Below are 56,515 nucleotides of genomic sequence, written 5' to 3'. Positions count from 1 at the left end.
TCCATGGGTGGTTCTGGATCCCCGGTTGCAGCGCTTGAGCAGCCCTTGTCCCTGGCAAAGCAGGTGGCGCAACTGCTAGTGGTGCCGGTCTCGGCCCGCCTGGGATCCCAGGCTCCTCCCCGAGAGGTTCTCAAGCGGCTGATCCAAGAGGTGGGGATTGGAGGCATCTGGATTACCGATGGCCATGTGGCTGAGGCCCTGCTCCTCATTGAGGAGGCGCAGTCTTGGGCGACTCTGCCCCTTCTTGTGGCAGCCGAGGCCAGTCGCGGCCTGGCTCTGCAGGGAGCCACTTCCTTCCCCCACCCCCTGGGCCTGAGCCGCCTGGGCTCTGAGGCCGAGCGCTGGGCGGAACAGTGGGGAAGGATCACGGCGCGGGAGGCGGCGGCCATCGGCATCAACTGGCTGCTTGGCCCGGTGGCTGAGCCCCTGGGGCAGGGTCTAGCAAGACTGGCGCTGGCAGAGGAGCCACAGCTGGCGTTGCAACTGGCGCGGGCCTTTGTGCGCGGCTGCGAGCAAGCGGTTCCGGAGGGGATTCTAACCACCGCCAGAGCCTTCCCCGGCCAGGGCTGGGCAGAGGGGCGGGCCAACCCCCTGCTGTTGCTAAAGCCAACTGCTGACCCCTGGTGTCCTCGCCTAAGCCTCACCTTGGAGGAGCTGCAAGCAGGACCCTGGCTGCCGTTCCGCGGTCTGGTGGACCAGGTAGGAGCCATCTCGGTTGCGCCAGTGGTGCTGCCGGAGTGGGACGAGCGCTGGCCGCTCTCTCTTTTGCCGGGGCGGCTGACCCAGCTGCTGCGCCAAGAGTGGGGGTTTAGCGGTCTCATTGTGGCAGAGGGCCTCGACCAAAACTTCCTAGCCAACCTGGCTGATCCCCCCCTGCTGGCGGTGCGGGCTCTCCAGGCCGGCGCCGACCTCCTTTTGGCCCCTCCCGACCCTTTGGCGGCTGTCGCAGCCATTGTGGAAGCTGTGCAGCGGGGATCCCTAGACCCCCAGGCCATTGCCCAGTCGGTAACGCGGCTGCTGCGGGCCAAGCAGCGGCTTTTTCCCTCCGCCTCGGCCCTACTCAAGCAGGTGTGGCCGCCCCTGGCAGAAACGGACTTTAGCTTGCTGCCTGGCTGGATGGGGGCTCAGGTCAACCGCGGTTTTCCCGACGAGCACCTAAAACCCCTGCTGCTGGGGGATCCCCTCGCCAAGGATTCACCCCTTGCCAAGCTGTTTAGCGCCCGCTCCCACCTTCCTAGGGCTGCCCAATTGGGATCTCTTCTAGCCGAGAGCGACATTGCCCCTTGTCAGGCAGCCATGGCCCGCGGCGGAGTGACCGGCGGTCAGCCTCTGCCTCTCCCCTTGCCGCCTGGCAGTTGGAACTGGATCTGGCAAGATCTCTCCCTGGGCGCTGAGGCAGTGCTCCTAGCCGAGTCCCCTGCCCTAAGCATTCCCGCGAGCTTGGGTCTTCCGCCCCTACTCAGCCATTCCCTTACCCCCTTGAGCTTGCTGGAGGCAGCCCTTAGCAGCGGCGGCCAGTTGATTCTCCAGGCCTTTGTCCACGAGGCTCTGCCCAACTACGTGGTGGATTGGCTAAGGCGGTGGCGGGAGCGGATAGCAGCCGTTGTTACTTATGGAAACTTGGCGGTTTGTCATCGCCTCCAGAGTTACTTTCAATGGGCCAACGCCATCCACAGCCTCAACGCCGATTCCCTTGCTCAATTGGCAGTCATGCAACGCCTGTTTCCCAGCCGACCCCTGCTGGAGAAGGGCAGGCTTCAGCAAGCTGCTGCAGATCATTAAGAGAAAGTAAATGCCGTTACGGATTGTTGGCAGGAAGGGGCTCCTAAGCTATTGTATTGGTGGAAATGTAAAAGATTGAAACGTCTCTCTCAGGGTTGTCGGCTGTGCCTTTCTTTTTCCCCCACCTCGACATTTCCGGTAGCCCTCGCTTGGCTTCTGGCGGGGGAGGAGGGCAAGCCTGCTCTCAGCCCTCCAGGTGGCAGCCCCTGAGCCCATTTTTTGCCCTCCTGCAGGCGATGTGGTCAGTTGACTGGGCGAGGAACCTGGGATTGAGTCTAGCTCTTGTGGGTCTAGCGGTCTTTGGCTGGAGTTGGCTAGCGGCAGCCATGCGGCCGGATCCCTACACCGAGGCTGTTTTAAGTCTAGAAGGACAAGCCAGCAGGGGAGCCTCGCTATTTGCCCTTAACTGTGCGGCTTGCCATGGCGAAGAAGGGGATGGCCGTGTGGGCCCCAGCCTGCGGGGAGTAAGCAGCCGCCGCTCCGACCGGTTTATCATTGACCGAGTAACTAGCGGCAAAACCCCGCCCATGCCCCAGTTTCAGCCCGATCCCCAAGCAATGGCAGACTTGCTTAGCTACCTGAAAACGCTCTGAGGCCGGCTCATGGGCCTGACACAGCAGCTTGCTTGCTATGCTCTCTGGCTGGCCTCCGTTTTTGCTTTTGCGGAATGGCTGCGCTCCCAGCAGGTAGACGGCGAATGGGTGCGCAAAGTTATCCACATTGGCGTAGGCAACATCATCTTGCTGGCCTGGGCCCTCCAGGTGCCCCGCTGGGTGGGAGTGGGGTTCTCCCTGGTGTTTGCGGGCTTGGCGCTGCTCTCCTACCGGGTGGCCATCTTGCCTAGCCTAAACGGCGTTGGGCGGCGCAGCTTCGGTACTTTTTTTTACGCTGTCAGCGTTGGTCTATTGCTCTTCTGGTTTTGGCGGCCCCAGCAACAAGTTTTCGCTGTCATTGGCATTCTGGTGATGACCTGGGCCGATGCCCTGGCAGGGCTGGTGGGCAAAAGTTGGGGCAAACACCTGTATCGACTGGGATCTCTCCAAAAAAGCTGGGAGGGATCCCTGACCATGTGGGTGGTGAGCAGTTTGGTGATGGCACTGCTGCTTGTGGGGTACTTTGGCTTCTCCCCCTTGTTGCTTGCTGTCAGCGTCGGGGTGGGGGGGGTGGCCATGGGCTTGGAGATGTTGTCTTGGTGGGGGCTGGACAATCTGACTGTGCCATTGGGCAGCGCCAGTCTCTGCTTTGCTCTGCTGCAGCTTCTCAACTATTTGTAACGCTTGCTATCAGTTACATGGCCAGACTAAGCCCAGGCCCAGCAGGGGCTGCTCTTCCTGCTGCTGCAAACTAGAGGTGGGACTCGTCGCCGCTCAGCAGCCAGGTAACCGAGACTCCCAGCGCCTTGGCAAAAGCCACCAGTTCTTTGTCGATGACCCGCCGTTTGCCCTTTTCCACCTGGCCAACCTTGACGTAGTCCAAATGCACACCGTACTTGGCCAGGCGACCCGCCAGTTGATCTTGGGTTAGCTGCAACTTCTCTCGTACCCAGCGCACCCGCTCTCCAATCAAGTTGGCCGCAGGGCGGTGCTGGTCCTTTCCAGCTTGGGGGGTCTGATGGCTTCTCCGGCGCCCCATGATAGCCTAAGCTAGCACGATTTTGTCGGAGCAGGTAGCCTAGCTGTCTCCTAGGCATCCTACATCAAGCTCTGGATCGAAAATTGCTCACAGCCGTTTATGTCCAGGATGCTTGACCTATCAATCTCCGTTACTCCCGCCTACAGGGAAGAGAATTCTTAGCAAGAATGACTAGCATGATCGATTTTCGCTTACACAGGAGGAGAAACTTTCCTAGACTAGGGAGTGAAGTTCTCTCCTCAGGTGGCTGTGGTTTTCTCTCGTCCTTTATCCCCTCAGGAGCTCGAGGAGCCCTGGCCGGAGGCTCTGGATTCGGCTGCAGAGGCTGATTTAGAGGCCGGTAGCCGGCGCCTCAATGAAGATGCGGTCGACCACTACTTGAATACGATTGGCCGGGTGCCCCGCATCGATCACGCGGAAGAAATCGAGCTGGCGCGCAAAATTCAGCAGAAGCTGCTCATTGATCAAGCCCGCAAGGAATGGCGGCAGCAGCGGGGGCAGGATCCCAGCGATGAGGAATTGGCGGCAGCCCTGCAGATCCCTGTAGCTACTCTGCGCTCGCGCATCCGCCAGGGAGAGCAAGCTCAGCGCAAGCTCATCAACGCCAACCTGCGTCTGGTGGTCAGTGTGGCCAAGAAGTACCTCAACCGGGGGGTGCCCTTTCTGGACTTAATCCAAGAGGGCAACATGGGCCTCATTCGAGCCACTGAGAAATTCAATGCCGAGCGAGGTTTTCGCTTCAGCACCTACGCCCACTGGTGGATTCGCCAAGGCATTACCCGCTGCATTGCCAACCAAGCCCGAACCATCCGCCTGCCAGTGCACATGGTGGACAAAGTGCGCTTGCTCAAGCGCACCAACCGCGAGCTCATGAAGGCCCGAGGACGGCGGCCTACCGAAGCCGAGCTGGCTGAGGCACTGGGCATCAAGATCAAGAAGTTGCGCCTGATCCAACAGGCTGCCGCTTTGCCTCTGTCGTTGGATGTGCCGGTTGGCCAGGAAGGGGAAAGCCGCCTGGGAGATCTGCTGCCGGATGAACGGCAGGAGCAACCCTTTGAGGAGATCCTGGAGCACTCCCTGCGGCAAGATGTGCGTTCTGCCCTGCAGACCCTGAAGCCCATTGAGAGGCAAGTGTTGGAGTTGCGCTATGGGCTAGACGGGCAAAGGGCAAGAACCCTGCAAGAAGTGGGGGATCACTTTAACTTGACGCGGGAGCGGATTCGGCAGATCGAACGGGATGCCTTGCGCAAGCTACGGGTGGGCCGTTCTTCGCGAACTTTGGTGCAGTACCTTCGCTAGGTTTGGCTCCAGGGGCTACTAAGGACTCGCTACAGAGATAGACCCAGCTTCAGGCCCAGCAGGGCATGGGTAAAGAGCAAGCAAAGAATGAGGCTGCCCAAATAGGCATGGGCTGTGCGCCAGGTCTCACGGTTGCCGCCAAAACCGCTCAGGGACAAAGCACTGTTGGCCGCCAGCAGCAGCAACACCAGGGATCCCGTCCAGAAGTGAGGGCTCCTCAGCAGGGGCTGGCCCTGCATCACAAGAGAAAGAAGGCCGCCGGTGTAGCCCAAGGCAATGAAGGTGGCCATCCAAGGGGCTACTTTGCGGTGATCCAAGAGGGGCTTTTGGGCCGATTCCGATAGGGAGCCCCCGCCTGCCAGGCGCAAGACCCGCCCCCGCCAGCCCGTTAGGCCAACAAAGCTGCCCATGACCACTACCACAATGCCCATCATCAAAGGATGTCCCCATTGCACAACTGGTTGGGGCAGGTTGAAGCCAGCAAAGAACTGGGCTACTGGCTGCAAGGCAGCCGTCAACGACTCGGAAACTGCCGACAGATCGGGCAAGGCCAAGCCCAACATCGGGATCCCTCCACTAGCGCCACAAACCCACAGTCTGTAACAAATCTACAACAAACCTACCCTGGATGACAGCGGCTAGCCAGAGGCTTCAGGGGAACACCTGGCGACGGTAAAATGTCTAGCGGTGAAGGGGCGGCCGAGGGCAGATCCCTGGCTGCAGACGCTAGCGAGCACAACGGAGTTATTCCCATGGCCAAGTTGTTGTTGGGGGATCAGTCCTTTGAGGTGGAGCTACTGACGGATGTGCCCACCAATTGGCCTGGAATTAAAGTCATGTCCAAGGGAGCTAAGCTAGATATCCCCCCAGGAACGGTGGTGAGGGTGGAGTCCGAGGATGACCACATAGCGGGCTCCTACAAGGTGGTCTATCGTTTGGCACCTGCCTATCCCCGCAGCTGGCGACTCCTCCTGGAGCGGGCAAGTGCCGAGATTGCCCAGGCGGCAGCAGCTTCCCCATCCAAGGCTGCCCCAGCTAGCCCTGCCTCAGGCCCCTCGGCGTCCAACCGCGATAAGGTCTTTACCATCAAGGTATCCGGCCTGGTAGGAGGAGGCGTGCGCAAGAGCGTTGTCGAGTACAAAGTGCCCTTCAGCCGGCTCTCCCAAGAAGTTAAGCGGATTACCCAAATGGGAGGCAAAATCGTCAGCATTACGGAGTCCAATTTGTTGAGCAACCTCAGCTAACTTGCCCAGAAGGCAGCTGGGGCGGTGAGCTGTGGCTCTGCTGGATCCCCACCAGCAGATGAGGGTGGTAGGCTAACGCTGGTTTTGCCGGTGAGGAGGAGAACATGACGTCTCGACAGCCGCCGAGGCGCTGGGGTGGCTATCCAGTCCCTAGCGCAAAAAGGGGAAGCCAGCTCCCTCCTTCCTCCTTCCGCCACCGAAGTTTTTCTGCTTCCGTACGGCAACTGCCAACGAAGTTGCGCTTCCGGCTCCTCGGCTTGTTGGCCTTATTAGTCACGGTGCTGGGGTTTGGAGCCGGCGCCCTAGCGGCCTGGGTAACTGCTCATCCCAACTGGGCCAGCCGCCTGCTGGGGCTAGTGCCTGCAGCCGAGATACCTGCTCCCCGCGCCCAAGCCAAGGCGGCCCAACAGCGCCTGACCCTTCCCCAAGAGCCGCAACTGAAGCGGGATCCCTTCGCTCTTCATCCCACAGCCAGCTTCTCTTACGTGCCGGCCATCATGTACCACGACGTGGTAGCTGGCCGCAAACAGGTCTGGTTTGACACCACGGTAGCCGAGCTGCGGCAGCACTTCGAGGCCATTAAGCAGGCGGGGCTGACCCCCATCCACATTGACCAACTGTACAAACACCTGCGGGACGGGGATCCCTTGCCGGAAAAGGCTATTTTGCTGACCTTTGACGACGCTTACCTGGGCCTGTACGAGAACGCCTACCCGCTTCTAAAGGAGTACAACTACCCCGCCACCTACTTTGTGCAAACTGGCTTTGTCGGCGTGCCCACCGGCAAGGATCACTTTACCTGGGATCAGATGCGGGAGATGGACGCCAGTGGGTTGATCGACTTTGCCGCCCACACCGTTAACCATCCTCCCGACCTGCGGGTGCTAGACGACAACCGTCTGCGGCGAGAGGTGTTTGACTGCAAGGTCAAGCTGGAGCAGGAGCTGGGCCACCCCATCTACTACTTTGCCTATCCCGAAGGCAATCGGGACGAGCGAGTGAAGCGGTTTCTTGCCGAGGCGGGCTATCGGATGGCTTTCACCATGGATCCTGGCTTTACAGGCCAGTCTCCCAACTTGCTGGAGGTGCGCCGCTTCAACCAGTTTCGCCTCACCGAAGCCATTATTGGCGCTCGCACCTTCACCCTTGGCCGCAGCCCCGACTACTGGCTGGATGTTACTCAGCCGTTGGCTTTGACTGACGAAGTGATTGACGGGGTGCGGGTACTCACCATCCGCGGCGGACGGCCAGCCACGGTGCACGCAGAACGGCGCTACGAGGTAAGGACCCTAGTCCGGCGCTACCAGGCCGATGCGGGCATTAACGGCAGCTTCTTCTCTATTCCCTGGATTAACTCCGCTAGCAACGTCATGGTGGGGCCGGTGATGGCTGCCAACCACAAGACCTTCATCCCCGGTCGCCCCGAAGATGACAAGGTGCTGCGCGGTCGCCCCCTGGTGCTGCTGGGCAGGGATCGGCTGCGCTTTGTGCCCTTTGATCCCGACACTATGACCCGGCTTGAGAACATCCGACAGTTGATGCCGGAGGTTACGGATCTGTTTGTGGCGGGCCTGTGGCTGGTTAAGGACGGCCATGCCCTCTCCCAGGCGGAGATCGATTCCTTCCGCCTCTCTAGCGCCGCCGAGTTTCGCCCCAGGGCTTTCTTTGGGGTGGACAACCAAGACCAGGTAGTGATCGGAGTTACCAAAACCCACGTCAACGCCGCCATCCTGGCCCGTCTTCTGCCCAAAAGTGGGATCCGCGAGGCGGTGCTGCTGGACTCTGGCTTTAGCACCTCGCTGGTCTACCAAGGGGAGATCCTCGCTACTGGCCATGCCGGCCCCAACCAGCCCAGCCGCCCTGTGCCCCATGCCATTCTGCTCTACGACCTGAACCGCCTATGGGCAAGGGATCCCCATCCAGAAGCCGAGGCTGGCTCTGAGGGAGATCGGCTGGAGGGGCTGGTGCAACTTTTGCCGGCTAGCGACCAAGAGGCAGCCAGGGTCCAACTGAAGAGCATTCTGGCCGGCCAGCGCACTTTGAGGCAGGGGGATCGGGGCCCGGCGGTAGTGGCGGTGCAACTGGGGTTGAGCCACCTGGCTGCTCAGCAGGGACGGCTGGATCTGCTCCCCTCTGGCCCCGATGGCGTGTACGGCCAAGAACTGGCTCAGGCAGTGGCGGAATTGCTGCTAGCCGAACCTGGGCGCAGTGAGGAGGGATCCCCTCTAGCAACCCCTACACCCCTAGGCGCGGGAACTGCCCCTCTGTCTGGAGGCGGGGACGCCATCGACGCCCAACTGCTGAAGCGGCTGCTGGAGCGGGTGGACTTCTCTCCTAGCGCTGTGCTGGTGGATACGCGCCTGGAGCGGCCAACTTGGCCTCTGGAGCGCAAGCCAACCCGGAAACTGCTGCCCAGGGTGGCTCTAGATTGAGCTATGGCTGCAAAGAGTCGGTGAGCGCAGCATTTAACCTCAAGCTGAGGCCAAAGCTAGGCCAGGTTCCCTTGGTTTGCGGGGTGAAGTTTGTCACCCCCTGGGTTCTGACAGCAGCCGGGCTGATTGCGACTGTTGAAAGTGGCCAAGGGGGGTTGGGACCTGGAGGGATATCCTTTCTGAAGCTGGTTTTGCTATCTTGCTTTCAATACTTTTCTGCTGCTTCCTATGGCTTCTTCTGCTTCAGCAGATCTGCCCCGCCCTCTTCTACAAGCAGAGGTTGCTCGTCTAGACAGCCTCCGCTACAACGAACAGGGTTTGATCCCGGCCATCGTGCAGGACTACCTGGATGGGACGGTGCTGATGATGGCCTGGATGAACCGGGAGTCCCTGCAAAAAACTTTGGAAACAGGCCGCACCTGGTTCTGGAGCCGCTCGCGGCAGGCGCTGTGGCCCAAAGGAGAAACTTCTGGCCACGTCCAGTGGGTCAAGCAAATCCGCTACGACTGCGACAGCGACGCGCTGGTCATCTTGGTGGAGCAGGTGGGGGATGCGGCATGCCACACGGGGGCACGGAGCTGCTTCTTCCGCACGCTGCCAGGGGATCCCATTCCGGCAGCCGATACCCTGTCGCAGGTGTTTGCCGTCGTCAAAGCCCGCCAGGCGGATCCCCGGCCCGATTCCTACACCAGCAGCCTGCTGGCCAAGGGAGACAACGCCATCCTGAAAAAACTCGGCGAGGAGACGGCTGAGGTGGTGATGGCGGCAAAGGAGGGGGACAAGACAGCCCTGGCCCGCGAGGTGGCGGATCTCTGGTACCACTGCCTTGTGGCTCTTGCTCACTATCAGGTGGATATTCGGGATGTCTATCGCCAGCTCCAAGCCCGTCGTTCCCCTCAGTGAAGGTGCTCTGTCCAAGGGAGGGGAGCCGCTTTTGGAGGAGATGGATCAGCCCCCAGCCAAGACCCCCTTGGAGTTGCAGGCCGGGCGATGGGGCCAGGTGGATCTGGAAACCGATCGGGAGACGTTGGCTTGTTACCTGCGGGGCCATGGCCAGTGGATCCAGCGCTGCTTCCAGCCGTTGCGAGTGGAGCCCCTCTCTGCTGAAACCTACAGGCTGCAGTTCTTCCGCATGGGCGGCCTAGGATTTGAGCTGGAGCCCAGCTTTGGGATCAAGATTTGGCCGGAGGAAGATTACCTATTTCGGCTCACCTCCATTGAGCTGCCGGGGGATGCTGCCCTGCCCTATCGGGTGGATTGTCAGGCCAGCTTCCGGCTGGAGGAGCTGCCGGGATCCCCTGCCACCACCCGTGTCCACTGGGATCTCCATCTGGATGTGCGCCTGCATTTGCCCAAGTTTTTGCACGTTCTGCCGCGCAAGTTGGTTCAGGGAGTGGGCAGCCAAGTGGTGCAGCAGGTTACCCGCAGCCTCAGCAATCGCTTTACTCACAATGTCTGCAGCGATTTCTACCGCTCCGTTGGTCGTCCCCATCACCCCTATCGCTTGGTTACGGTGGAGGATAGGGCGTGATGCCGTTGCGGGCAGGCTGCTCGGCCTTTCCCGCCAGCCGGTGTAAACGTCGTGCTGTCCTCAAAAACACGACCTTGATGGGGGGTGCGGAGGAACCAGCAGACGCGGAAATCCTCCGCTAGTTGTGCCCTGGAAGAGACAGCCGCTGCCAAAACTCAATCCTGTTCCCGCCGAACCTCGCTTGGGTCTCCCCGCGCTGCGCAAGAGGTGGGCAGACCTCGGTAACGGGAGAATAGCGCCCTTCAGGGGTGGGTGGTGGCATCCACCTCGGCGCACTGGTGTAGCCTACAGGGAGCAAGTAAAGAATCCCACCTCCAGGGTTGGGGAGAATGCCAACCCCTTGCTGGGGCACGTGCCTACAATTCAACCCCTGCCAGAGCTTCTTCCGGCCCCACCAGAGCAATGGCTGCGTTAACTAGGTAGGTTTTTGCAGCCTGCTGGAGCTGGGCAGGTGTGAGCTGCCTCACCCTCTGCAAATACTGCTGGTCGAACTCCATGCCCAGGCCCAGAATCTCGTACCAGCCGGCTAGTTGCGCCACCTGGGCGTTGGTCTGTTTGCTGAGGGCATGTTGGCCCAACAGCTTGCGCTGGGCCATCTCCACTTCCTCATCGCTAAGGAGGGTTTTGTGTAGGCGATGGATCTCCGCCTGCAGGCGCTCCAGGGCCACTGGAGTGTTCTCCGCTGCCGTGCCCAGGTAGGCCACAAAAGGGGCAGGATCCCGGCGGGTGGCAAAGAAGGCCGAGACCTCATAGGCCAGGCCACTGCGCTCCCGCAGCTCCACAAACAGGCGGCTGGACAGGCCGCTGCCTAGGTAAGTGGCCAGCAGCTTCAGGGCCGGGTAATCCGCAGAAGCAGCGGGGGATCCGCGAAAGCCAAGCACAATCGTTGTCTGCTGGGTGGGTTGGAATAGCTTTCGCAGTTGCGGCTTCTCCAAAGGGGGCAGCGACAGGTCTAGTTCAGGATCAGGCGGGCTGGCGCTCACCCAATCTCCCAGGACAGCTTCCACTTGGGCCGCCATCGTCTCCGGCAGCTCTGGACCGATTACCGCCATCACCATTCCCTCCGGGCGGCAGTAGGTGGCGTGGTAGACCAGCAAGTCCTCCCGGGTCAGGGATCCCACCGTCTCCAGCCATCCCAGCTCGGGAAGGGCATAGGGGTGATCCCCATAGAGGGTCTGCTGAACCTGGTTGAAGGCAAGGCTGAAGGGTCGCTCCTGTTGGGCGCGAATGGTCTGCAACAGCAGCTCCCGCTCGCGCTCTACCTCCGCTTCCGGAAAGCTGGGCTCCCGGAGGATTTCCGCAAGCAACCTCAGCAGCTCGGGGAAATCAGCCGCCACACACTGTAGCGCGACCTCGAGACAGTCGGCAGAGCTTTCCACCCCAAGCCCAGCCCCTAGGGATTCCACCCAGGCAGCAATGGCCTGGGAGTCGCGCTGCTGGGTGCCCTTGGTGAGGACAGCCGCCAGCAAGTGGCTCAAGCCTGCCTGCTGCGGTCGCTCCACCCGGCTGCCGCCGCGAAGAAAACAGTGAGCAGCCAGGATTTCCGTTGCCGGATTCTGGCCCAACAGCAGCGTGATGCCGTTGCTCAGGCGAAGGCGCTGTAAACGGCCACGTTGCATGGCAAAGAGAGGGAAGCTCCTAGGGGCAAGGGATCTACCTACCGGCAGGCCAGTTGCAGCTCCGAAGCCGCAGCAGCGCCAGAGGCAGCCGGCTTGAGCAAGACCACCACGTAAGCCTCTGGAGAGAGGTACTGCTGAGCTAGCTCACGGACTTGGGCTGGGGTAAACGCTTGCAACAGCTCCAGGTACTCCTGCAGGCGCTGCACCCCAACCAGGGTCTCGTAGTAGCCGTAGATGCTTGCCAGTTGGCTAGGCGACTCGGCAGAGAAGAGGAGTTCGTGGGTCAGCAGGCGCCGCGCTCGATCTAGCTCAGCCTGACCGATACCCTCCTGCTGCAGCTTCTCAATCTCGCGCAAGATTGTTGCCTCCACCCGCTCCAGGTTTTCCACTTCCAGGCGAGCACTAATGCAAAAAAGCCCCCCCTCTTTCAGCACCAGTGAAGAACAGCCCACCCTCCTCACCCAGCCGCGCTGCTCTCGCAACAGATGCACCAGCCGCGAAGTACGGCCTCCCCCCAGTACCGCGGCCAACAGCTCCAGGCCGCAAACCTGCTCCCAGGCCTCGAGGCTGACGGTGGGCCAGGCCAATTTTAGACGAGCCTGCTCCAGGCGGGTATGGGTGCTCTCGCGGCGCAGGATCCCTTGGGGACGAGGCTGAGGCGGGATTGGGGGCCTTGTCCAGGCAGAGCCGCTGGCAGGATCCCCAAACTCTCTTTCCACGAGCGCCAGCACCTGGTCCGGATCAATGCCTCCCGTCACCACCACCGTCATGTACTCGGGTCGGTACCAGCCGCGGTGGTAGGCGCGTAGCAGCTCTGGGGTCAACCCCATCAGGCTTTCTGGCGTGCCCAGCACGGGTTGCCCATAGGGGTGCTCCACCCCAAAGGCAGTTTCCAGGAGAAGCTGATAGGCCGTGTGCCCTAGGTTGTCGGCAGCGCGGCGAATCTCCTCCAAAACCACCTGGCGCTCCCGCTCCATCTCCTCCGGAGGGATCCTGGCCCGCAACACTGCCTCCGCCAGATAGGGCAAGGTATCCGGCAGGTCGGTGGCAGCTACGGTGATGTAGTAGTGGGTGTAATCCTGGCCAGTGGCAGCGTTGGTGCTCCCTCCCCGCCCTTCAATAACCCGATCCAGCTCCCCGGGGGCCAGCCGCTCGCTGCCCTTAAAGACCATGTGCTCCAGAAAGTGGGATATGCCCAGCCACTGCGGCGGCTCGTTGCGCCCGCCTGTTTGGACCCAGACGTCCACCGTGGCCGAATCGGCAATGGGAAGGGGGTGAAGAATGACGCTTAGCCCGTTGTTTAGGCGATGGGTGTAAGCAGGAAGAAGACGCGGTGCGCGGCTCAAGGTCAAAGTGCTTAATCAGCAGAGAACAATCTTAATCTTACCCGCACAACCGCCGCTGAGAGCCTTCAGGGAGCAATTGGGTTCATCTTTCTAGTTTTGGGAAGGGGTATCCGTTGATCCTGGCCGCAACAAGCTGGGGGATCCCTCGCCAACTAGGCTCTCTTCTACCTGAAAGCCAGGCGGCCATTCTTCACTTTCACGCACCCGCTGCACCACTTCCTTAGGCAGGGTCACTCCCAGCTCCCGCGCGGCTACGGCCACCACGTCTCCCCGATCAATCAGGCCGGCAATGGCGCCGCTGGGGGTGAAGACCAAGACTCGGCGCGACTCCGCCTGGCCCATCATCTGGATGACCTGGACAATGGGAGTTTCCTCCCGCACCCCTTGAAGTTGCTCCATTGGCTTGAGAATGGCTTTGAGGGTGAGGTGATCCCACTGGCTGCGCTCGATGTCGTTGAGCAGTTCCGGCCTAACCAGGCCCCGGTAGCGACCGTCCTCCTCGGCAAAGTACACTTCCTGAACGCCTCTTGCGGTCTCTGGCTGGAGGGAGGCAGGGATCAGGTAGCGATCGACAAACTCCCGCAGGCTCATGCCCGCATCCACCACGCGAAAGCGGCGGCTCATGACATCTGCGGCCTTCAGGCGAGCCAACACCCGCTGCAGCTGCGCATACTGCTCGTAGCGACGGGCGCTATTTAAAATAAACAAGCCAATTAGCCCCGTCCAAAGGCCATTGAGGCTCCCCAAAAATACCACTACTAGACCCAGGCCCACCAAGCCCCAGCCCACTCCCTGGCCAGCTCGAGCTGCCCACAGCATGCCCTTTTGCCGATCCCCTGTCCAACCCCAGATGGCTGCTTTAAGCATCTGCCCCCCATCCAGGGGCAGCCCTGGCAGCAGGTTAAACAGGGCAATCACTAGGTTGATGGCAGCCAAGCTGGCAAGCATTGAGGTCAGCGGCGACCCTGGCCCAACCCAAGTTCCAGCCACGCTGAAGAGGACAAACAAGCCCAAACTGAGAAGGGGCCCTGCCAAAGCCACCCAAAAAGCGCCCAGGGGGCGAGGCACTTCTCGCTCAATGGCCGCCATGCCGCCAAAGATGAACAGGGTGATGGAGCTCACCCGTACTCCATAGGCGCGGGCGACTAGGCTGTGGGCCAACTCATGGGCCAATAGCGAAAGAAAAAGCCCCACCGCTGGCACCACCCCGTAGGAGAGCACCAGCAGCAGAGCCGCTGGAAACCAGGTGTAGTCGAGGAACAAGGGGATCCCCCACAAATTCCCGATGCGCAGGCGACTGGTCATGGCCTTAACTCCTACACAGCTCTTGCCCAGGAGGGCTTTTAGGACAGCAGGCAACCTTTCTCCTGGGGATCCCTTTCTTTCCACTCTAGCCCTTTCCGGGGCTTCGCAGCGAATCCTTGTGGTACCCTGGGTAGCTGTCCAGCAAACCAGGCAACCCTGCTAGAGCGGCCGGGTTAGCCACAGTGACCCTATTTTTTTGTCCCTCTTTCTGGGGGACGACGGAAACAGCTATGGTATCGACTTCCTCCTACGAGCAGAGCAAAGCGGTACCCTCGCCCCAGGAACAAGCGCCAGGTTTTGTAGACGAGTTCCCCGCGACAGCCCCAACGGCTGCCCCAGTGTTCTACCGCACCTATAGTCGGCGCCGCCCCGATGGCAGCCGCGAGACTTGGAGTGACGTCTGCGATCGCACCCTGGCCGATATTGCCCGCCTAGGGCGCCTTACTCCCCAGGAGCGGGAGCTGTTGGAACGTCTGCAGCGGCAGTTGAAAGCGTTGATCTCAGGTCGGGCCCTGTGGGTGATGGGCACCGAGTGGATCCAGAAGCCGGAAAACTACTCCGGCGCCTACAACTGCACTAGCCTCACCGTGGTGGACTGGCGCTCCTTTGGCCTGATGATGGATCTGGCCATGATGGGCTGTGGCACGGGAGCGGTGCTGGAGCCTCAGTTCATCAGCCAGTTGCCCCCCATCCTCAACCGCCTAGAGGTGCAGGTAGTAGGATCCATTGGTGCCACCCCCCCCGAAGCGCGGCAGGAACACACCCGCATCCAGCGCCAGGGCTCTCACGTGCACATCCAGGTGGGCGATAGCCGCCGCGGCTGGGTGGAGTCTTACCAAGCTCTCTTGGAGCTGGCGGCGGATCCCAGTTTTGGGGGTCAGGTGGAGGTGACGGTGGATCTCAGCCATGTGCGCCCCGCTGGGGAGCGGCTAAAAGGGTTTGGGGGCGTGGCCAACCCCATCAAGCTGCCTGGCTTGTACCAGCGCTGTGCCGCCATCCTCAACAAAGCCGTGGGCAGGCAACTGAACTCGGTGGAGTGCTGCCTGCTCATTGACGAGGCGGCCGCAACGGTGGTGGCGGGGAATATCCGCCGTAGTGCAGGTATGCGCCAGTTTGCCGCTGACGACGAGCTGGGATCTAGCGCCAAAGACAATCTCTGGCAGCAGGACGAGCAGGGCAACTGGAGAATTGACCCTGATCGAGATGCCCTGCGCATGGCCAACCACACCCGGGTATTTCACCGCAAGCCAACGCGGGAAGAGTGCATTGCTGCCGTGCGCAAGCAGTTTTACTCCGGCGAGGGGGCTATCCAGTGGGCTGGGGAAGCCGTAGCGCGGGCCAACGCCGACCTAATCAACACCCCCGAGCTGAAGCGGGAGTTCCTCAACGTCTATGCCTCGGAGGGACCCGAGGGAGCTAGGCGCTGGATAGAGGAGCGGCAGGCAGCTAGTAGCTCTCCGTCTGTCCAACCGCCAACGTGGCATAGGGTGCAACGGTATGGGCTGAACCCCTGCGTTACCGCAGACACTTGGATCCACACGGGCGACGGCCCGCGCCAGGTGAAAGACCTTATTGGCAAGCAGCACAGTACCTACGTCAACGGCGAGCTATTCAGCACGACCCCAGAGGGGTTTTTCTACTCCGGCACCAAGCCCGTGCTCAAGCTGGTGACCCAGGAGGGATTTTCTCTTCGGCTGACGGGCAACCATCGTGTTCTCAAAGTCATTGCCCAGACTCCAAAGGCGCAATACACGGAATGGGTGCCGGCAGAAGAGCTCCGCCCGGGCGACTGCATTCTGCTGCACAACCATCGCGACCTAACCCCCTGGGATGGTGAGGGGACCTGGGAGGAAGGCTGGCTCTTGGGGAATTTGCTAGGCGACGGCAGCCTTGCCACAACCCAGTGGAATGACACGGCTGTACTGCGCTATTGGCAGGATACGCAGCAGGAGATGAGCCTACACGCGGCTCGGTTGCTGCAGGCTGCGGTAGGGTACGAACCTCGCCGGCCAGAGACCTGTTATCACCCCAAGCTGAAGTGCCGGGTTATCCATTCCACCGGCTTGGCGAGACTGGCGGCTAAGTTCGGCATGGCTCCAGGACAGAAGAAAATGACTGCGGCACTGGAAGCCACAAGCTTTGATTTCCACCGCGGCTTCTTGTGCGGCCTGTTTGATGCGGATGGCAGTGTGCAGGGCGGTCAAGAGAAGGGAGTTAGTGTGCGGCTTTCCCAAAGCAACCTGGACACCCTCAAAGCTGTGCAGCGCATGCTGGCGCGTCTAGGGATTGTCTCGGTCATCTACGAGGATCGCCGTCCCGCTGGGTATCGTCTGCTGCCTGATAGCAAGCGCCAGCCAGCCCCCTACGCCTGCAAGGTGCAGCACGAGCTGGTCATTAGCGGGGACAACCTGCACCAGTTTCAGGCAGTGGTGGGCTTTCGAGAACCGCGCAAAGCTCAGAAGCTAGGTGAACTGCTCGGCAGCGACCAGCGCCGGCTCAACCGGGAGCGGTTTACGGTTACAGTTGCAGCCCTGGAGCCTGAGGGCGTGGAACCGGTCTATGACTGCACCGTGCCCGGCCCAAGCTGCTTTGATGCCAATGGGTTGGTTGTCCACAACTGCGGTGAGATCATCGGATGCGACTTCCACTGCAATCTGGCCGAGATCCACCTCAACCGGCTAGATCCCCACAACCGCCAGGAGCAAGAGGAGGCCTTTACGGCAGGGGCCCTGTCGGCTGCGGCGCTGTTGCACCACCGCTTTGTTGAGCCCCGCTTCCAGCGCTCAAGGGAATGGGATCCCATTGTCGGCGTCTCGTTTACTGGTCTATTTGACTTTTGCGTCAAAGCCTTTGGGGTGGACTGGCTGCGCTGGTGGCAGGAAGGGAGGCCCGATACGCCTCTGGGGCGGGAGTTTAAGCAGCAGGAGCGGGAATACCTCAGCTTTTGGAAGGAGGTCGTTCACCGCGTGGTTTGGGACTACTGCGACCGTCACGGGTTGCGCCGCCCCAACCGCTGCACCACCGTTCAACCTGCCGGCACCAAGTCGCTCCTGACCAACGCCTCTCCCGGCTGGCACCCGCCCAAGGCTCAGCGCTACATTCGCCGCATCACCTTTGCCAAAAACGACCCCGTGGCCCTGGCCTGTCTGGACTACGGCTACTCGGTGGTGCCCGCCCAGTCGGACAAGGATGAGCACGGCAACCTGCTCAACGACCCCTTTGATCCCCGCTGCACCGAGTGGTTGGTAGAGCTGCCGGTGGAGGTGGAGTGGGCCAATTTGCCGGGCGCCGAGGAGATTGAGGTTGAGCGCTTCTCTGCCCTGGCTCAGTTTGACTTCTACATGCAGGTGCAAAAGTACTACACCACCCACAACACCTCCGCCACCATCGAGCTGCGCGAGGACGAGATCGAAGCGCTGGGATCCCGCATTTACGAGGCCATCCGCGACGACGAGGGCTACATCAGCGCAGCACTGCTGGCCCGCTTCGACGCTCCCTTCCCCCGCTTGCCCTTCGAGAAAATCGACAAGGCCACCTACGAGCGGCTGATGGCCGAGGTCAAGCAAAGACGAAAGACTGACAACTTTTACGAGGCGCTGGCGCGCTATGACCGCAACCTCGCCCTAATAGCAGAGGGGCCAGCAGGGTGTGATGCCCTCGGCTGTCTGATGCCGGAGGCTAGCCCGCAGGGCGAGAACCCGTCCCGCTAGCAGAGGGGGGATCCCGCCTCGGGCTCTGGCTACACTGTTCTTGGCCGGCATATCCGAGCACTGCGCGCCTTGGCAGCCCCCTCGGCAAGCTAGGGGCAGGGGGGGTTGGCATAGGCCGGTTTTCCCTGCTCGAGCGCTTGGTGGCTGGAGGATCTGATGCAGACAGGAGCGCAGCTCCCGAGGAAAGCCTGGACGGTGGAAATCTGGCGCAGGCTAAGGGGGCTGGTGCTGGCGCTGGTGGTGCTGCTGGGGATCGCCTGTTCTAGCCTCAAGGGCTCTGGGACTTCCCCTCCTGGATTGATCCCTCCTCCGCCTGAGCCGGGCAGCCGGTCGATTCCTCTAGCGGTGCGCACTCTGGGCACCAGCCGCTTTAAGTTGCTGGGCTTGACAGTGGGTGTGGCTGGGAGCGAGGCTGAAGTGCTTCTGGATACCGGCTCAGCAGGGCTGCGTATTCTGTCGTCGGTGGCAGGGCGCTTTGGCTTAGAGCGGACGGGGATCCCTTCCACGGTAACCTTCGCCGATGGCACGCAATTTATCGGTGTGCTGGCTCGCGCTCCCTTCAGCTTGGGTGGGATCCAGAGTCGAGAGCCAGTCACAGTTCAGTTGATTGACCAAATTACCTGTGTGGAGCCGCTGGTGGCCAGCTGTTCCGACAGGCTGTTTGGACCAGGGCGGCCCTTTGCCGGGATCCTGGGCACCTCTTTGGACGAGCGCAGCCCTAATCGCGACCTGTTTAGCCCCCTCACTCGCCTGCCGGGCAATTTTCGCTCGGGGTACATCATCCAAACCGGCGGCTTTGAGTCTGCTCAGGGCCTTTTCACCGTCGGCCTGACCGAGGCCAACACCGCTGGCTTCAGTTTTCGGCAACTGCCCCAGGTGGGAAGTTTTCCCGATGGCACGCCCATCTGGCGGGATGAAGCCCTGCAAGTGGCCTACAGCATCAGCAACACTTCTATTCAAAATGTCCCTAGCCCCACCGTATTTGACAGCGGCGCTTCCGACATCTTCCTCAACGTTCGACTGTTGGGATCCGCTCCTTTTCCCACCGCTACCCTACCCCCAGGCTCGGAGTGGCGAGCTGTGCTGGGAGGAGCCTTTGACTATCGCATTCGCGTTGGCTTTCCGGTAACGCCCAGCCGGGATCGGATCTTTGTCAACGGCAACCAGAGCGTGCAACTGTTGGGCATGCCCTTGTTTTTCAACGCCGACGTTGCTTTCGATAGTGAACGTGGTCGGATTGGCTTTCGCCTGCGTTGAGACCAAGTTTTGAGTTGAACTGGGGAGGAAACCAATGCTTGCTCAGGACGGGATCCCTGCGCGCAGAAGGGCACGTCGCTGGTCCTGGATCTGGGTTCTGCTCCTAGTGTGTTGGCTGGGGTTGGGCGGGCCGGCCTGGCCAATTGGTTTGGGAGATCCCTTGCCGGAGTGGGCTCAGTCTATGCAAGTGGGGCGGCAGCGGCTACGCGGCGTGGAGCAGTACCAGGGTCAGGAGCAGATCCGCGCCTACGGCAACCAGGCAGGGCGGGTGTTTTGGATTCAAATCGAAAGCAGCGCCGACCTGCCGCCGGACTACCGGGAGTACTTGGGCGAATACCAACAATTTCCAGTAGAAGTTGTAGCCGTGGTGCCGTTGCGGGCTCGACGGCTGCGCTTCCGTCAGGGGAATCGCAGTGCTGAGTGGCAGGTGGTAGGCATGAGCGGCCACTTTGAGGCTGAGGCGCTTAGCCACGACCTGGCTCCGCCCGAGTTGTTTCAGCTCTAACCTAGGGGGATCCCCAAGGCGCGATCGGGAAAATTAGGGCTTATTCTAGAGAGAAGCTTGAACTCAGAGTTTGCCAATGAGACTGCTTCAGCAGGAAGTCCCAGTTATCCTCAATCGCTTTCTTGTTAAGGAGCTAACTCAGGAAGACCTCACCTTTTATGAGTACAACTGTAGGCCAAACCCCCTCCCAGAGCCAGAGGATGTGCGGAAAACTTTTTCCAAAATCTCCAGGATCTGTAATCAGCTAGAAGTGCTAGCTGTTCGTCTGGGAAATCGAATTATAACTCAGGAAAAAGTTCCAACCAGTAAGCTCAGGACAGAGGGTTGGGAGTTAGAAGAGCTAGAGCCTAGGGTTTTAACCTGTACCGATGTCCAAGAAAGAAGCGCTCTCGAAAGCTTTGAGCGCAAGAGGATAGAGTCCCGCCTTAAGTCTCTGTTCAAAAAAACTGAAGTTGAATCAACAGGGGGAGGCTTGCTCTGGTGGATTACTAGTCAGGAAGGGGTAGAACTTTTCGGGGATGGCTGGGAAATCCACAGAGGAAGAATGATAGATGTTGCTGTTGAAACAGACGGAAAGCTTTATTTAGAAGTCGATATTCATTACCGTCTCTACACACCGTGGACTTTGCATGAATGGCTGGAAAACTATCCAGATGTTCCAATCAAGTTGGTTCGGAACACATACGATAAACACCGGACTTGGAAATATCTGCGTATTCTTTCCAACCAGTCGCCGCGGGAGGTTCAGCTGGCAGGGCTGAACATTAGTCTGGCGGAGTTTCATTTGCGAAAATACAATGCTCCTCTAGAAGAGGTGGAAAGCTCTTGGGTAGTCGAGGTAGCTTCAAGGGAAGGGCGTTTTCCCCATCTTTCTCGAAGACTATCGCCTGTCCTAACCTTGGAAATACTAGCCAGTCTAGAGTGCAACAGTAGCCTCGCTAAAAAGGTTAGCACCGCTGTTACCGAGCGTATTAGAAAAAGTTTACAAGAACGACTGCAAGAGTCTAAAAAGACAGCAAAGACTATTATAGAGAGAGTCTACAACCTTACCAGAAGGGAAATTGAACCACTGAAGACTAAGGGCTACATCTTGCCCAAGCCAAAGCTATTGGGATCGGGTCACAGGCAAGTCCAAAATCCCGCCCGGGTTAGGTACCAGGGATGTGCGAAGGTAGGCGAGACTAAGTTTGGATGTCTAAACCTCTACGACGACAAGCAAGAGTATCCTAGCGAAGTGCGCAAGTGCTTGCTTGAGGTAGCCCAAAAAAGCGGAGTAAAAGTCGACGTAGACTTCTATGCTACTCGGCAGGACTACCCTGAGAACGAGCTCGCCCGAAAAAGATTCTGGCAAAGCTGGGCTGAGCAAGGGATCAAAACCGTTTTGGTCGTTATGCCGTGGCCACCCAATGAGCACAAGCAAAAGATCCGTGTGGAGGCTCTCGAAGCGGGGATAGCAACTCAGTTTATGATCCCTGGCGCTGATTCCTACAAAGCCCTAAACGTCGTCCTAGGCCTTCTGTGCAAGGCAGCATGGCAGCCCGTACTCCTGGAACCCCTCGACTATCCTGAACGCCCTGAGCTGATCATCGGCTTCGATGTGGGAACCGATCGACAGCTGTACTACGGAGCCTCTGCCTTCGCTGTTCTTGCTGATGGGCAGAGCTTAGGTTGGGAGCTCCCTGCTGTGCAAAGAGGAGAAACCTTCTCTGGTGATGCAATTTATCAGACTGTGTCCAAACTTGTCAATAAGTTTCATAACAAGCTCAGTCGATATCCCACCAAGGTTCTCTTAATGAGGGATGGTTTAGTGCAAGAAGGTGAATTTGGAAAGACAATTAAGGAGTTAGAAAAAGAAAAGATTGCTGTGGATGTTGTCGGAATACGCAAAAGCGGTACAGGAAGGATGGGGATAGAGGAAGAAGGTAAGTACAAAGATGCCAAAATAGGTACTGTTGTTTTCGACTACTCGCGAAAGTCGTTTACTCTGGTCACAAGCCAGCCCATTAGCAGGGAAGGCACGGGCTCCATTGGTAGCGCAAGACCCCTGCGAGTTGTCCACGAATATGGCAGTACGCCTTTGGAGATCTTGGCCCTGCAGACTTACCACCTTTCCCAGCTTCATCCTGCCAGTGGATTCCAAGCCTGTAGGCTTCCCTGGGTACTTCATTTTGCTGACAAGAGCGGCAAGGAGTTCCAGAACCTCGGCAGCAACATCTTCAGTGTCCTGCAAAACATAGATCGCCAGAAATTGATTGCCGTCTAGCAGGGTAGGGGGTTCTTCCCTGTGGGCCCTGCTAGGATGGGGAAGGGTTTGAGATGCCAACTATGTTTACTCACAACGAGGTTTGGAAGACCTTTCTGAGCAACCCTGTTGTCTTCTGCGGGGGCTTTCTCAGCGGCCTGCTGCGTTTGGATGTAAGGCAGGATCCGCTACGCAGTTGGCTAGAGTCGCAGGGCTTGAGGGTGGAGGATCCGCCTGCCTCCACGCAAGGCCCCCAGTCTATTGCCATTGAGTAGGCATGGAGACAGGAGAGAGCCTCCCCATTCAGCAAAGTAGGCCAAGGTGAGCTGATGTCCCCCGGACAATCTGTAAGAAGGTGGCGACGGCAGGGATCCCTCTATGGCTATCTGGGCGGGGTTGTGCTTTTGCTTGCGGGGCTAGTTGGCTTACCCTCAGCAGATTTGGCTTTGGCCCAAGCGGAGCTCATTTCCTCGAGAGGCTCTGACCAGGATCCCCAGCTTTGGCTGGAGCGCTACAACGCTGCTTTGAAGCAACTGCCCCCTTTGCCCAACTTGCAGTACCGCCAGCAGGTGCGGGTCGAGGGATCCCAAACCTTTACAGCCACCCTGGATGTGCTCCGCCGCCGCGACGGCAGTTGGCAGGCTTGGGTAGCCGAAGGGGATCGCGTCCGCCTGTTGGATTCGCGGCAACTGGAAGCGGTGAACCAATCGGACTTACTCAGGCTGTATTCGGTGTACGTGAGCCGGCCCGAAGCGCTCCTGCCCTCGGTGAACTTTCACTTAGAGGCTGATCCCACCCGCTACCGCGTCTTCTCCTCAGAACGGGCGGATCTGGCGGGATCCCCTGTCCAGCACTTGCGCCTGGAACCCCTTCAAAAAGGCCAGGTGCGGGAGCTATGGCTAGATCCGGAGTCGGGGCTGCCGCGGCAGGTGCTCTTGTTTTTGTCAGGGGTGTGGGGACAGGCCTACGTCCTCATGGGGTTTACGGCAGTGCCCGCGCCCGAGGGAGGCCTTCGCTATTGGCTGCCGGAGAGCACCCGCATCAACCTGAGCTATGGGTTTTGGACGCTGGAGGGCCTGACCCGCCGCGTGTTCAGGGGATCCCTTGCCATCCGGCACGACTACCAGGACTATCGCATCTTGCCGGAAGGAGTGCAGTTGCGCTTTTTGCCCTCGCAGCCGCCGCTGGATGCGCCGCCAGTGGTGGCCGGCCTGCCGGAAAGCGCGCCCCAACTGGAGCTGGGGGATGTGCAGGTCTTGGGGGTGGATGAGCAGGGGAACCAGCAGTTTAGAATTGGCCTGGGCAGACGCACTGCTGCAGAGACCCCCTTGGAAGACCGCATCGCCGCCTTTAACCTCACCCGACCGGCCAGCCGCAATGCCCTCACCCAGATCGATACCGTGGCCTTTTTGTCTTTGGGGAGCAGTCAGTTGCCCATCTATCTCTTTCAATTCGACACGGGTCGTCCTCTCTATCCCCTGCAAGGGGTGGGGCAGCCGCGGGTGGATCCCAATGAGGTCTTCGATCCCAGGCCGCCGGCCATCAAGCTCTTTGGAGATTAGGTGGGGAAACCCCAGGGAGCGCTGTTGGGAGGGGCTAGAATAGCCCTGGGATCCGGAGGAGAAGCAAGGCGTGATCAAACCCTACTCTGCCCATTTGTTGACCCCCGACTTTCGCCTCAGTCTGGCAGTGTTGGTTTTGGCAGTGCCGCTGTTTTGGCTTTCGCTTTGGGCAGGGCTGGCCATGGGATTGTTTGGCCTGTTTTTGCTGGTGCAGACTTGTCTTATCGGGCTGGCCTTTACCCGCACAGCCCTGCAAGTCTACAGCGGCTCCCGGCGCATCCGCGAGTTCCCCTACAGCGAGTGGCAGGATTGGCAGATTTTCTGGCGGCCTGTACCCATTCTCTTTTTCTTCCGGGAAAACCGAGGCATCCACTTTCTGCCAATGCTCTTTAACCCAGTTGAGCTGCGACTTTGCCTAGAGGAGCACGTGGGACATCTGCACGCCCAGAGATCCCCTTTTCGCGGCGTGGGCCGATGAGCAGTTCGGAGGGCTGGGTTTGGCAAGAGCAAGGGGGGTGGCGTTGGCTGCAGTGTCAGCTCTTGGCAGACTGGCCGCATGCTTTTGGGTGCCGGCGCAGCTCCTTCTATCAACCGGCTGAACTGGCTGAGCAGCTGCGGCTGACCCCCGAACGGGCAGCTTGGGGCCACCAGGTCCACGGCTGTCAGTGGATGTGGGCCGATGCCCTCACCACGATCCCGGCAGGGAAAGCAGAAAGCAGGGTTCAGCGTCCTGCAGTCGATGCCGTAATTGCCCGCTGCCCAGAAGACTCTGCCTGGGTTGGTACTGCTGACTGTGTGCCGATTCTGGTTGCCAGTCGCCGGTGGGTGGCAGCAGTTCACGCTGGCTGGAGGGGGACGGCTGCCAGCATCTTGCCCAAGGTGCTCCAGGTCTTTCTCCGGGGGGGGATCCCTGCCGAGGAAATCCGCATTGCCCTGGGGCCAGCTATTTCCGGGCCAGCTTACCAAGTTTCCCAAGCAGTGGCTGACAAGGTGCTGCAGGCGCTGCCGGCAGGCGTGGATCCGCAGCTTGCCCTCTGGCCTGATCCCATCCCTGGCAAGGTTCGCCTGGATCTGCGCTGGGTCAACTCTGCCCAGGCCCAAGCGCAAGGGATCCCGCCTGAGCACATTGCCATCAGTCCCCACTGCACCTTTGGCCAGCCCCAGGATTTCTTTTCCTATCGCCGCGAGGGATCCCTGGAGGATGAAGAGGGCCGCCGTTGCGTGCAGTGGTCGGGGATTGGGCTGCCCAAAGCGGCCTTGGACAAGCCGCCAGCTGCCCAAGAGAGCTGCTATGATTGAACAGCCCTCCGCTGCCCAGTCCCAAGATGCGCCGTGCTGCCCTTGGGGGATTATCGTGGATAGCTTTGTCCCTCTTGCTTGTTGGTGGCCAAGCCGCGGCCCAGACCTCTGTGACAGGCTTCAACCGCGACAGCGTACGGCAACTAAACCTTGAGAAGAATTCAAGTCGCGAGCCCAGCATTCCCTCGGCGCAGAGGCGGGCGAAGTGGCATACCCGCGCCAATGTCTGCAGGGGCAACTGTCAGAGGAAGTTAGCCGTATCGCCTAAGCAAGCAGTTAGGGTATTAAAGGAAGCCCTCAGGTCGCTGCAGCATGGATTGGGAGAAGCTCTTGGAAGGATGGGTGGCAGCCTCTAGGCAGGCGGCAGAGGCAGGCCTTGCTGCTCTAGAAGCCGCCTTGAGGGAGCTGGGAGAACAGCTGGCCACCCCTATCGAGCAAACCCTCAGGCAGTGGGAAACCTTTTGGCGGCTGGAGGAGGAACCCGAGCGCCCAGAGGAAGCGTCTAACCCTGCCGAGGGGCAGTCCTTTAGCACCAGCCGCTTTTTCGTTAGCCCCTGGGGATTTGGAGGCGTAGTTGTCTATACCTATATCGCTTCGCCGCCTGGCTGGATTGGGGATCCCACCTGTCGCTACAATGCCCTTTCCCCGCAACTGCGCTGTGCCGTCAACCCCTATGGCCCTTGCAAGGGCTGTCCTCACTATGAGCCGCGGGAGGAGGGCTCTACGCGCTAGCCGGCCTGAGGGCGTGGGCTATGCAGGATAGCCGCCTTATTGTTGCTCTAGATACCTCCTCCCTTGAGGAGGCGCTGGAGTGGGTGGAGCGCTTACCCCAGGTGCAGTGGTGGAAGGTGGGCCTGGAGCTGTTTACGGCAGTTGGCCCTCCAATTCTGCAAGCCCTGAAGGAGCGGGGCAAGCGCATTTTCTTGGATCTCAAGCTGCACGACATTCCTCGCACAGTGGGGCGGGCAGTCCAAGTAGCCGTTGGCCATGGGGTGGATTTGCTGACCGTCCATGCGGCCGGCGGGAGCGCCATGTTGCACTCAGCCGCAACGGCCGTCCAGGGCAGTTCCTGTCGGCTGTTAGCAGTTACCCTTTTAACCAGCCTTGGCCCTGAACAGGTGCGGCGGGAGCTGGGCATCGAGCGGGATCCCGGCGACTATGTGTTGCAGTTGGCCCAGCTGGCCTTGGAACAGGGCTTGACGGGGCTGGTCTGTTCTCCCCAGGAGGTAGGGCGGCTGCGCCAAGCTCTGGGGCCGAAGGTTCTGCTGGTAACCCCAGGGATCCGACTGGGGGATCCAGAGGCAGGGGACGACCAGCGGCGGGTTTGTAGCCCTGCAACAGCCCTGCGGGCGGGGGCAGACTATCTGGTGGTGGGTCGCCCCATCACGGCAGCTACCGATCCTCTGGCAGCCTGGCAACGCTTCCAGGCGCTGGTGGAGACTGCGGGCTGAGGGTTGGGGAAATGGCGTTGGGAGGCAGGCGGGGAGCCGCTCTAGCAGTGGTTTTGGGACTGTCCGGCCTGGCTCCTACACTAGCCAGGGGAGAAGTCTGTGCCAGCGATCCCCAAACTTGGTCTGAGGCCCTGACGGCCCAGTTGCCTTTGTTTCTCAATTTAGCCCTGAGCCGCTCCCGCTCAGAGTTTCAGGTGGTACTCGTGGGCCAGCCGCAGGTCGAGCCTCTTGCTGCCAAGGAGTTGGCGGATAGCCCAGCCGCTTCCACTGCCCAGGGCTTTTGCCTCTACTTCACCACGCTGGAGCGCCGCTTGGTTCTCCCTCGGCAGCCGCCGCAGCCGGACAACCCGCTAGCGGGACGGCGCAGCGAAACCCTGCATCTGGCCTATGAGGCCTGTGGATTGCGGGATAAACCAGGAGATCCCTGGCAGTTGGTGCGCCTCCGAGTAACTGGAGCCGGGATCCCCGTTCGCGATGTTACAAACGGGCTCACCGCCCAAGCTATCCGCCGCTGGCAGCAGTCGGGGTGTCCCTCAGCAGGCGATCTAGAGTTGACTAGGCCCTCTTCTCCGTGAGGTTTCCTCCCGCCATGCCTCCTCAGGGCAAACGGCTACTCCGGCGCCGGCAGCCGGCCAAGCTGAGTTGGATAGGCCCCTGCCTGCTGTGTGGGGGAGTGGGACTGCTCTTTGGGCAACGGCTTCGCCTTCTAGCAGAACCGGCTCAGGAAGCGTGGTGGCGCGTTTTGCCTGCCAGTAGCTCTGGGGGATCCCTTGCTCCGCTGGAACTCCCCCTCTACCACTGGCTGGCAGGGAAACTTTTGCCTTGGCTAGGGCAAAAAAGCGGGATCCCGCCGCAAGGACTGCTGGCAACCTTGTCGACCCTAGCCTGTCTGGCCATCCTACTGTTGTGTTGGAGCTGGGGCAATTTCTGGAGCGCCGGCCTGTGGGGGCTTAGCCCCTGGGTGCTGACCCAGGGGTTGGAGCCGAGCAGCGAGATCCTCGCTCTCCTGGTCTTACTAACTAGCAGCGGCATTAGGCCGGGATCCCGCCTGCGCTGGGAGGGGTTGGCGCTGGCCTGTGGGCTGAGCTACCGAGTTTGGCCCTTGGCCTTGCTCTGGGCGCTGCTGTGGATTAGCCAACACCGGCCGCGGCAAGGGTTGCAGGGATCAGCCTTGCTGCTGTTGGTGATGGGCCTCTCCTGGCTCGGGAGAGCGGAGGGGCTTGGGGATCGCTTCCGGGGAACAGAGACTCTCTCTCCAGCCATGGGATCCTATTCGCCCAGAGGCCTAACTGGCCTGCCTACGCTGGCTACTTTGATGTTGCCCCTAGGGCTAGCCTTGGTGCGGCTGGGCTGGCCTTGGGAAGAACGCCAACAAACTTTGCTCAGCCTGGCCGGCTTGGGCCATGCCCTCTGGATGGGCCTGCTAGCAACTTGGCTGGAGGGTCGGGGGGAGCCGCCCCTGTACCTCCTGCAACAAAGCGCCCGCTGGGGCCTAGTGGCCCTGCCCTTCTTGTGCCTGAGCGCTGGCGGTGTCTTGGCGGAGATTCCCTGGAGGGGCTGGCGGCGGCTGTTGGGATCCCTGCTTTTGGTCAGCTCGTTCTTGCTGTCGTGGCAAGCGTTGGCCTAGGGCACTCTTACTCGCTGAGGGATCCCAGCTCCAAACCCGAGCGCTGAGGCGCCCCAAGTTAGACCCTTAGCCTCTTGCCCCAGGTCTTCTAGGGGGATCCCTTTTGTTAAGGAAAAGGACTACAGTTAAGGTCGAGGCGGGTCAGGTGTTCAAAAACGCCACCCCGACGACCCAAGCAGGAGAACAACGTAAGAGATGATGACGGTGCGGGTGCCCCTCGACTACTACCGAATCTTGATGCTGTCGCCACGGGCAGACAAGCATCAGATCGAACAGGCTTACCAAGAGCGCCGCGAGCTCAAGCCAGGCGAACGTTCTTGGCTAGTGGGGTTCTCGCCGCAGGCCGTGGAGGCTCGTGCCCAGCTTGTCCAGGAGGCCGCTTCTGTGCTGCTCGACCCTGAGGCACGGCGCAGCTACGACGAACACCTAACCCTAGCGCATCCCACCCTGACGGTGGACGAGGTCCTTCTGCCGGGAGTGCTGTGCCTGTGCTGTGAAGTTGGAGAGTACCCAGCGGCTTTAAGCTTGGCTCAGCAAATGCTTGATCAAGAACACCCCGCCCGTTCTGATGCCATTTTGGGGCGGGCCGTGGCCCGTTTAGAGCTAGGCCGGGAAGCCTGGCGACAAGGAGCCTATGAAGAAGCCGCGCACTCTTTGCAGACAGGCTTGGCCGAACTGGAGGAGTGTCAGGCTTTTCCTCAGCTCCAGGCAGAGCTCCGCATCGACCTGGGCAAGCTGCGCCCCTACCGCATTTTGCAGCTCCTTGACCCCAATGCCCCAGCTGCCATGGGCAAAGGAGTAGCTGCAGCTCCTGCCCTGGCGCGGCAGCAGGGGCTGGCTCTCCTCAAGGCCATGCTCGACGAGCGGGGCGGCATTGAGGGCGGTGGGCAAGATGGTTCTGGCTTGAGTACGGAAGATTTCTTACGCTTCATCCAGCGCGTGCGCCGCTACCTCACCCTGCAAGAACAGCAGGAGCTTTTTGAGCAAGAGGCGGAGCGCCCTTCCTTGGTCGCTGCCTACTTGGCTGCGCAGGTGCTGCTGACAGCGGGCTACGTGGAGAAACGGCCAGCTCTAGTGCGGCGGGCGCGCGGCTACCTGATTCGCCTCGCCCAGCGGCAAGATGTGCATCTGGAGCAAGCTATCTGCAGCTTGTTGTTGGGGCAAACTGAAGAAGCCCTTAGTCACCTACGCGCCAGTCAGGAAACCGAAGCCTTGCAGTTTATTGAGGAGCACTCTGCCGGATCCCCGGATCAATTGCCAGGCCTCTGTCGCTTTACGGAAAAGTGGTTCCAGGATGAGGTATTCCCAGAGTTTTACGCCTTGGATCCTGCCCAGGCTAGCCTGAAAGCCTACTTCGACAACCCTCAGGTGCAGGCTTACCTGGACGAGATGCCTAGCCGCGAGAGCTCGCCAGCAGGTACGCCATCTCCACCTCCTACCCTGCCTCTATCCCAACCGCCCGCTGCTGGGGGTGCTAATCACCCGCCTGCTCCCTTTCAGCAGGGGGCTTCCCAAGAGCCGTCGCACTTGCCCAAGTGGCCTGCTCCATGGGACGGGGAGCCAGCCAGCTCTCCCCCATCAGAAGGGAGCCTTCAGGCCTACAAGAGGGGGCTGCAGGAGGTGGAGCGTCACCACCGCAGCCACTTGGGTTCTAGACGAAGTCGGCCTGGGCGTCCTGCCCCCTCCCTCCACCTTCGTTTGGCTGCCGTGGTCGGCGGGGGCATTCTCTCTCTCGTGGTTAGCTGGCAGATACTGCGCAGCCTGTTCACCCCACCACCGCCGCTGGAACAGCCCCAGGTGCAACTGGAGCAGCCACCGGTTACTCTTGAGAATTCGGATCAGGCCAAGCCCTCGCCTGAGCCTGAGTTGATTGGCCCCCTGGCTGAGTGGCAAGGAGTCCAACGGGTGCGGGTGATCTCCAACGATGGCATCAATATCCGCCAGCAGCCTAGCCTAAGCGGAGCCATTGTCGGGACGGCCCCCCGCCAAGCTTTACTGCGGGTGGTAGAGGTGCGAGTAGGTGAAGGACAGGTACCTGTCTGGTTGCGCGTCGAGCAAGAGGGGGCGCCAGGAGGGTGGGTTGCTGCTCAATCGGGCTCAACTCGCCTGGTTGAGCGACTCTAAGCCTCTTCTGCCATTTGCCTTGCCTAGGCAATAGCTTGTTTCCCGCTTTCCGGTGGTGGATATTCTGCGCAATGCCCCGCTAGGGATCTATCTGGAAGAGCCGCGCACCTGGCTGCACTGTCTTGACCCGCGGGTGAAGTTGGCCTGGTTGCTTAGCTTTCTCCTCAGCCCAATTTTGGCCAGCAGTGGCTGGCGGCTGGCCGTGGTGGCGGTTCTCCTGCTCTTGACGGTAGCAGCCCGTCTGCCGCGCCGGGTCTGGTCGGGCCAGCTTTCGCTGGTGTTGGCCCTCAGCCTGCTTGCTTTTGGGATCACCAGCTTCGCCCCCGATGGCTTAGGGGTCTTCCCCCAGCCGCAGCGGCAGGACGCGCAGGTGGTGGGCTATGGACTTATCTCCAACTCCAACCTGGAGGTGAAGGAGAGGGCAGCGGCCAGACAGGCCTGGCAGCAGCAAACCCGTGCCTGGCCAGCCCCCTACCGCTACCGCTTGCTGCAGGTTTCCCTGCTAGGGCGAACGTTTCAAGTCTCGCGGCGTTCCCTCTCCGTAGCTCTGCGGCTGGGTACCCTCATCTTTACCCTGCTCTATGCCACCAATTTGTTCTTGCTGACCACCGCCCCCGAGGAAATTACGGCGGGGATTGCCCGGCTGTTACAGCCTCTCAAGCGCTGGGGCTGGCCGGTTGCCGAGGTGATTCTCACCCTCACCTTGGCCCTCCGCTTCCTGCCGCTGGTGATGGAGGAAGTCCAGAACTTGGTGCGGGCGGTGCGCACCCGCGATGTGCGCTGGGGATCCCTCAGCTTTCGGGGTGGAATGCAAACCCTTCTGGCTTTGGTGGAGCGCTTTTTTGAAAACCTGCTCCTGCGAGCGCAGGAGATAGCGGCGGCCATGCAAGCTCGAGGGCTAACTGGTCCCGACCATCCTCTGCGCTGGCACCGTCTGCAGCTACGGCGGCTAGATCGAGGAGCGCTGGCCCTCCTGCCCCTGTTTTGGCTGCTGAGAGCTTTGTCGCCCTAAAGATAGCGGCAGGAGCAGCTGGGAAACCGAGCGCCCATCAGAGGAGAGGTAGAAAGACAGCTGCCCCCCCAGGCGCTGCACAATCCGCTGGCAAAGGCTAAGCTCCAAGCCGGGGCTGGCCGCTAGCGGGGACTGGAACAAGGGATCGGCAGAGACGACCTGCCGGGGATCCCCTTGCAGGGCTGCCAGCAGGTGGGGATCAAAGCGGCCTTGATCCACCACCAGCAGTTCTGCATAGCCAGAGTGCTCCGCACCGCTCTCGCCAACGGCGACCCGGCTCCACAGATCCAGCCGCCCCCCCTCCGGGCTGCGCAAAGCAGCGGCAACCAGCACCTCCCAGAGGACCATCTCCAGGCGTCCGGGATCCCCCCAGACGGTAAGGCTCAGGTCGCCGTGGGCGCGCGGCCACAGCTTGCGTTTCTGGGCCAGGCCCCCCAGCCGGCGCAGGCTCTTGCGCACCAAAGTAGCCACAGACAGCGACTGCAACTGCGGCTGCGCCTGCCAGGTTTCTGCCTGCAACAAGGGCTCCACGGAGACGGCCAGATCCCGCAGCCCTCTGGCAATTTCCACCACCTTTTGCCAGCGCGTGGCCTCGTCTCCTGGCGTTGCTGGCACCTGGCCTAGGCGGTGCAGGCTGTCCAGCAAGGCGCTTTGCAGATCCAGCAGGCGGCGGTGCTTGTACCAGTTCAGCTCGCTGAGCACCTCCTGCCGCTCCTGCAGCGTTTGTACCCAAAGCAAGCGCCGCAGCGTCCAGCCGCAGGTTTGGGCAATCACTGTCGCTGCCGCCTGCTCCTCCGGCTCCCAAACCTTGTCTGCCTCTGCTCCCAGGATCAAAACCCCCAGTGGCTCCAGACCAGGGGAGTCGCCAGTCTCGGGGCCGCCCTCGCCCAGCGGCAGCAGCAGCCAGGATCCCAGGCCCGTCGAGTTCAACCAGGTGCGGCTGGCAGCTGGGATCTGGTCTTGGGAAAGCTGGAGGGGTCCTCTTGCCTGCAGCGCACGGGTCAGCAAGGGATCCTGGCGATCGATCTCAGTGGGGCCGGTGGGGTAAAACGCGGGGGCGGCGGCAAAAGGCGGCTGCAAGCGGGCCCGGCTCTCCCCTGGCTGCCAACTCACCACCAGCGCCAAGGGGATCCCCAACGCTTGGGCCGTCTGTTGGACGGTGGCGGCGTAGAGCTCCGGCAGGGTAGTCAGGTTCTGCAGCGTCAGACAGGCAGCAACCAGGCCGTTGAACAGTTGCTCTTGCCGTTGCCGCCGCTGTTCCAGTTGGATTTGCCTCAGGATCAGGCCCACGGGTTGGGCGATCCCGCGCAGCAGTTGCCGTTCTTCCCGGCTCCAGGCCCGCCGCTGGGGATGGAGCACCAGGATCAGCCCTTGCGGAAGGGCAGCGGGAGTGGCAGAGCCGCCGACTTCCGTGTGGGTGAGCATGAGGGAACGTACCCCCAGAGGGGCCAGTTCCTGCCGCCAGGAGAGCAGGCGCAGATCTTGGTCGTAGTTTTCTGCCACCACCACCTCGCTGCGCAACAGATCCTGCCAATCTTGCTCGCTGAGGGAGCTAAACTGCTGCGGCAAAGCCTGCTGGCCCTCGCTGCGGTACTCGTAGAAGAGGCGGGGGATAGGTTGGTTGGGATCCAGCGTCAACACCGCTACCGCGGCGGCTTGCAGGCGCTGGCCCAGGCCAACCACCGCTTGCTGGAGAGCCTGCTGCAGCTGAGCCGGGTTGGAGAGGGCCTGGCCTACCTGGTGCACGAACTCCTGGTCGTCGGCCAACTGGCGGAGGCGACGATCCAGATTTTCCAGAGGAGTGGCCAAGGCCAGCCCATGGGCGGCAGCGGCCACCAACTGGCGCTCGGCAGCTTGCCAGGTGCGGGGCACCTCCGACTGCACCCAGATAAACCCCAGCAGCTCCTGCTGCAGCCGGATCGGGGCGGCCAAAGCCGACTGCGCTCGCCATTGCTGCATCAACTTGAGGGGAACCTCGGAGCGCGCTGTCCTCAGGTCGCCCACCACCACCTGGCCTGCCGCAAGAGAGGAGTACAGGTTTCCCAATTCCCGGAGCGCAAGGCTGCCCTCTTCCATCGGGATTACCCCGGCTTTGGTTCCTCTGGCAGTGGGGGCAGGAGTAGGCCTAGCGGCGCTTTCATGGGGAACAAACCGTCCCTCGCTGGGCTTGTGCCAGTACACCTGGATGTGAACGGCGCCCAAGCAGGACTGCAGCTCCTGGGTAACCAGGCTAACCCGTTCTTGCAAGGATCCCGCCTGGCACATCGCCGCCCCCAATCTCAGGAGCGACTCTTCAAAGCGCTTTTCGGCCTGCCGTTTCCAGGCATCTTCCAGCTTCTGCAAAGAGGCTGCCAACTGCCCCAGCAAAATCCCCAGGAGCGCCTTTTCCTCCTGGTGGGTGGTAGCGCCCCACAGTTGGGATCCCAGCATCAGGATCCCCAGGCAGCGCCGCCGCCCTACCGTAGAGAAGGGGTAGATGAAGCAGCCTTGGATCCCGCCCAGCCGCTTGGCTTCTCGCTGCCAAAGACCCATGCGCGGCTCCTGGGAAAGGTCGGGCACGCTGATGGGCCGCTGCTCGAACACCACCTGCTCGAGGATCTCCCCCGGCTGTAGGGGATACGCAGCTTGCAAGAGAGGTTGATCCTCCTCTCGCAGGGTCACGCCACCTTGGCCCACCAACTGGTGATTGGCATGGTCGTAGAGGGCTAGCCAGATCAGCGGCGCCCCAAGCACTGCCTTGACATACTCCAGCGTGAGCTGAATCAGGGCCCTAGCGTCGGTCTGCTCCCGCATCTGCTGCAAGGTTGCCTGTAGGGCCACCAGCGGAGAGACTGCCCCCGCTCCACTAGAGTGAGGAGAAACAGACTGAACCATAGTTCAAGCATTGGCTGGGCAGGTTTGAGGGAAAGCAGGCCCAGCCCCCTCTTGGCTCACCTTAACCTTGCTGTTTCTTGGAAGCCAACACTTCCAAGGCAGTTGGAGATGCCCCTGCAGGGTATTGTGCCGTCAATAGAGCTAACTTGCAGTCCTCACTGCCTGGTTACGAGAGGGATCCCGCGCAATTTGGACGTATTGGTTACCAGACTTTGCACAAAGCGCTGGAAGCGCTGCCGCAGGTTTTCGTCCCTGAGGTTGCCCTGCTCATCGAAGGCACTCCAAGCCCGCCCGATGGCAATTTGCTCTGGGATCGCCCAACCGTGCAGCCACCGCACAATCAGGCGCATTTGGTTAAGGGTGTCGCTGTTGCTCTCGCCGCCCAAGACACTGATGAGCCCAAAGACCTTGCCCTCCAAGTGCTCAAAGCTCAGCAGATCCAGAGCATTCTTCAGGCTGCCGCTGATGCTGCCGTGGTACTCCGGGCTGGCCAGAATGATCCCATCGGCCTGCTTCATCGTTGCCCGCAAAACCTCCACATCGGGATAGTCGGGGTAGGATTCCGAACCATCGGCAAAGGGCAACTTCATCTGCCGCAAATCAAGAAGGTGCAGCGGTATCCCCAGCTTCTCGAACTCGCGCCGCACTACCTCCAGGGCCCGATAGGTCAGGGAGTTGGGCCGCAGGCTGCCACCAATGGCCACAAAGCAAGGTGCAGAGGCCGCGGCCAGGACGGTTTGAGAATTGGCGGTGGGGGCTTGCCCAGTTGAAGAAGACATAAGCCGTGCTCTCGGGTAGATATCAGTTATTTTGCAAACAATCATAACTCATACTAACTCTGCTCTGTTGTCACTCCCCACTTTCCGCCCAGGCCAAGAGCTCTAGGACCAGCGGAGCACCTGCAGCAGGTTGGAAAAATCGTCCTGCCAGAGGGGATCCCCGGCTTGGGGCAGAAGGGGCTGCCAGGGATCCCCGTCGGAACTCTGCAAAGCAAGGGAACCCTTGGCCATCAGCACCCAATGGGAAGGGGCCAGCCCCGCCTGGCGCTGGGCAGCGGTGAGATCTTCCTGGGCTTGATGCCAGGCGGAAAGCTGCAATTCTCTGGCCAAGGCGGCCAACACTGGCGCCAAGTTGAGGTGGCGGTTGGTGATGTTAAAAAGTAGCCAGCCCTGGGGCTTAAGCTTGCTGAGGTAGAGGGTCAGGGCCTCCTGGGTGAGCAGATGCAGGGGCACAGCGTCAGAGCTAAAGGCATCCATCACCAGTAGGTCATAGCTGCCATCGGGGATCCCTTGCAGGCGGAGGCGGGCATCGCCCAGAATCACCCGCACCCGCGCCCGCTGGCTGGCCCAGTCGAGGTAAGCAAAGTAGCGGCCTGCCCAGTCGGCTACAGTGGGATCCAGCTCGAAAAAGGTCCACTCATCCCCCGGCTCGGCGTAGGCGGCCAAGGTGCCGATCCCCAGCCCCAACACCGCAACCTGAGCCGGAGAAGAGCCTAGCTGCGCCCGCCACCGCTGGAGCGCCTGGCCCACCGGCCCTGGGCGGGAAAAATAGGTGAGCGGCTCCAGGGCTTTCTGGGGATCCAGGTTTTGGCTGCCGTGCAGCGTGGTGCCGTACAGGAGGCTGCGGAAGGATCCCGCCTCGTTGCGGTACTCCACAAGGCGATGGAGGCCAAAGACACTGCGCTCGCTGGCTACTACCTGCAGCCCCGGTGGCAGCCAAGGCTGTCCCAGCAGCAAAACCAAGCCCATGGTCACCCCTAGGCGGCGCGGCCATCCCCTCCTGCCTTCTCCCCCTAGGGCCAGCACCGCCCAGCCCAAGCCCAGCCCTACGGCTGCTCCAAGGTGAAAGAGCGCCTGGAAACGAAAGTGCACCAGCAAAAGGGGCAGGAGCAACCCCAACCCCAGCCCTAGGCCCAACCGTCCTCCCTGGGGCGCCAAGGCTGCCAGCGCTAGGCTCAGGAGGAGTGGATACTCCAGCACCGCCTCAAACACCTGGGGTGCTAGCAAAGCGGCAAACAGGCCCCCCAAGCTCCCTCCCAAAGCCAGCCACAGGTAAAACCGGGTCAACTGCTGGGCTGGCGGCCGACAGCGGACCAACTGGCTGTGGCAGGCCCAGCTCACCAAGCCAAAAGCCCCTAGATGTAGAGGCAACACTGCAGACCAAGGCTTCAACCAGCCCATGACCTGCGCCCCTATCGCCCCGCAGGCCAGCAAAGCTGTCGTCCCCAAAGCCAACTCGTTGGGATGGATGCCGCCGAAGGCCAGCATAAAGGTCACTAGGTAAATGCTCAGGGGGATGGCCCACAGCAAGGGCACCGCCGCCACATCGGTGGTCAGGAGGGTGGTGACTGCCACCACCAAACCCGCCGGTAAGAAGGCCCAGCCAGCCCAGCGCCAGCCCTCCCCCGGAAAGCTAGGCTCCGCCCTGCCCATTGCAACCGGCTCCCCTAGGACAGAGGGATCTGTCCCCTGTCTTTTTAGCAGCAGCCCCACCCCGCCTAGGAGCACCAATCCGGCCACCAACGCATAGGCTCCTCTCCAGAGCTGGGTTTGCTCAGCCAAAGACAGCCGCGGCTCCAAGAGCAGCGGATAACCCAGCAGTCCCGCCAAGCTGCCGGCATTGCTGGCTCCATAGAGTCCGTAGGGATCCCTCTTACTCTTGCCCAGCCCCCGTTGCAGCAGTGGCGACGTTCCCGAGAGGAGCAATAGAGGCACCCCTGCTCCGACTGCCAAGTTGGCCAAGAGAACTAGCGGAGGAAAGGCCTCCTCCGGCTGCGGGTGGCTCCTGAACTCAAAAGGCAAAAACTTAAGCCCCGCCAGCATGAGGATCCCGTGGATCAGCACGCCCCGCTCGGGATGGCGGCCCCGCCCCAGGCGATCCGCCCACAGGTAGCCCAACAGCAGGACAAGCTGGAAAAAGGCCAGGCAGGTATTCCACACCAGGGGGGATCCTCCCCACAGCGGCAGCAGCAACTTGCCCACCAACAACTGCCCCCAGAAGAGGCAGAAAGCGCTGGCAAACAACGTAAGGCCAACCAGCCAGACCACCGCTGCTCCCTTCAGCGGGCCTTGACTTGCAAGGGGAAGCGCTGCCTCAGCTCCTCTTCTACCTTAGACAGCCATTCTTCTTGGAACACCCACACTTGCCCTTGCTGCACGCGGCCATCGGGGTTTTGCGTCAGCTCTAGCCAATACACCAATTGCTTTCCCCGCAGCACCACGCCTTGCGTGGCCAAGGCAAGGCTATAGCTGGGATTGCCAGCCAGGGCCGCAGGGGCCGGGTAGCGGATGACCTCCACTGCCTGATCCAAATCGGCGGCGATCTCCGGGCCATAGACCTCGCGAATAGCCCGAAAGAGATCCTCTGCCGTCAGCCCTTGCGGGCGAAAAAAGGTCATCCGTTCCGAGCGGATCGTCTCCCGATCCAGGGGGTTGATGATCCGGCCTGGTGGGGCGACTGAGGCCAAGAAAGTAAACCGGGATCCATCCGGCTCCACCCGATGGATGTTTAACGTCTCGCCCGGGCGGGGCCGCAGCACCGGGTTGTTTTTTACCCAGCTAGCCACCTGACTTGGCGCTTGCCCAGGGATCCCCCAAGCGGCTGCCGAAAGGCCCACTGACCAGCAGGTGAGGGCCCAGCCTACCCCCAAAGCCAAACGCCGTTTTCTGCGATTTGGATCTCGACCGGCGAGTTTCCTGCCTTGCTTGGCACCCAAGACCCGCCATGGATTGAAGTCCACCTTCTCACGCCTCCGCACAAGCGAACCCAAGCAAAATGTCAAGCAATACTCCTCCAGTGTATCTGGGGCTCTCAGGCCGCCTGGTGCGCCTAAGCGTGGGCATTGCAGCCAACAGTGGCAGGGATTTTTCAGCGAGATCCCCAAATCCTGGGATCTTGTCCCGCAAAACGTAAAAGATACCTTAGGATTAACAGTAAGCAAATCTCAAACGCATCAAGTCAGCACCTCAGGAGGTAAGCGATGGCTCTTGTTCCCATGCGCATCCTGCTGGATCATGCCGCCGAACATGACTACGGCATTCCAGCTTTCAACGTCAACAACATGGAGCAGATCCAAGCAATCATGCAGGCTGCCCATGAAACCAACAGTCCAGTCATCCTGCAAGCCTCTCGAGGGGCGCGCAAGTATGCGGGCGAACACTTTTTGCGCCACCTGATCCTGGCGGCGGTGGAAACCTATCCCCACATCCCCGTGGCCATGCACCAAGACCATGGCAACAGCCCCGCCACCTGTTACTCTGCCATCCGCAATGGCTTCACCAGCGTCATGATGGATGGCTCCCTCAAAGAAGATGCCAAAACCCCGGCCAGCTATGAGTACAACGTAGCCGTTACTGCTGAGGTGGTGAAGGTGGCCCACGCGGTTGGCGTGACGGTGGAAGGGGAACTGGGCTGCCTGGGGTCACTAGAGACGGGCCGCGGCGAGGCGGAAGACGGCCACGGCGCCGAAGGGGCTCTTAGCCGCGACCAACTGCTTACCGACCCGGATCAGGCGGTGGACTTTGTGGAGCAAACCCAGGTGGATGCGCTGGCCGTAGCCATCGGCACCAGCCACGGCGCTTACAAGTTCTCCCGCCGGCCTACGGGGGATATCCTAGACATCGATCGCATTGCGGAGATCCACCGCCGTCTGCCCAACACTCACTTGGTGATGCACGGCTCCTCCTCGGTACCCAAAGAGCTCATTGACATCATCAACCAGTACGGCGGCTCCATCCCCGAAACCTACGGTGTGCCCATTGAAGAAATCCAGCGGGCCATCAAAAATGGGGTGCGCAAAATTAACATCGACACGGACAACCGCCTAGCGATTACGGCTGCCGTGCGCCGCGCGCTGGCCGAGAACCCGAAAGACTTTGATCCCCGCTCTTTCCTCAAGCCTTCCATCAAGGAAATGCAAAAGGTGTGCGCCGAGCGCTACATTGCCTTTGGCTGCGCCGGTCACGGCACCAAAATTCCTGTCGTTACCTTAGATGAGATGGCGGCTAAGTACGCTTCCGGCGCTCTGTCGGCTCAGGTGAAGAAGACCGCTGTGGTCTAGGGATCGCTTGCCCAGCTTCTCATCGCTCCCCTCTCCTCTGTAAGGAGGGGGCTATTTTTTGCACCTCAAACCCTGCCCCTGGCAGTGCGGCAGCTCCAGGTGCAGTTAGCTCCAGGACTCCTGAGGGATCGGGCCTAGGGCCATTGCCTCCCAGAAAGGGGCCGAAGGCTGGTGCAGGACGATGCGATTGCCATCGGGATCCCGCAGCTCCACCTCTTGGCCGTGAAAGGCCTGGCGCAGAGGGGAAGGGGAGATTTGGTACTCGGCTAACACCGCCGCTAGGGATCCCAAGTATCCAGCTAGATCCCGCACCTGCAGGCAGAGGCTGGCTGCCCCCCCTGGGACTGCCAACTCCGGCTCACGGCTGTGGTAGAGGCCCAGTCGCAGTCCCGGCAGCCGAAACTCCCCATACACTGGCTCGCCCTGGGGAGGAACCCGAACCTGGGGCGGGATCCCCAAGAGGGCTTGGTAAAAGCGCAGCAAGCGAGGTAAGTTGGGGGTGGCCAAGCTGAACAAAGCCGCGGCAATCTCCATGGCAACCCTAGCCCCCTTTTGCTTTTCCACTCTCTCCCAAGGTTGAACTATAGTAGGTAGCAAGACTTGCTGCCTCTTTACAAAAAACTGGAGCAACCTACCGTGCTGGGGCTATTTAGCCGCTTTTCCCGTGACATGGGCATTGACTTGGGCACGGCCAACACGCTGGTCTACGTGGCCGGGCGCGGCATTGTCCTGCAAGAGCCTTCTGTAGTGGCCATCGACCAAAACACCAAGCAACTTCTGGCGGTAGGGGAAGAGGCCAAAAAGATGCTGGGCCGTACCCCCAGCAACATTGTTGCCGTGCGCCCTCTGCGGGATGGCGTGATTGCCGACTTTGACACGGCAGAGATGATGCTCAAGCACTTCATCCAGCGGGTACACGGAGGTCATTACTTGATTGCGCCGCGCATTGTCATTGGCATCCCCAGTGGGGTGACCGGTGTGGAGCGGCGGGCGGTGATGGAGGCAGCCCTGCAGGCGGGGTCGCGGGAAGTGTACCTGGTGGATGAGCCGGTAGCAGCGGCAATTGGGGCTGGCCTACCGGTGCAGGAGCCCGTAGGGAACATGATTGTCGACATTGGCGGCGGCACTACTGAGGTGGCTGTCCTCAGCCTGCAAGGGATCGTGCTAAGCGAATCGGTGCGGGTGGCAGGAGATGAGCTGAGCGAAGCCATCATCCAGTACATGAAAAAAGCCCACAATCTTACCATTGGAGAGCGCACCGCCGAAGAGATCAAAATTCAAATTGGCTCTGCCTACCCCACTCAGGAAGAGCTGAGCATGGAAGTGCGGGGGCTGCACCTCCTCTCGGGCCTGCCTCGCACCGTGACGGTCAAAAGCACGGAGATCCGCGAGAGCATGGCCGAGCCTCTCTCAGTCATTGTGGAGGCCATCAAGCGTACCCTGGAGCGCACGCCGCCGGAGCTTGCTGCTGACATCATTGACCGTGGCATCATGTTGGCAGGAGGCGGAGCCCTGCTCAAGGGCCTGGACGCTCTGATTAGCCATGAAACTGGGATCATGGTTCACATTGCCCCCGATCCCCTCAGTTGCGTGGTGCTCGGCACGGGGAAAGTTTTGGAGGATTTCAAAACCCTGGGTCGGGTGTTGAGTGCCAGCTTCAAGGCCTAGCAGGGTTTGCAGCTCTCCATTTTGGGTGGGAGTGGAGTGGTTAAGAGGAGTAGTGCTTGAGTCGGCTACGCCAATGGAGGCGCAAGGTTGGGGGACTGCTCCTGGCTACTTTGGCCCTAGGGGCCGCCCTAAGTCTGCGCCAAACGAAGGGATCCCTGCTGGTAGAGGTGTACACCTGGCTCACGGCCCCACTCCGTCCAGCCGTGAATCCCGAGGAGGTGCTCCGGCAGGCTGCTACCCGTGAGCTACAGGCCCTAGTAGCCGAGTTGCAGCACCAAAACCGCGAGCTAAGGCGGCTGCTGCAGCTTGCCGAGCAAGGGCCCCAGGTGAAGATCCCGGCAGCCGTAGTGGGCCGCAGTGCCGATCACTGGTGGCAGCAGCTTACCCTTGACCGCGGCAGCCGGCAAGGGATCAAGGTAGGGGATGTGGTGGTGGCGCCGGGAGGATTGATTGGTCGGGTTGAGGCAGTAACCCCCAACAGCAGTCGCGTGCTGCTCATTAGCGATCCCACCAGTCGAGTGGGGGTGACGCTAAGCCGCAGCCGGCAGATGGGTATCTTGCGGGGCACTGGCAGCCAGGAAGCTATTCTGGACTTTTTTGATAAAAATCCTCAGGTAGAGGTGGGCGATGTGGTGGTCACCTCGGGGCTGAGCAGCCTCTACCCCGCCGGGATTGTCGTGGGAACAGTTCGGGCAATTAACTTAGATGCTAGCCCTGCTCCCCAGGCCACTGTTGAACTGTCGGCGCCGCTAGGGTTTCTAGAATGGGCCTTGGTCTACCCCTATGCTCAACCTGCGGCTTCCCCCTCTTAAACCTCACCTCAACTGGCTGGTTACCGTCCTGTCAGGGCTGTTAGCAGCGGTGGCTCCGTGGTGGCGGGGGCCGGGCTTGGAGCTGGCGGGCTTGACCCCCGATTGGCCTTTGATTTGGGTGGTGTGCTGGAGTGTGCGGCGAAAAGCTTGGCAGGGGGCTGTTGCCGGGATCACCCTGGGGTTTCTGCAGGACGCCCTCACCAACCCCTATCCTACCCATGCTCTGGGGTTAGCCGTGGTCGGGATCCTCGCAGCCAGGTTGCAGAAACAGCGCTATATGCACGAGGACTTTATCTCCATAGCTTTGATTGTCTTTGGCATGGTGGTGATTGCCGAAACGCTGATGGCGTTGCAATGGATGTGGCTGACGGCCTTTGCCCCGGCAGGCATGGCAAGTTCCCCGCTAGGAAGCCTTGGCAGCGCCGGCCCCCGCTCCCTAGAGAGCATCTGGTGGAACCATCAACGCAATGTCCTTACCTCGGCCATTTTAAGTAGTTTGTGGGCACCGGCTCTGTACTGGCCTCTTAGCCGTTGCTGGCACTCCCAAGAGCGGGATCTGCAGTAGCTGCGGAGGGAAGAGCAAGCTAGCCCAGCACCCAGCGCTGCAGGGCAATGCCAAGGAGCAAGCCCAGGCCGCCAAAGCGCACCACCTGCCAAAAGGTTGCAGGGAGAAACACTTCCAGCAGATAGGCTTGCAGCCGTTCTTCTAGCTGGCTGACTTCCGTCTGGAGCTCAGCCCATTGGTCAGGGGAAAGCTGCGACAGGCGCTCCAGCTTGCGCAGGTCGGCTAGCCGTGCCTGTAAGATCTCAAGCCTTGCTTGCAGAGCCTCAAGCGGATCCGGGGAATCGGGAGGAGCTGTCACGGCTGGGTCTTGGCTGGAGTGAAAAATCCGGTCTGAATTTCGTTGAAGGGCTTGGCTTGGATCACCCCCGGGGGAAGGGGATCCAGCTGGAAAAGAGCCCGAATGGCGTTCTCCACTTCCGTGATGGGGCGGTTGCCGATGGAGTGGTAGACAAGCTTGCCCTGGGAGTCAAAAAGAAGGGTTTGGGGAACTCGGCCGCTATAGTACTGGCCGCGCTCATCGCCTGGCAAAAGAGAATCCACTGAGTAAGGAATGAAATAGACTGCCCGGCCATAGCGAACCTGCAAGCTGGAGAGAGTTGCCGCGTACCGTTTGCAATCGCTGCTGTCGTCGATGTAGTAGACAAGAAGGGCCGGGATCCCTTGTTCCTTTGCCTGCTTTAGGGAGACGCGCGGCGGAACCATGCCCCCATTGGAGCCGTAGAGGGCAAAGATGTTGCCGTCGTAGCGGTCGTCGTTGAGAAGAGCATGGGCAGGCGGAGACAGCCAACCCGTTAACAGGAAACAGGCAACCAGCAGGAGAAGACGGAGCTGCCGCATATTCAAGAGAGGGCCTGTCGGAAAACCCGGCAAGGGGGGACTTCCTCATTGTGCCACTTGCGCGGCGCCGCCTTGTTCCCCTGGGCTGGGATCCAGCTTGGGAGCGGTGGATGATGGCTTCCGCCCATCGTAAGGTAGCCGGCGCTATTCGTGCCCCCTAGGCATTGCCAGCAGGCTACGCAGGAGGTTAGCTTTTGGAACAGTCTCCTGGCAGAGCGACCCTAGAGATACGGCTCTGCCGAGGCCAGCCTAGATGGAAAGCTGTCCATGGGAGGGTCTTGGATCCGGTGTTGCTAGCTGTCGAAGCCGCTGCTTCCGTTGGGCCGCCAGGGGGAGACAACCTCGCTCCTGTGATCTTGGTGGCGGTGCTGCTGGCACTGGTGGTTATCTACCTGGTCAGCCGCATTGCCGGGGAAATAGCCGTCCGCTTCGGCTTTCCTCCTGTACTGGGCGAGCTAGTGGGGGGTGTCCTGGTGGGCGGTTCTGCCCTGGGGCTGCTGGTTTTTCCCGAGGGGCCGCCTTCTGCTGAGACGTTGCCTGCTTTGGCCCATGCCTCGGCTCTTATGCAACTTTTACAGGCCACCGCTGGCCTTGACGAGGGATCCCTGGTGCCGGTGTTTGCCTCCCAGGCTGAGATCATCGAGGTCCTCTCGGAAATCGGGGTCATTATCCTCCTCTTTGAAATTGGCCTCGAGTCCGATCTGGGGGAACTGTTGCGGGTTGGCCCGCAGGCGGCGGCTGTAGCCGTTATTGGGGTTGCTGTCCCCTTCGCGGCGGGAACACTGGGCCTGCTCTACCTTTTTCATGTGCCCGTCATCCCCGCCATCTTTGCGGGGGCAGCTCTGACGGCAACCAGCATTGGCATCACCGCCCGCGTCTTGGCCGAGCTGCAAAAACTCGCCTCCCCCGAAGGCCAGGTGATCCTTGGCGCCGCCGTGCTGGACGACGTGTTGGGCATTATCATCTTGGCCGTGGTGGCGAGCTTGGCCAAAACCGGCGAGGTTGATGTCGCCGATGTGGGCTTCATCCTTGTCAGCGCTGTCGTCTTTCTGGTCGGCTCTATTGTCTTGGGGCGACTCCTCAGCCCCTACTTTGTGGCTCTCCTCAGCCACCTGAAGACCCGCGGCAACCCCCTTCTGCCGGCTCTGGTGTTGGCTTTCCTGTTGGCCTACGTGGGGCAGGCCATCCACCTGGAGGCGATTCTGGGCGCCTTTGCCGCTGGCTTGATTTTGGGGGAAACGGACAAGCGCCAAGAGCTAGGAGAACAGATCAAGCCCGTTTCCGACCTGCTGGTGCCCATCTTCTTCGTCTGTGTTGGGGCCAAAACCAACCTCGCCGTCCTTAACCCCACCCTCCCTGCCAACCGGGAAGGGTTGATCATTGCCGCCTTCTTGGTTAGTGTTGCCATTTTCGGCAAGCTGGCCGCTGGCCTGGGGGCGTTTGGCAAGCCGGGCCTCAGCCGTTACGCTGTCGGCGTGGGCATGATTCCCCGCGGTGAGGTGGGCCTGGTGTTTGCTGGGGTGGGATCGGCCAGCGGTGTTCTTTCCGGCGCCCTTGACGTCAGCATCGTTGTCATGGTGATTGCCACCACCTTCGTTGCCCCCCTCTGGCTGCGGGGAGTGCTGGGGGGTGGAGAAGCAACAGCAGCCACCACGGCAGCTCCAGAGGCCCCTTCCTCTCTCCTAGAACTCCAAGCCGAGGTTACAGAGCAAGATCGCAAAGGGGCTGAGGGCACCCTAGAGCCTGTCCCTCCGGCCTCGGAACGGCTGGGTATTCCCGAGAGTTAATGGAACGGTTGCCGCTCCGCCCATAGGCGCCGCCAGATGGCCTGCACCAGCAGCCGGATAGGATTGCGCCAGCTCGGCTCCCCTTCTGCAACCTTGGCCGCTGCCTGCGCCGGCGGTGCTACTTGGACTGGGGACGGCTCGAACCGCTGCAGCGTGGTTGCCCGCCGATCCAGGACTTGGGTCTTGAGGCTGCGGAAGCTTACCTCCTGGAGGTACTGCTGCAAGTCGGCCTCAGAAGAGCGGCAAACGTAGTATTGCAGCCGCACCTGCTCTCCCAACAGAATTTGATCCCCGTCTTTGAGATCCCAGCTCAAACATCTCTGCCCGTTGACCGAGAGGCCGTTCGTGCTGCGCTTGCCCTCGATATTTCCATCCAGCAAGCGGTAGGTGTACTGCCCGTCCTTTTGCGGTAGCCGCAAGAGCAGGGCGTGTTGCCGAGAAACAGCCGCCGAATGAATGACAATGGCGTTGCTGGGATCCCTGCCAATAGAATAGGTAGCGGCACTGAGGGCCAAGGCTCGCCTTCCCTGCTCGTCGTCGATCACCAAAACGTGCCAAGTTTGGGAAACTGGGTCGGCAGGCATGGCTTGGGGTTAGCTTGGCTAGAGACGGAGAGGCCAAAGAGGGCCTTCCCTATGCCCCTATAATAGGGTAGGGCTTTTTGCCCGCGAGGAATCGTAAACACCGGTCATGACTGCACCTTCCTCCCTTCTCCAGGAGCTTCCTCCGATTTACCCTGGCGTTGCCGTGCGGGTCATCAACCCCAACGATACCTACTACCTCTTTGAGGGCCAGGTGCAGCGGGTTACCGACGACCACGCTGCTGTCCTTTTTGAAGGCGGCAACTGGGATAAGTTGGTAACCTTCCGCCTCACGGAATTGGAAGTGGTGGACAAGTCCCGCCGCTAGCTTTGCTTGGGTGTCCCGGGGACTTCCCATGCGCAGCCACTGGCAGGAACCTTTCCTCTGGATCCACGCTGCTGGGATCCTCCTTTTCCCCCTGTGGATAGGGCTAACTATTGTTGGGTTGGCTATGGGGGATCCCCTCCTGCCGGTGGGCGTGGAGCAGGCCGCAGTGGCGGTGGCAGGCATTGGGCCGGTTTTAGCCATGCAGTGGCGCAAGCCCTTCAATGTCTTCAGCCTGTGGGTGGTCGCTTTCCCTCCTGAGGACCTCTCCCCTGACCAGCGCCGCATCCTGGCTGCTTTTGTGAGCCCGGAACACAAGATCTTGACGGTGTTGGCGGCGTTCCTACTGCTAGAGGTTCTCGAGCGTCTTTACGACTTGGCACCTCTCTTTGCCCCCCTTACTCCCGGCGATGGCAGTCGGCTAGCGGGTCTAGTCATTGCTGCCTTTGGCTTTTGGGGAGCCAATGTGTTTTTGCAGATCCCTCTTGCTGTAGCGCGGGTTCTTTTCTTGAGCGATCTGGAGCTGGCCCAGATCGACCCCATCCCTGCTGAAGAGATTGAAAGCCGCTTTTCCAGCTTTGGCACTCGCCATAACCTTTTGCTGCAGCGGCTGCTGCGCCGTTTGGCCAGGGTCCCAACCCAACCCTAAAGCAGGAACGGAAACCAATCCCCAGGGCCAGCTTCCTCGGCCAAGACAGCCACACCCTAAAGCCCAGCTTTTCTTTAGCCGAGTTTTGGGGACGGATTTCTGCCCCCAAAAAAGCTGCAGCTCGATGTTAGATTAGATGGGATCCAGACCATCGGCATTCTCCCGACTTCGAGGCTACTGCACCGGCCATGGCGAGCAACTTTTCCTTCCGCTTCAGGCAATTTGCCCAACGCCTCCGAGAAACCACCCAGCTTCCTCCCTTTTTCACTGACCAAGCCACCAGCGAAACCCAAAACCTGGCCCGGGAGTTGGCCTTGGTGGGGGAATATGCCACCCAGCTCAGCCAGGTGGTGATGGAAGTGGACTTCCTCAACCAGCTCTATACCCGCCTCTTGAACGAGCGAGAAGTGCTGCAGCAGGAAAAAGAGAACTTGGAGGCGCGGGTCTTTGAGTTGCAGCAGGAGCGCAACGAGATCGAGCCCCAGGTGATGCACCTGCGCGAACAACTCAGCCAAGTTGCCTTTCAACTGGAGCAAACCCAAAACCGCGAGCGCAGCCTCAGCGAACGGGAACGACAGCTCTCGGAAATTGTTGCCCAACTGGAGCGCCGTCGAGCTGTGCTCAACCAGGCCATTGAAAACCTTACCAACCAGGAGGCCGACTACACCGTCCGCAACAAAGAGCTGGAAGCGGTGATCAAAGACAACGAGCGCAAAGCTCAGCAATACCTAGAGGCCGTCAACCACTACCGCGCATACTTGGAAGAGCTAAACGCCCAGATCCAAGAGGCCCAGGCCAAGCTGAAAAGCCTCGGGGTCGAGCCCAAACCCGCTAACCTGCCGCGGCTTGAGGATATGGAAAAGCCAACTCCCATCCCCACACCGCCGCCTTCCCCTCCAATTGGCTACCCACCGCCCCCACCTCAGCAGTCTCCTCCCACCCAGCCAGGTGGCTATTGGCAGGAGAGCCCCTTCGACGACGATCCCTGGGCCTAGCCTGCCGGCAGCCGCTTGGCAGCGGGGTCTAGCGTTCCGCTCTGAAATCCGCTCTGAAAGACTTATACAACCCCGGGCAAAATCAGACTTTCGCTTGGGGTTGAGGCTTTCTTCCTGCTTCAGCGACCCATGGCTAGTGGCACCCCTACCACCCTGCCAGAGGGATCTCCCCAGGCGTGACTTCCCCGCGAGCTGCAGGTAGTTGCTCCTTGCCCACATAAGGCACACAGGCTAAAGACGGAGCCAACTTTAGCCTAGGCAAAACGCCTACTCAAGAAGATTACCGGCTAGCCTACTAGCTCAGCCCATCTACGTCAAGGCAGAAGGTTAGTTGTGCCACAAAATGGCCAATTGTCCGGTGAATCAAGGACTAGAGGAGAACCCTCTTCTCTTGGGAAGGGGTGGGATCCAACATCACAAACAGAAACGACTCCAGCCCTGCCAGGTAGGTGAGCACCTGCTCCTGAGCCGCTTCCTGGTCTATTCGATTGGCTTGGGCTGCTTGCTCGATGAGGCTGGCCACCGCCGTTGGCCCCTGCAACAGAGATCCCAGCCAGGCCATCTGGGCCCCGGGAATGGCTAGGCGCCCGCGGCTAGCCCCTGGCCAATTCATAGCAAACTCCTGCTTTTTTTCGTGGGCCTGGGCGAAGTTGTGGCGAAATTCAGCGTTGTCCGCCAAGATGGGGTTGAGCTGTACCCTGCCTCTCAGCCAGTCTTCATCACTCCAGGGCAAGACCAGGGAAGAGCCAGGGTGCTCCGCCCAAAAGTCGATGAGGCGGTGGTTGGGGCAGATCAGCTCGTAGAGGTGGTTTTGCTCGGCAGGAGAGAGCCTGTCCAGCTTCGCCTCTAGCCAAGCCGGCAGGGCTTTGTCTTTAAACAGCAGCGCCGGATCCCAGTCGGCGTAGTCCACGAGGCAAACCAAGCCCAGCTCTGCCTCTTGGAGCATGCGCATTAGGTCTGGGATCAGAAATCCCTTGTCCCCAGGCAAGAGGTAGTTGGCCCGGATGTTGCCGTCGTCGCTGTAGATCTTGGGATCCCAGTGCAGGGCAGCCCGCAGCTCGTCGGAGGCCAGGCTGGTCATGAACTCCCGCACCCGCCGGCAGGCTTCGGGGGTGGGCAGCTCAAACAGGCCCAGCAGCCGGAACGCCTCCTGCATGCGGAAGATCACCTCCCGCTGGTAGGCGTGGTGTAGGTTGGCCCGCAGGATCCCGTTTGGCTTGAGCACTCGCTTGAGGGCCTTTAGCCCAGCCACCGGGTCGTCCAGCAAATAGAGCACATCGTTAAGGCTGATAAAGTCAAACTGCAACCCGAGCCGTTCGACCTCCAACAAGTCTAGGGCGTAGAGCTCCACCTCCCCGAACCCGTGGTAGCGCAGGCGCCGCTCGGCTGCTCGCACTGACTCTGGCGCCAGATCACAGGCCACCAGCCGCGCCCCTGGATTGGCCTCCGCCAAGAGCAAGGTCTCCCAGCCAGAGCCACAGCCAACATTGAGGATGGTGATCCCCTCGCTGGGCAGGATGGCGCGGGTACGGGCGTATTGGGCCGTCGTCCAGCTCAGGCGGTACAGGCTGTCGATGGCGTTGCGGCCTGACGTCTCGAGGGGCACGTTGGGATAGGGCAGTTCCTCGTAGAGTTGCCGCAAAGACTCAGTCGTGCTGCCAGCCATGGGATCCGCTCCTAGGAAGCTGCTTCTTATGCTACTGCCCCAGGAAGGCCGCAATAGCGCCGGCAATGGCCTCATTGCCCCCGCGATCCAGCCCCTCCGGCGCCTGGGGAGGGTGAGGGGGATCCCGCAAGAAGTCCCAGGATCCCTCGAAAAACTCCTCGGCAGAGAGGATGCGATGCCAGCCGTAGCGCCGCAATCCCTCCACCAATAGGGGCGACTCGGCAAACCCAAAGCGGTTGACACAGGCCATGGGCGTGCCACAGCGCAGTGCCTCTGCCAAGGTGCCATAGCCCGGCTTGGACACCACCCAGCGGCAGAGGGGCATCACATCCACTGGCCGCCACACTTGACCGTCTAGGACTCGCAGGTTGGGCAAGGCAGGAGCCTGCTGGTCAAAGGTGAGAAACTGCCAGTCGGGAAAATCCTCCAGCCGCCCGTAGGGCAAGCCCTGCAGCCCCAGCCCGCCAAAGGTCAACAAAACCGTGGGTCGCTCTCGCTCTAGCCCCAGGCGCTGGGCCACCTCCTCCGCCAAGTAGCGCGGATCCGACCCCGTCAGCCCTACTGCCTCTTGGCAGGGAAAGGCGCCCATGGGCTCGGCAAAGGGCAGGCGAAACAGCCGCTGGCACCGCCCGTACAGCTCGCGGATCCAGACCACAAAAGGCTGGAACTGGGGGCCATACTCTTGATAGATAAAGTCCCAGCCGAAGTTGCTCGCCATCCAGCAGGGGATCCTGGCGGCCTGGGCAATTGCTGCAGCCAGCGGCGGCACGTCCGCCAACACCAAGGGTATCCCCTGGGCGCGAATGAACTCCGCTTCTTCCTGAATCAGTGCCTCAGCCCCGGCTTTGAACGTCTTGAGGGCAGCTAACGTAGCCGGCAGATCTGCCTGCAGACCATCGGGCTGCACCACGCCTACATCCAGGGCCCGCTGTCGATGGAGAAACGGCCCCTCCACATAGCGCTCCAGGAGCCAGCGGGGGGCTGGTGTCACCCAAATGGGCAGGACATTGGGATCCCGCCGCCGCAAAGCGTTTACCACCGCCGCCAGGCGAGTGACATGCCCAAACCCATGGGCCGTTGCCGCCACATACAGAGGGACCGGCTTCACTGCCATAGCCTCAGGAAAGAACAGGCTGAGGTCTTTCCCGCCAGGAGACCCAGAGGTTGCTGGCCAAGATGAGAACTAGGCCCAGCACGGAGCCGGGAGCGATCTGCTCCCGCAACAGCACCGCAATCAGCCCCAGCGACAAGAAGGGTGTTACATAGACCCAATTGGCCAGGGATCCCCGCTCGTTCGCTAGCTCCAGCGCCCGCAACCAGAACACAAAAGTCAAGCCCATCTCCGCCAAGCCGATGTAGGCCGCCCAGCCCAGCCCTGCCATTGTCCACCTCAGCTCCTGAAACGGCAACAGTAGCAGACAGTAGCCGCTGCCGAAGAGAAATCCCATGAACAGCTTCAGCAGGGCATCCCGTCCATCCCGCACATTGAGCAGCCAGTAGAGAGCCCAAATAGCGGCGCTGCCCACTGCCAGCACCACTCCCCAGGGATCCTCCACCTGCAAGGTGCCCCAGGATCCCCCCGTGGCCACCAGCACCACCCCCAGCAGGCTTGTTCCCAAGGCCAGCAGTAGCCGCCCGCGCAGGCGCTCCCCCAACAGCGGCACCGCCAAGAGAGCCAACACCAGCGGCCAGGTGTAGTTCAAAGCCAGCGCCGCCTGGGCCGAGAGGCGATCGTAAGCCTGGAAGAGCACCCCGTAGTAGCCAAACGGGTTAAGCAGCCCCTGCAACGCCGACAGGGCAAGCTGGGATCCCTTCTGTTGGGCAACAAGATGCGCCCGCCCTGTTACCACCAGAGCCATCCCCAAGATTAGGCAGGAGCTGCCCGCCGAAAGAATCAGCAAGGCCGTCGGCGCAAGGTGTTGCAAGCCAAACTTAAAGGCGCTGGCTGCCGTGGCCCAACCCAAGATGGCTGCCGCCAGATAGGCATAGGCTCGGCGGGGATCCCTGGGCATTAGAAGCTGTCGAGATCTCGATCCTCCGGCTTCGGCTTCGCTTTGGTGGAAAGGCCCAACCGCGGTGCCACCACCCAGGCGTAGAGCAGGTAGCCCAGCCCCGCCACCACCGCCCACCTGAGAAGGGTGACGAACACCCGAAAGACTAGCCCAACCAGCAGGATACAGCCCAGGATGGCCAGAACCGGCAGCAGGGGGCGCCCCCACGTCCCAACCCAAGCCCAAAGGGCAGTTTTGCCCTGGGACGAGCTCCGCAACTTGGCAGCGGCCGCAGTTGCCTGCTCCAGTTCAAGCTCAAGCTGTTTCAGCCGTTCTTGCTCTGACATAGGGAGCAGTCTCTAGGATCCAGAGCCACCTCCATCTTACGGGCTGCTCCTCACAAAGTCGGGCAACCTAGGCCCGCGCCGAGAGGATCTCTTGGGCCATGGCGCGGAATGAATCCAAAGCTGGGCCGGGGCGACGGTTGGGACGCGGAGCCGGGATCTCGTTGGGCACAAACGGCTTCTCGACCACCACCTTAGGCTTAGCAGGCGCAGCCGTTGGGGCAGGCTTGGAGGAAGCTGCCGGCTGGGTTGAGGCCGGGCGAAAAGGCCCGGTAATGAAATCCACTAGGCCGCCGAAGAGGATGCCAAAGAAGGAAAAAAGACCACCAAACAGCTTTTTGAGAATGCCCATAGCCAATTGCGAAAAAGAGGTAAAGCTATGCAACTTAGCACTCATTATTGAGAGGAACGAGCATCTTGGCTATGGGTAAATGTTCTTAGACTCAGGGATCCCCCACCTCTCTGCCAGTGGCGTCAAAGCGCCGCAGAGGTAGGGCCAGCTCCAGCTCCTGCAGCTCCAGGGGTTCCAAGATGAACCGGCTGCGCCCCAGCTCAAAGCTATCGGCTGCTGCTGGGTTCACTCCATAGCCGATATCCGCCATGGCTCCCACCGTGAGGATGCTCAAGGGATTGGGCACGCCCCGGTCGAGACGGCTGGTCATCAGCTCGCGGCCCAAGACACTCTCCCGCCAGTGGGAATCGCGGGATCCCACCCCAAATTGGTTCTCCAGCGGCACAGAAGGGGCATTGCCTCCTAGCGTGGAGAAAGCCTCAACTGCCCGCGGGCCGATAAAGCGGGGGTCATAGCCCGGCGGCGTCGGCTGATCCCGCCCCACCAAGCCCACTGTCAGCCCCTTGGGATTCCAGACACTGGGCAAAAAGCCAAGGGCATGGCCCAGCTCATGCAGGGCGGTGATGGGCAGATCCCCCCGCTCTTCCAAAGCCGAGAGGTTTTGGCTGTTGAACACAACAACGGAGTAGAAAGGCAGGCCATTGGAGGCCCGCACAAAACAGGGAGCGGCTCCCCCTAAAATCCGCTCGTTGCCCAGGTTTCTCGCCCGCACCTCCACCAGCAGATCGTCGATGGGGAAATCAAGGGGGGTGCTGGGAAACCCCGCATCGCACTCGTCGGCCCGGATGGTGGTAGGCGGCAGATCCGGCTGATCCTCGATGATGATCTCCTGCCACCTCAAGGCCGCGCTGCGGACAATGGCTTGTTGGCTGGGAGTGAGGCTGTTGTCGGGGAAACGAACGTCAATGGTGAACTGGGGAACAGGGGCAACTGTTGGCGAAGGCAGAGTTGGAGGAGGAAGGGCTTCTAAGGAAGAGAAACCCCCTCTTCCCCCGCACGCTTTGAGGAGCAGTAGCAGCACAGCCATGAGGAATCCGAGCAGGCGCAGGCTCCAGGTTCGGCGTCCAAGTTGCCGCAGCCCTAGGAAATGCTTCGCCCTCTTCTTTTGAACAACCATAGCTGGGCTGGCCGTCAAAAAGCCTCCTAAACGCTAACATTGGCTGCAGCGCTAGGGATCCTCGGTGTACATCAGCGTCATCATTCCCACCTACAACCGCCTTCCCATCTTGCAGCAGTGTCTGCGAGCCTTGGCGCAACAGCAGCCCGGTCCCTACGACGGCTACGAGGTGGTGGTGGTAGACGACGGCTCCACCGACGGGACGGTGGAATGGCTGCAGAGCCAGCCGCCGGCCTTGCCGCCCCTGAAACTCTTGTGCCAAGAGCACCGCGGCCCTGCTGCAGCTCGCAACCTGGGGTTTCGCCACGCCCAGGGATCCATCATCGTCTTCATCGATAGCGACCTAGTGGTGGTGGATCACTTCCTGGCCGCCCATGCCCAGATGCTGCGGCGGCATGGGGTTACTGGCAATCCCAACTCGCCCCACGAAGCCAAGGTCTTCACCTACGGGCGGGTAATCAACACCTGCAACTTCCAGGATCCCCGCTCCGAGCCTTTCAAGCTCACCGACTTTTCGGCCGCTTTTTTTGCCACCGGCAATGTGGCTATTGCCCGCCACTGGCTAGAGCAGGTCTGCGAAACCCCTGCCGGCCCCTTCGACGAGCGGTTTCACCTCTATGGCTGGGAAGACCTGGAGCTGGGGGTGAGGCTCAAGCGCCTGGGTTTGCGGCTGGTCAAGTGTCCCCAGGCCACTGGCTACCACTGGCACCCCCCCTTTGAGCTGCAGCAACTTCCAGCGCTCATTGAGCGGGAGCGGCAGCGGGGCCGCATGGGCATCCTTTTCTACCAAAAACACCCCACCTGGGCGGTGCGTTTCATGATCCAGCTAACGCCCCTGCACCAAGTCCTTTGGGGCCTGCTGTCGCTGGGGGGCTGGTTGAACGAAAAGCGACTGGAACCGCTGCTGCGCTGGCTAATCCAGAAGGGACAATCCCAACTGGCCCTAGAGCTGTGTCGGATTTTCTTTCTCAACTGGTATAACGTGCAAGCAGTTTATGCCGCTTACAGGGAAATAAAGGCGCGAAACAGCGGCACCCACTTGGCCTGAGCCACCAAGAGCGTTGGGTAGGTCAGCTGGCCATAGTCCTTGCCCACCCTCAAAGGCTGGCCGGGATCCGGGTCAGCCGGGCCCAGAGGCTCCCACACTGCGCCAGCTCCTTTCGCAATAGCCCACACTGCCGCCACATCCCAGATCTTAGGCGAGCGCTCCACCGCGCCCAAAAGGCTGCCGCTAGCCACCAAGAGCAAGTTGTAGGCAGCTCCCCCTAGCATGCGCGCCTTGCAGGGAAATTCCGGGCTAATCCAATGGCCGCTGCGGGAGCAAAAATTAAACAGTTGGTTGGGGCCAGGTGGAGCGGTGCTGGGGCGGATGGGTTGAGGACAAGCAGGATGCTGGTCGTGGCGGGTGAGGAAAGCCCCTGCTGGGGCATCCCCGGGAAACTGGGGCCAATAGCCGTAAAAAGTCTGGCGGATAGGTGGCAAATGGACACAGCCAAACACAGGCAGGCCCCAGTGCAGCAACGCCAGCGAGCTGCCCCAGATGGGGATCCCGTGGGCAAAATTGGTGGTGCCATCGAGGGGATCCACCACCCAGCACCACTCTGTCTCGGGGAAGATGTGGTTTGACTCCTCGCTCAAGTAGCCGTGATCCGGATAAGCAGCGGCAATGGCCTCCTGAAAGGCCCGATCGGCCCACTTGTCGGAAGAGGTTACTAAGCTGCCATCCGCCTTCTCCATGGAGCGTGCCTGGCCAAAGTCGGCTAGAAGCTGAGAGCCCACCCGGGCTGTCAGCTGGAGGGCAAACTCGGTGACCTCGCGCCAAAAGGAGGAAAGCTCCATGCTCTAATCCTAGCGGCAGCCTAAGTAGCCCAGGATCAGCCAGATCCTCTCTTCCCCGACCGCCTTCAGCTCCAAGCCGACTAGAATCGCTGACAGGTCTGCCACAGCCGGCCTTCCTCCTCCATGAACCCGCAACTGATTGGACAACTGATTGGCAACCGCTACCGGCTGATCCGACCCATCAGTGAGGGGGGGTATGGCCAGGTGTTCGAGGCAGTGGATACCCAGCTTGGCAACGAGGTGGTAGCTGTCAAGTTGCTGCGCCCGCCGCCGCCGGACATGGGGCCGGAGTACTACCAGCAACTGCAGCAGCGTTTCCTGGACGAGGCAAGGGTAAGTGCTTTGCTGGGGGAGCACCCCAACATTGTGCAGGTACGCTCCTACGGCCTGTACCAAAACCAGCCCTACCTGGTGATGGAGTACCTAAACGCCAAGCCCTACACGGGCCAAGGTTTGGACTCCGTGCTGGCGCAAGAGGGCCCTCTGCCTCCTGAGCGGGTGGTGAACTTGGCCTTGCAAATTTGCTCAGCCTTGCACCATGCCCACAACTTCCACATGGATCTAGGCAAACACTCCATTCGCGGCGTTATCCACCGCGACATCAAGCCGAGCAATATCTTCGTGCAAAAGGGTCCTGACGGCAAGGAGCGGGTCAAAATCCTCGACTTCGGCATTTCCAAGCTCATGGGAGAAGCCTCTCGCCGCTTGACGCAGACGGGCTATTTTCTGGGCACGATGGTCTACGCCTCCCCGGAGCAAATGCGAGGAGAAAAACTAGATGCCCGCTCCGACATCTACTCCCTGGGGGTGGTGCTGTACGAGTTACTCACTGGCAAGCTTCCCTTCGAGCCCGACACCGATACCTTGCAGGGCTGGTACCACGTCCATAACTTTCAGCAGCCCCGTCCCCTGCGAGACCATCCCCTGCCTCACCCTATCCCCGAGGCGCTGGAAAAGGTGGTGCTGCGTTGTTTGGAGAAAGACCCTGCCCTTCGCCCCGCCACTATGGAAGAGCTGGCTCAAGAGCTCCAGGCTGTCTATTCTCCGCGGCATATCCCCGCGGGCTTTGGCGGGCAAGGGACTCCACAGGCTCCCTCCAGCTCGGAGGCAGATGAGAAAAAGCTGCAGCAAGCCGTGCATTGGATCGAGGCAGGCGAGTACAAGAAGGCCGTCCGCCTCCTCAGCGAGCTGATCCAGAAAACTCCCAACGACGCCCGCTACTATCTCTACCGCGGCCTGGCTCACCAACGGCAAGGCCATTGGGGTCTTGCCCAGATGGACTACCAAGGGGTGCTGCGGCTGGAACCGGGCAATCCCTTTGCAGAACAGGGGCTACGCGAGGTCGAGCAGCAGGTGGGTTCTGACCACAGACCTACCCTGTTTCCTACAGCTACACCTCGGCGGGGCAGAAGGTTGGCCTGGGCTTGGCTTTTGGCCAATGGGGCAGCAGCTGGCGGCGGCTACCTAGGGTTAGCGGCTTTGGCTCCGCTGCTGGTTCCTTTCGGATCCCTCCAAGGGGCGGTGGTTGGGGCTGGTCTTGGCCTGATGACGGGGCTACTGCAGTGGGCAGTGCTGCGGCGGCAGGTCTCTTGGCGGTGGGTGGCGGCTACGCTGCTGGCTACAGCTGTGGGTTGGCTGGCAACAGATCTCCTAGCTCCTCAGGTGGAGGGGGTGATCCCTGTCTTGGATCCGAACGATCCCTGGATCCAGAGGATCCTCCCAGCGATGGCTAGCCCCCTACGCGGCTTGCTGGTGGGTCTTGGCGTCGGTGGGCTGCAAGGGATCCTACTCGCTCGACAGGGGAAAGTTGCCTGGGCCTGGCTCTTAGCAGCAGGGGCAGAAGGGGGAGGAGCGGCTTTGCTCATGGGCTTGCTGTTGGCTAGCTCTGCTGGGAGCCCCTGGTTGCTGCTCCTTGCAGGTCTTTTGGCCTCTACCCGTCCCCTTAGCGCTCTTGTGCTTTTGTATTGGTGCCGCAGGTAGTAAAGACTCCAAAACAGCAAGAAAGCCCTCTCTTGAGGGCCTCCTTAGGGATACTGTTTGCGCCGTTTTACCGTTGTTTTCGACCTGGAAAATCC

Annotated in this window: 52 protein-coding genes and 1 other RNA gene (1 of these 53 cut by a window edge); 32 read left to right on the top strand and 21 right to left on the bottom strand. The window is 60.9% G+C overall.

Features of this window, described 5'->3' with window-relative positions; all coding sequences use genetic code 11:
* The first annotated feature begins 45 nt into the window (after positions 1-45).
* From NW808_RS03410 to NW808_RS03400, 3 genes are all read left to right on the top strand, one after another.
* Entirely contained in the window at positions 46-1,782 is a 1,737-nt protein-coding gene (locus NW808_RS03410; RefSeq protein WP_414420290.1) for a glycoside hydrolase family 3 N-terminal domain-containing protein, read from the top strand.
* A gap of 236 nt (positions 1,783-2,018) precedes the next feature.
* Entirely contained in the window at positions 2,019-2,375 is a 357-nt protein-coding gene (locus NW808_RS03405; protein ID WP_414420289.1) for a c-type cytochrome, read from the top strand.
* A 9-nt stretch (positions 2,376-2,384) separates the two neighbouring features.
* Positions 2,385-3,056 carry a diacylglycerol/polyprenol kinase family protein gene (locus NW808_RS03400; RefSeq protein ID WP_414420288.1) on the top strand — a complete coding sequence of 224 codons (672 nt, stop codon included), beginning with the start codon at positions 2,385-2,387 and terminating at the stop codon, positions 3,054-3,056.
* A 70-nt stretch (positions 3,057-3,126) separates the two neighbouring features.
* Here NW808_RS03400 and NW808_RS03395 read toward each other — a convergent pair whose 3' ends face one another.
* Positions 3,127-3,414: a helix-turn-helix domain-containing protein gene (locus NW808_RS03395; RefSeq protein WP_414405467.1), complete on the bottom strand. Its 288-nt coding sequence runs from the start codon at positions 3,412-3,414 to the stop codon at positions 3,127-3,129.
* 225 nt (positions 3,415-3,639) lie between these two features.
* On the opposite strand from NW808_RS03395, the gene NW808_RS03390 reads away from it, so the two are divergent.
* Positions 3,640-4,713, top strand: a complete 1,074-nt coding sequence (locus NW808_RS03390) for an RpoD/SigA family RNA polymerase sigma factor (RefSeq protein WP_414420287.1) — start codon at positions 3,640-3,642, stop codon at positions 4,711-4,713.
* 29 nt (positions 4,714-4,742) lie between these two features.
* On the opposite strand, the gene NW808_RS03385 is transcribed toward NW808_RS03390, so the two are convergent.
* A complete protein-coding gene (locus NW808_RS03385) occupies positions 4,743-5,276 on the bottom strand; it encodes a DUF4079 domain-containing protein (protein WP_414393251.1) in 534 nt (177 codons plus the stop codon).
* A 189-nt stretch (positions 5,277-5,465) separates the two neighbouring features.
* On the opposite strand from NW808_RS03385, the gene NW808_RS03380 reads away from it, so the two are divergent.
* The 4 genes from NW808_RS03380 (at position 5,466) to NW808_RS03365 (ending at position 9,920) form a co-directional block, all read left to right on the top strand.
* Positions 5,466-5,957 (top strand): phycobilisome linker polypeptide, encoded by a 492-nt coding sequence (locus tag NW808_RS03380; protein WP_414420286.1) that lies wholly within the window; start codon positions 5,466-5,468, stop codon positions 5,955-5,957.
* A 257-nt stretch (positions 5,958-6,214) separates the two neighbouring features.
* Entirely contained in the window at positions 6,215-8,389 is a 2,175-nt protein-coding gene (locus tag NW808_RS03375; RefSeq protein WP_414420285.1) for a polysaccharide deacetylase family protein, read from the top strand.
* 228 nt (positions 8,390-8,617) lie between these two features.
* Positions 8,618-9,292: a bifunctional phosphoribosyl-AMP cyclohydrolase/phosphoribosyl-ATP diphosphatase HisIE gene (gene hisIE, locus NW808_RS03370; protein WP_414420284.1), complete on the top strand. Its 675-nt coding sequence runs from the start codon at positions 8,618-8,620 to the stop codon at positions 9,290-9,292.
* Positions 9,252-9,920: a DUF1997 domain-containing protein gene (locus NW808_RS03365; RefSeq protein WP_414420283.1), complete on the top strand. Its 669-nt coding sequence runs from the start codon at positions 9,252-9,254 to the stop codon at positions 9,918-9,920. The genes hisIE and NW808_RS03365 overlap by 41 nt, the downstream gene beginning before the upstream one ends.
* A gap of 356 nt (positions 9,921-10,276) precedes the next feature.
* Here the strand turns inward: NW808_RS03365 and NW808_RS03360 are convergent, their stop codons facing one another.
* From NW808_RS03360 to NW808_RS03350, 3 genes are all read right to left on the bottom strand, one after another.
* On the bottom strand, positions 10,277-11,539 hold the full coding sequence (locus NW808_RS03360; RefSeq protein WP_414420282.1) for a M16 family metallopeptidase: 1,263 nt from the start codon (positions 11,537-11,539) through the stop codon (positions 10,277-10,279).
* Positions 11,540-11,577: 38 nt separating this feature from the next.
* Positions 11,578-12,885, bottom strand: coding sequence for a M16 family metallopeptidase (locus NW808_RS03355; protein ID WP_414420281.1), 1,308 nt, complete (start codon positions 12,883-12,885; stop codon positions 11,578-11,580).
* 90 nt (positions 12,886-12,975) lie between these two features.
* On the bottom strand, positions 12,976-14,190 hold the full coding sequence (locus NW808_RS03350) for a site-2 protease family protein (RefSeq protein WP_414420280.1): 1,215 nt from the start codon (positions 14,188-14,190) through the stop codon (positions 12,976-12,978).
* Positions 14,191-14,420: 230 nt separating this feature from the next.
* On the opposite strand from NW808_RS03350, the gene nrdJ reads away from it, so the two are divergent.
* The 14 genes from nrdJ (at position 14,421) to NW808_RS03280 (ending at position 30,979) form a co-directional block, all read left to right on the top strand.
* Complete coding sequence (gene nrdJ, locus NW808_RS03345; protein WP_414420279.1) at positions 14,421-17,900, top strand: ribonucleoside-triphosphate reductase, adenosylcobalamin-dependent; 3,480 nt, start codon at positions 14,421-14,423, stop codon at positions 17,898-17,900.
* 156 nt (positions 17,901-18,056) lie between these two features.
* Positions 18,057-19,157: an aspartyl protease family protein gene (locus NW808_RS03340; protein ID WP_414420278.1), complete on the top strand. Its 1,101-nt coding sequence runs from the start codon at positions 18,057-18,059 to the stop codon at positions 19,155-19,157.
* Between the two features lie 34 nt (positions 19,158-19,191).
* Positions 19,192-19,662, top strand: a complete 471-nt coding sequence (locus NW808_RS03335) for a hypothetical protein (protein ID WP_414420277.1) — start codon at positions 19,192-19,194, stop codon at positions 19,660-19,662.
* Positions 19,663-19,738: 76 nt separating this feature from the next.
* Positions 19,739-21,925: an argonaute PAZ domain-containing protein gene (locus tag NW808_RS03330; RefSeq protein WP_414420276.1), complete on the top strand. Its 2,187-nt coding sequence runs from the start codon at positions 19,739-19,741 to the stop codon at positions 21,923-21,925.
* A gap of 53 nt (positions 21,926-21,978) precedes the next feature.
* On the top strand, positions 21,979-22,179 hold the full coding sequence (locus NW808_RS03325; RefSeq protein ID WP_414405478.1) for a hypothetical protein: 201 nt from the start codon (positions 21,979-21,981) through the stop codon (positions 22,177-22,179).
* A 54-nt stretch (positions 22,180-22,233) separates the two neighbouring features.
* Positions 22,234-23,466 carry a hypothetical protein gene (locus NW808_RS03320; RefSeq protein WP_414420275.1) on the top strand — a complete coding sequence of 411 codons (1,233 nt, stop codon included), beginning with the start codon at positions 22,234-22,236 and terminating at the stop codon, positions 23,464-23,466.
* Between the two features lie 70 nt (positions 23,467-23,536).
* Positions 23,537-23,944 (top strand): DUF3119 family protein, encoded by a 408-nt coding sequence (locus tag NW808_RS03315; protein ID WP_414409694.1) that lies wholly within the window; start codon positions 23,537-23,539, stop codon positions 23,942-23,944.
* Positions 23,941-24,765, top strand: a complete 825-nt coding sequence (locus NW808_RS03310; protein WP_414420274.1) for a polyphenol oxidase family protein — start codon at positions 23,941-23,943, stop codon at positions 24,763-24,765. Before NW808_RS03315 ends, NW808_RS03310 begins: the two co-directional genes overlap by 4 nt.
* A 312-nt stretch (positions 24,766-25,077) precedes the next feature.
* Positions 25,078-25,497 carry a DUF6464 family protein gene (locus tag NW808_RS03305; RefSeq protein WP_414420273.1) on the top strand — a complete coding sequence of 140 codons (420 nt, stop codon included), beginning with the start codon at positions 25,078-25,080 and terminating at the stop codon, positions 25,495-25,497.
* A 20-nt stretch (positions 25,498-25,517) separates the two neighbouring features.
* Positions 25,518-26,216 (top strand): orotidine-5'-phosphate decarboxylase, encoded by a 699-nt coding sequence (gene pyrF / locus NW808_RS03300; protein ID WP_414409697.1) that lies wholly within the window; start codon positions 25,518-25,520, stop codon positions 26,214-26,216.
* Between the two features lie 11 nt (positions 26,217-26,227).
* Complete coding sequence (locus NW808_RS03295; RefSeq protein ID WP_414420272.1) at positions 26,228-26,791, top strand: hypothetical protein; 564 nt, start codon at positions 26,228-26,230, stop codon at positions 26,789-26,791.
* Between the two features lie 14 nt (positions 26,792-26,805).
* Positions 26,806-27,843: a hypothetical protein gene (locus tag NW808_RS03290; RefSeq protein ID WP_414420271.1), complete on the top strand. Its 1,038-nt coding sequence runs from the start codon at positions 26,806-26,808 to the stop codon at positions 27,841-27,843.
* Between the two features lie 195 nt (positions 27,844-28,038).
* Positions 28,039-29,967 (top strand): SH3 domain-containing protein, encoded by a 1,929-nt coding sequence (locus NW808_RS03285; protein WP_414420270.1) that lies wholly within the window; start codon positions 28,039-28,041, stop codon positions 29,965-29,967.
* A 55-nt stretch (positions 29,968-30,022) separates the two neighbouring features.
* Entirely contained in the window at positions 30,023-30,979 is a 957-nt protein-coding gene (locus NW808_RS03280; protein ID WP_414420355.1) for an energy-coupling factor transporter transmembrane component T family protein, read from the top strand.
* Here NW808_RS03280 and NW808_RS03275 read toward each other — a convergent pair.
* The 4 genes from NW808_RS03275 to NW808_RS03260 all read right to left on the bottom strand — a co-directional run bounded on the left by NW808_RS03275 (position 30,917) and on the right by NW808_RS03260 (position 37,502).
* Positions 30,917-33,853 (bottom strand): GAF domain-containing protein, encoded by a 2,937-nt coding sequence (locus NW808_RS03275; protein ID WP_414420269.1) that lies wholly within the window; start codon positions 33,851-33,853, stop codon positions 30,917-30,919. The genes NW808_RS03280 and NW808_RS03275 overlap by 63 nt on opposite strands.
* A gap of 155 nt (positions 33,854-34,008) precedes the next feature.
* Positions 34,009-34,632 (bottom strand): NADPH-dependent FMN reductase, encoded by a 624-nt coding sequence (locus tag NW808_RS03270; RefSeq protein WP_414420268.1) that lies wholly within the window; start codon positions 34,630-34,632, stop codon positions 34,009-34,011.
* Between the two features lie 102 nt (positions 34,633-34,734).
* Entirely contained in the window at positions 34,735-36,900 is a 2,166-nt protein-coding gene (locus NW808_RS03265; RefSeq protein ID WP_414420267.1) for a fused MFS/spermidine synthase, read from the bottom strand.
* An 11-nt stretch (positions 36,901-36,911) separates the two neighbouring features.
* Positions 36,912-37,502 carry a hypothetical protein gene (locus NW808_RS03260; protein ID WP_414420266.1) on the bottom strand — a complete coding sequence of 197 codons (591 nt, stop codon included), beginning with the start codon at positions 37,500-37,502 and terminating at the stop codon, positions 36,912-36,914.
* Positions 37,503-37,832: 330 nt separating this feature from the next.
* Between NW808_RS03260 and fba the strand changes: the two genes are divergently transcribed.
* On the top strand, positions 37,833-38,912 hold the full coding sequence (gene fba, locus NW808_RS03255; protein WP_414393205.1) for a class II fructose-bisphosphate aldolase: 1,080 nt from the start codon (positions 37,833-37,835) through the stop codon (positions 38,910-38,912).
* 105 nt (positions 38,913-39,017) lie between these two features.
* Here the strand turns inward: fba and NW808_RS03250 are convergent, their stop codons facing one another.
* Positions 39,018-39,446: a VOC family protein gene (locus tag NW808_RS03250; protein ID WP_414420265.1), complete on the bottom strand. Its 429-nt coding sequence runs from the start codon at positions 39,444-39,446 to the stop codon at positions 39,018-39,020.
* A 105-nt stretch (positions 39,447-39,551) separates the two neighbouring features.
* Between NW808_RS03250 and NW808_RS03245 the strand changes: the two genes are divergently transcribed.
* The 3 genes from NW808_RS03245 to mreD are packed head-to-tail and all read left to right on the top strand — an operon-like array spanning position 39,552 to position 41,957.
* Complete coding sequence (locus tag NW808_RS03245) at positions 39,552-40,580, top strand: rod shape-determining protein (RefSeq protein WP_414393785.1); 1,029 nt, start codon at positions 39,552-39,554, stop codon at positions 40,578-40,580.
* A gap of 56 nt (positions 40,581-40,636) precedes the next feature.
* Complete coding sequence (gene mreC / locus NW808_RS03240) at positions 40,637-41,392, top strand: rod shape-determining protein MreC (RefSeq protein WP_414409706.1); 756 nt, start codon at positions 40,637-40,639, stop codon at positions 41,390-41,392.
* A complete protein-coding gene (mreD, locus tag NW808_RS03235) occupies positions 41,364-41,957 on the top strand; it encodes a rod shape-determining protein MreD (RefSeq protein ID WP_414420264.1) in 594 nt (197 codons plus the stop codon). Before mreC ends, mreD begins: the two co-directional genes overlap by 29 nt.
* Before the next feature lie 19 nt (positions 41,958-41,976).
* Here mreD and NW808_RS03230 read toward each other — a convergent pair whose 3' ends face one another.
* Together NW808_RS03230 and NW808_RS03225 are read right to left on the bottom strand one after the other, a co-directional pair.
* Positions 41,977-42,255, bottom strand: a complete 279-nt coding sequence (locus NW808_RS03230) for a hypothetical protein (RefSeq protein ID WP_414420263.1) — start codon at positions 42,253-42,255, stop codon at positions 41,977-41,979.
* On the bottom strand, positions 42,252-42,794 hold the full coding sequence (locus NW808_RS03225) for a thylakoid membrane photosystem I accumulation factor (RefSeq protein ID WP_414420262.1): 543 nt from the start codon (positions 42,792-42,794) through the stop codon (positions 42,252-42,254). Before NW808_RS03225 ends, NW808_RS03230 begins: the two co-directional genes overlap by 4 nt.
* 287 nt (positions 42,795-43,081) lie before the next feature.
* Between NW808_RS03225 and NW808_RS03220 the strand changes: the two genes are divergently transcribed.
* The gene (locus NW808_RS03220) at positions 43,082-44,581 is read left to right on the top strand and encodes a cation:proton antiporter (RefSeq protein ID WP_414420354.1); all 1,500 of its coding nucleotides are present in this window, start codon (positions 43,082-43,084) and stop codon (positions 44,579-44,581) included.
* Here the strand turns inward: NW808_RS03220 and NW808_RS03215 are convergent.
* Positions 44,578-45,165: an FHA domain-containing protein gene (locus NW808_RS03215; protein ID WP_414420261.1), complete on the bottom strand. Its 588-nt coding sequence runs from the start codon at positions 45,163-45,165 to the stop codon at positions 44,578-44,580. The genes NW808_RS03220 and NW808_RS03215 overlap by 4 nt on opposite strands.
* 106 nt (positions 45,166-45,271) lie before the next feature.
* On the opposite strand from NW808_RS03215, the gene NW808_RS03210 reads away from it, so the two are divergent.
* The 3 genes from NW808_RS03210 to NW808_RS03200 all read left to right on the top strand — a co-directional run bounded on the left by NW808_RS03210 (position 45,272) and on the right by NW808_RS03200 (position 47,131).
* Positions 45,272-45,490: an NAD(P)H dehydrogenase subunit NdhS gene (locus tag NW808_RS03210; protein WP_414393193.1), complete on the top strand. Its 219-nt coding sequence runs from the start codon at positions 45,272-45,274 to the stop codon at positions 45,488-45,490.
* A 28-nt stretch (positions 45,491-45,518) separates the two neighbouring features.
* Positions 45,519-46,136 carry a low-complexity tail membrane protein gene (locus NW808_RS03205; protein ID WP_414420260.1) on the top strand — a complete coding sequence of 206 codons (618 nt, stop codon included), beginning with the start codon at positions 45,519-45,521 and terminating at the stop codon, positions 46,134-46,136.
* Between the two features lie 188 nt (positions 46,137-46,324).
* On the top strand, positions 46,325-47,131 hold the full coding sequence (locus NW808_RS03200; RefSeq protein ID WP_414393190.1) for a hypothetical protein: 807 nt from the start codon (positions 46,325-46,327) through the stop codon (positions 47,129-47,131).
* Positions 47,132-47,501: 370 nt separating this feature from the next.
* Here NW808_RS03200 and NW808_RS03195 read toward each other — a convergent pair whose 3' ends face one another.
* The 6 genes from NW808_RS03195 to NW808_RS03170 form a co-directional block, all read right to left on the bottom strand.
* Positions 47,502-48,797, bottom strand: a complete 1,296-nt coding sequence (locus NW808_RS03195; protein WP_414420259.1) for a class I SAM-dependent methyltransferase — start codon at positions 48,795-48,797, stop codon at positions 47,502-47,504.
* 31 nt (positions 48,798-48,828) lie between these two features.
* Complete coding sequence (locus NW808_RS03190; protein WP_414420258.1) at positions 48,829-49,911, bottom strand: glycosyl transferase; 1,083 nt, start codon at positions 49,909-49,911, stop codon at positions 48,829-48,831.
* A 4-nt stretch (positions 49,912-49,915) separates the two neighbouring features.
* Complete coding sequence (locus tag NW808_RS03185) at positions 49,916-50,809, bottom strand: DMT family transporter (protein ID WP_414420257.1); 894 nt, start codon at positions 50,807-50,809, stop codon at positions 49,916-49,918.
* Positions 50,809-51,135 carry a hypothetical protein gene (locus tag NW808_RS03180; RefSeq protein ID WP_414420256.1) on the bottom strand — a complete coding sequence of 109 codons (327 nt, stop codon included), beginning with the start codon at positions 51,133-51,135 and terminating at the stop codon, positions 50,809-50,811. The genes NW808_RS03185 and NW808_RS03180 overlap by 1 nt, the downstream gene beginning before the upstream one ends.
* A gap of 67 nt (positions 51,136-51,202) precedes the next feature.
* Positions 51,203-51,529: a hypothetical protein gene (locus NW808_RS03175; protein WP_414411028.1), complete on the bottom strand. Its 327-nt coding sequence runs from the start codon at positions 51,527-51,529 to the stop codon at positions 51,203-51,205.
* 46 nt (positions 51,530-51,575) lie between these two features.
* A complete protein-coding gene (locus NW808_RS03170; RefSeq protein WP_414420255.1) occupies positions 51,576-52,511 on the bottom strand; it encodes a leishmanolysin-related zinc metalloendopeptidase in 936 nt (311 codons plus the stop codon).
* Positions 52,512-52,665: 154 nt separating this feature from the next.
* Between NW808_RS03170 and NW808_RS03165 the strand changes: the two genes are divergently transcribed.
* Positions 52,666-53,649 (top strand): glycosyltransferase family 2 protein, encoded by a 984-nt coding sequence (locus NW808_RS03165; RefSeq protein WP_414420254.1) that lies wholly within the window; start codon positions 52,666-52,668, stop codon positions 53,647-53,649.
* Here the strand turns inward: NW808_RS03165 and NW808_RS03160 are convergent.
* A complete protein-coding gene (locus NW808_RS03160) occupies positions 53,604-54,440 on the bottom strand; it encodes an inositol monophosphatase family protein (RefSeq protein ID WP_414420253.1) in 837 nt (278 codons plus the stop codon). The genes NW808_RS03165 and NW808_RS03160 overlap by 46 nt on opposite strands.
* 123 nt (positions 54,441-54,563) lie before the next feature.
* Between NW808_RS03160 and NW808_RS03155 the strand changes: the two genes are divergently transcribed.
* Positions 54,564-56,420: a protein kinase domain-containing protein gene (locus NW808_RS03155; protein ID WP_414420252.1), complete on the top strand. Its 1,857-nt coding sequence runs from the start codon at positions 54,564-54,566 to the stop codon at positions 56,418-56,420.
* Positions 56,421-56,466: 46 nt separating this feature from the next.
* Here the strand turns inward: NW808_RS03155 and ssrS are convergent.
* A non-coding RNA gene (ssrS, locus tag NW808_RS03150) (6S RNA) lies at positions 56,467-56,515 on the bottom strand (it continues 137 nt past the right edge of the window).

The organism is Synechococcus sp. W70.1 (assembly GCF_047461515.1).
GTDB lineage: Bacteria > Cyanobacteriota > Cyanobacteriia > Thermostichales > Thermostichaceae > Thermostichus.
This window is presented reverse-complemented; position numbering and strand designations above follow the sequence as displayed.

Bases quoted from the DNA above. Each gene is read 5' to 3' on its own strand.
- NW808_RS03400 (WP_414420288.1), top strand. From the start codon at position 2,385: ATGGGCCTGACACAGCAGCTTGCTTGCTATGCTCTCTGGCTGGCCTCC.
- NW808_RS03215 (WP_414420261.1), bottom strand. From the start codon at position 45,165: ATGCCTGCCGACCCAGTTTCCCAAACTTGGCACGTTTTGGTGATCGAC.
- NW808_RS03320 (WP_414420275.1), top strand. From the start codon at position 22,234: ATGTCCCCCGGACAATCTGTAAGAAGGTGGCGACGGCAGGGATCCCTC.
- NW808_RS03250 (WP_414420265.1), bottom strand. From the start codon at position 39,446: ATGGAGATTGCCGCGGCTTTGTTCAGCTTGGCCACCCCCAACTTACCT.
- NW808_RS03395 (WP_414405467.1), bottom strand. From the start codon at position 3,414: ATGGGGCGCCGGAGAAGCCATCAGACCCCCCAAGCTGGAAAGGACCAG.
- NW808_RS03185 (WP_414420257.1), bottom strand. From the start codon at position 50,809: ATGCCCAGGGATCCCCGCCGAGCCTATGCCTATCTGGCGGCAGCCATC.
- NW808_RS03330 (WP_414420276.1), top strand. From the start codon at position 19,739: ATGAGACTGCTTCAGCAGGAAGTCCCAGTTATCCTCAATCGCTTTCTT.
- NW808_RS03285 (WP_414420270.1), top strand. From the start codon at position 28,039: ATGATGACGGTGCGGGTGCCCCTCGACTACTACCGAATCTTGATGCTG.
- NW808_RS03350 (WP_414420280.1), bottom strand. From the start codon at position 14,190: ATGACCAGTCGCCTGCGCATCGGGAATTTGTGGGGGATCCCCTTGTTC.
- NW808_RS03310 (WP_414420274.1), top strand. From the start codon at position 23,941: ATGAGCAGTTCGGAGGGCTGGGTTTGGCAAGAGCAAGGGGGGTGGCGT.
- NW808_RS03295 (WP_414420272.1), top strand. From the start codon at position 26,228: ATGGCGTTGGGAGGCAGGCGGGGAGCCGCTCTAGCAGTGGTTTTGGGA.
- nrdJ (WP_414420279.1), top strand. From the start codon at position 14,421: ATGGTATCGACTTCCTCCTACGAGCAGAGCAAAGCGGTACCCTCGCCC.
- NW808_RS03360 (WP_414420282.1), bottom strand. From the start codon at position 11,539: ATGCAACGTGGCCGTTTACAGCGCCTTCGCCTGAGCAACGGCATCACG.
- mreD (WP_414420264.1), top strand. From the start codon at position 41,364: ATGCTCAACCTGCGGCTTCCCCCTCTTAAACCTCACCTCAACTGGCTG.
- NW808_RS03275 (WP_414420269.1), bottom strand. From the start codon at position 33,853: ATGGTTCAGTCTGTTTCTCCTCACTCTAGTGGAGCGGGGGCAGTCTCT.
- NW808_RS03190 (WP_414420258.1), bottom strand. From the start codon at position 49,911: ATGGCAGTGAAGCCGGTCCCTCTGTATGTGGCGGCAACGGCCCATGGG.
- NW808_RS03270 (WP_414420268.1), bottom strand. From the start codon at position 34,632: ATGTCTTCTTCAACTGGGCAAGCCCCCACCGCCAATTCTCAAACCGTC.
- NW808_RS03380 (WP_414420286.1), top strand. From the start codon at position 5,466: ATGGCCAAGTTGTTGTTGGGGGATCAGTCCTTTGAGGTGGAGCTACTG.
- NW808_RS03205 (WP_414420260.1), top strand. From the start codon at position 45,519: ATGCGCAGCCACTGGCAGGAACCTTTCCTCTGGATCCACGCTGCTGGG.
- NW808_RS03155 (WP_414420252.1), top strand. From the start codon at position 54,564: ATGAACCCGCAACTGATTGGACAACTGATTGGCAACCGCTACCGGCTG.
- NW808_RS03160 (WP_414420253.1), bottom strand. From the start codon at position 54,440: ATGGAGCTTTCCTCCTTTTGGCGCGAGGTCACCGAGTTTGCCCTCCAG.
- fba (WP_414393205.1), top strand. From the start codon at position 37,833: ATGGCTCTTGTTCCCATGCGCATCCTGCTGGATCATGCCGCCGAACAT.
- NW808_RS03325 (WP_414405478.1), top strand. From the start codon at position 21,979: ATGCCAACTATGTTTACTCACAACGAGGTTTGGAAGACCTTTCTGAGC.
- NW808_RS03195 (WP_414420259.1), bottom strand. From the start codon at position 48,797: ATGGCTGGCAGCACGACTGAGTCTTTGCGGCAACTCTACGAGGAACTG.
- NW808_RS03290 (WP_414420271.1), top strand. From the start codon at position 26,806: ATGCCTCCTCAGGGCAAACGGCTACTCCGGCGCCGGCAGCCGGCCAAG.
- hisIE (WP_414420284.1), top strand. From the start codon at position 8,618: ATGGCTTCTTCTGCTTCAGCAGATCTGCCCCGCCCTCTTCTACAAGCA.
- NW808_RS03175 (WP_414411028.1), bottom strand. From the start codon at position 51,529: ATGAGTGCTAAGTTGCATAGCTTTACCTCTTTTTCGCAATTGGCTATG.
- NW808_RS03170 (WP_414420255.1), bottom strand. From the start codon at position 52,511: ATGGCTGTGCTGCTACTGCTCCTCAAAGCGTGCGGGGGAAGAGGGGGT.
- NW808_RS03225 (WP_414420262.1), bottom strand. From the start codon at position 42,794: ATGCGGCAGCTCCGTCTTCTCCTGCTGGTTGCCTGTTTCCTGTTAACG.
- NW808_RS03405 (WP_414420289.1), top strand. From the start codon at position 2,019: ATGTGGTCAGTTGACTGGGCGAGGAACCTGGGATTGAGTCTAGCTCTT.
- NW808_RS03340 (WP_414420278.1), top strand. From the start codon at position 18,057: ATGCAGACAGGAGCGCAGCTCCCGAGGAAAGCCTGGACGGTGGAAATC.
- NW808_RS03210 (WP_414393193.1), top strand. From the start codon at position 45,272: ATGACTGCACCTTCCTCCCTTCTCCAGGAGCTTCCTCCGATTTACCCT.
- NW808_RS03365 (WP_414420283.1), top strand. From the start codon at position 9,252: ATGTCTATCGCCAGCTCCAAGCCCGTCGTTCCCCTCAGTGAAGGTGCT.
- NW808_RS03305 (WP_414420273.1), top strand. From the start codon at position 25,078: ATGGATTGGGAGAAGCTCTTGGAAGGATGGGTGGCAGCCTCTAGGCAG.
- NW808_RS03385 (WP_414393251.1), bottom strand. From the start codon at position 5,276: ATGTTGGGCTTGGCCTTGCCCGATCTGTCGGCAGTTTCCGAGTCGTTG.
- NW808_RS03200 (WP_414393190.1), top strand. From the start codon at position 46,325: ATGGCGAGCAACTTTTCCTTCCGCTTCAGGCAATTTGCCCAACGCCTC.
- pyrF (WP_414409697.1), top strand. From the start codon at position 25,518: ATGCAGGATAGCCGCCTTATTGTTGCTCTAGATACCTCCTCCCTTGAG.
- NW808_RS03335 (WP_414420277.1), top strand. From the start codon at position 19,192: ATGCTTGCTCAGGACGGGATCCCTGCGCGCAGAAGGGCACGTCGCTGG.
- NW808_RS03180 (WP_414420256.1), bottom strand. From the start codon at position 51,135: ATGTCAGAGCAAGAACGGCTGAAACAGCTTGAGCTTGAACTGGAGCAG.